We start from the raw sequence: 42567 nt of genomic DNA on the forward strand, positions 1-42567 counted from the left end.
GTTTAATAATTGAATAATAAATCAATTAATTTTATTAAAAGTTTTTTATATACATTAACTTCAAATTTAATATCTGTGGTTATTTCTGCTATAGTTGTTTTAATAGTACCTAAAGTAATTGGAGTAGAAGAATATGGTTATTGGCAATTATATTTATTTTATTCTTCTTATGTTGGATTTTTGCATTTTGGGTGGAATGATGGAATTTATTTAAGATATGGTGGCAAAAAATACAAAGATATAAATAAAAGACTATTTTTTTCACAATTTTATATGTTATTTATTTTTGAATTAGTAATAGCTTTAATCATATTTTGCAGTTCTGATATTTTTATTATTAATTCTAAGAAAATATTTGTAATTGAAATGACAGCTATATGTATGATTATTATGAATATAAGATGTATGCTGTTATATATATTACAAATTACAAATAGAATTAAAGAATACGCTCAAATTACAATACTGGATAGGATATTGTATTGTTTTTTAATTATAACTTTTTTAATTGTTGGTGTCAGAGAATTTAAATTGATGATAATAGCTGATTTGATTAGTAAGTTAATTTCTTTATTGTATGCTATGTGTTACTGTAGTGATATAGTTTTTCGTAAAATTTCTACATTTTATTTTACTTTTAAAGAGACAATACGAAATATTAGTGTAGGAATAAAACTGATGTTTGCTAATATAGCTAGTATGTTGATAATAGGTACTATAAGATTTGGGATAGAAAAGACATGGGACATATCAACCTTTGGTAAAGTATCACTTACTCTTAGCATATCCAATTTTATGATGCTATTTATAAATGCTGTAGGAATCATTATGTTTCCTATTTTAAGAAGAACTGATGAAAGGAGATTATCGGGTATATATGTAATCATGAGAGACCTTTTAATGGTCATATTATTAGGTTTGCTTATTACATATTATCCAATTAAATTTATTTTATCAATGTGGTTGCCAAAATATATAGATAGCTTGAGGTATATGGCCTTAATTTTTCCAATGTGTGTATTTGAAGGAAAAATGGCATTACTTATTAATACATATTTAAAGACTTTGAGAAAAGAGAAACTGATGTTAAAAATTAATTTGATATCACTTTTTTTGAGTATAATTATTACTTTTATAACTACTGCATTGCTTAAAAATTTAAATTTAGCAATTGCATCAATTGTTATTATTTTAGCATTTAGATGTGCATTTGCTGAAATATCTTTATCTAAAATACTTACAATTTTACTGTATAAAGATATTGGTTTGGAATTAATTATGACATCAATTTTTATATTAACGGGATGGTTTATTAATTCGTGGCTTGGAGTTTTATTTTATGTACTAGCTTATATAATGTATTTGATTTTAAAACGAAAGGATATTATTAATACAATTAAAGATATTAGGTTATTAATGAAAGCCTAGGGGGAAGCTAAAAGTGAAGGTCTATTTAGTAACCGGCGGTGCCGGTTTTATTGGTTCAAATTTTATTTATTACATATTGGAAAAATATAATGATGTTAAGGTAATAAATTATGACAAGCTTACTTATGCAGGAAACCTTGAAAATCTCAAATCTGTTTCAGATAATCCGAATTATAAATTTGTTCAGGGGGATATATGTGACAGGGATAAGCTGTACAATGTATTTGAAAGATATGACATAGACTATGTGGTCAACTTTGCGGCGGAAACTCATGTTGATAGGAGCATAAAAAATCCTGAAATATTTGTAACCACCAATGTACTTGGAACTGTCGTACTTTTAAATACTGCAAAGCATTTCTGGGCTGAAGGAAAGAGTTTTAAAGTTGGTAAAAAATATCTTCAGGTTTCCACGGATGAAGTCTACGGTTCTCTTGGAAAGGATGGATATTTTACGGAAAGTACTCCCCTTGATTCTCACAGCCCCTACTCTTCCAGCAAAGCCTCTGCTGATCTTATGGTAAAATCTTATTATGATACTTATAGGATGCCTGTAAACATCACAAGGTGTTCCAACAATTATGGCTCTTATCAGTTTCCTGAAAAATTGATACCTCTTGTTATAAATAACTGTTTGAATGGCAGGAGCATTCCTGTTTATGGGGATGGACTGAACATACGTGACTGGCTTTATGTGGAGGATCACTGCAAAGCTATCGATATGGTTTTAAATCATGGGAAAATTGGACAAGTTTATAATATAGGAGGACACAACGAACGGACAAATATTCATATAGTGAAGATTATAATATCCTATATACACGATAATGTGAATTCTTCTGTTAATGAAAACCTCATAGAATATGTGCAGGATAGGAAAGGGCATGACAGGAGATATGGTATTGACCCTTCAAAAATCAAGAATGAGCTTGGTTGGTATCCTGAGACAAAATTTGAAGATGGGATAGTAGAAACTATAGAATGGTATTTGAAGAATAAAACCTGGATGGATAATGTGACCAGTGGTGATTATCAAAAGTATTATGAAAAAATGTATTCTTGATTGTAAACTGTAAATTGTGAATTGCCAATTGAAGAAAGGTGGTTGACTTATGAGAAAAGGTATAATCCTTGCCGGGGGATCTGGTACGAGGCTCTATCCCATGACCAAAGCTATATCAAAACAGATAATTCCTATATATGATAAGCCTATGATCTATTATCCATTGTCAGTGCTTATGCTCGCTGGAATACGTGATATTCTTATTATATCAACTCCAAGGGACATAGGTGGATTTGAAGAACTTCTGGGAGATGGCAGTCAGCTGGGACTTGATTTTCAATATGAGATTCAATATGAGCCTAGAGGCCTTGCAGAAGCTTTTATTGTTGGGAAAAAATTTATTGGAAATGATAATGTAACCCTTGTACTTGGCGACAATGTATTTTATGGATATGGTTTTACGGAAAGACTTGAGGAAGCCTCCCAAAGACATGATATTTCAACTATATTTGGATATCATGTAAGTAATCCTAAGGCCTTTGGTGTAGTTCAGTTTGATGAACATTTTAATGTGGTTTCCATAGAGGAAAAACCTGATCATCCTAAATCCGATTATGCTGTTCCCGGACTTTATTTTTACAGCAGTGATGTGGTGGATATTGCTAAAAATATCAGCCCTTCTCCTAGAGGAGAGCTTGAAATCACAGATGTGAATAAGGAATATCTTAAAAGGGGGAAACTTAAAGTAGAGCTCTTTGGAAGAGGTATGGCCTGGTTGGATACAGGTACCCCCAATGGGCTTTTGAATGCTGCCAATTTTGTGGAAGCCATTCAGACAAGGCAGGGGCTTTATGTAGCCTGCATAGAGGAGATTGCTTATAGAAAGGGATACATAGATGACAAGCAGCTTGTCAAACTTGCGGAACCTCTTAAAAAAGTTGATTATGGAAAGTATCTGTTAAGACTGCTTGACAAAAAGTATAATTAGTCATTTTAAGGAGGGAGTAAAGTTGAAAATGTTAATTACCGGTGCAGACGGCCAGCTTGCAAAGCAGTTTAAGCACATTTTAAAATCCGGTAAGTCAGAACTTGGACCTATTGATGAAATTTATTTAATTGCTCACATAAAATTTGTGAACAAATCAGAGCTGGATATAAGTAAATTGAATGATGTTATGAACATTGTAGGTGATTTTAAGCCGGATATAATTGTAAATTGTGCTGCTTATACCAATGTGGATAAATGTGAAACTGATTTTGAGAATGCTTTTAAGGTGAATTCGCTGGGACCGAGGAACCTTGCCATAGTTTCCAGGGCTTTATCTGCAAAACTTGTTCATATTTCTACGGACTATGTTTTTAATGGAAAGGGAGATGTACCTTTTAAAGAATATGATCTGCCGGATCCTGTCAGTGTATACGGAAAGACAAAACTTTTGGGTGAGCAGTACGTAAGGGAAAACTGCAGTCGGTATTTTATAGTGAGGACTTCCTGGCTTTACGGATTGTACGGCAGAAATTTTGTATATACAATATTGAAGGCGGCAAAGGAAAGGGGACATCTTGACGTAGTGGACGACCAGCGTGGAAACCCCACCAATGCAGAAGATCTGGCATGTCATATTTTAAGACTCATGCTTACAGCAGAATATGGAATATATCACTGTACTGGAAAGGGAGAGTGCAGCTGGTATGATTTTGCTAGGAAAATTGTAGAGTATGCACATATAGGTTGTACCGTAGATTCCATGAAATCCGACAAGTTGAAGAGAGCTGCCAAAAGGCCCCAGTTTTCTTCCCTTGACAATATGATGCTTCGATGTACCGTAGGAGATAATATGCGGCAGTGGCAGGATGCCCTCAAGTCGTTTATTTCAAACTGCAGACTGTAGATTGTAAACTGTAAACTGTGAATTTCAAATTGTGCATTGAAAAGGAAGGATATGATTTAGATGGGAAAATTTAATTTCAAGCCTACGGAAATAAAAGGCGTATATATAATTGAAACTGGTATATTTGGTGACAACAGGGGATATTTCATGGAAACCTATAATTATAATGAATTTAAGGAAGCTGGTCTTGGCATGGTATTTGTTCAGGACAATCAGTCAAAATCCAAAAAAGGAGTGCTGAGAGGACTTCATTTCCAGAAAAAACACCCCCAGGGCAAGCTGGTGAGGGTGATAAGGGGTGAAGTATTTGACGTGGTTGTGGATATCAGGAAGAATTCGGATACCTACGGTAAATGGGTTGGAGTGATTTTGTCGGAGGAAAACAAGAAACAGCTTTACATACCTGAAGGATTTGCCCATGGTTTTTTGGTGCTTTCCCGTGAAGCAGAATTCTGCTATAAATGTACAGATTTTTATCACCTTGAAGATGAAGGCGGCATTGCCTGGGATGATCCCGATATAGGTATAGAGTGGCCCCTCCAGGGAATTGATAACATTATTTTCTCCAACAAGGACAAATTATGGCCCAAGCTTGGGGACTGACCCCATAACATTTTTTGGAAATAAATTATAATAAGCTGAGATATAAGAATAAAAGCTAATTCATAGTAGAATAATTTTTTAAACTAAGTATACAAAGAGCTTTGGATTTCTCCAAAGCTCTTTTTTACAGATTTAAATACTATAATTATATTAACTTTAGTCAATTATAGTTAAGTTTAGTTGACAATAGTATAAATTAGTGGTAATATAAAATCAAAAGTTGAGAGGTGATCAAAATGAATTTTAATAATTTATGGTTAACTAGAGTTTCACCTGAAGGTAATAATAGAATAAATGAGTTTTTACAAAGTGGAATAATTGCTATAGGATGGAGTAAGCTTGGAGATATGAGAAATAAGGATAAAAATAAAATTTCTGAAGAATTAGCGAAAAATGGTTATAATAATTCAAATGTTACTGTAGGGGTTTTAAATCATTTTTTTAATAATATGAAAGTTGGTGATTTATGTATAATCCCGGATCAATCTAATATTTACTTAGCACAAATAAACAGCGAATATTATTTCGAACCAGCCAAAGTTAAAGATAAATATCCACACCAAAGAAAGGTTAAATTCATAAACAAAAATAACCCCTTTAATAGAAATAAATTGCCTGAAAGCATTCGAAAATCTCTTGGGGCTCAGAATACCGTAGCAAATTTAAATCATAGAATTCCAGAAATGAAAAATTTTTTACAAACACAATTTACTAGTAGCAATACAAATATAGAAAATGAATTAATAAAATTATTGCCAAAAGCTTTGGAAAATATAAAAGAAGCTATAAGGTCAAATGATATTGAAATAAGAACTAAAGTTTCTTTTGATATTATAAAACTACTCAAGTTAAATAATAATGATTAGACTTGTGTGATAAATAGGTAAATATTGAGTATTTCGTTTCAATAAGACCATTAACACGGTTATTTAAGGCCAGCTTCACGCTGTGATAAGACCACCATTACAAACGCGAAGGCCAGCCATCATTATCCTTTTATCAGCATTGATGCTGAGTGTGATTTTTATTCGTCAAAATATCCCAGATGTGCCATCTGTTCCATCTGCTTGGAATACGATTTATTATCTAATGGATCAGTTCCTTCACAGTAAAGAGAGACATATTTTGCATAGGCTTCCTGCCATTCATAACGGCCAGCAAGTCCTGAATAAATCTCGGACCTGAGCATCAATCCATCATAGTCGGGAAGACGTTTGCTTAGTTCATGGCGCAGGCGAATTGTTTCCAATTCCAACTGCTTGATATCATCTACAAGATAATCAATTAACTGCAAGTATAGGAATTCCATATGGCTATCATTTGGAATAGGGTTAATCATTAACTTCACCTTCTTCCATTTTTAAGGACTTAATGCCGTGACGTTCCCTCATTGAGACTTTTCCATCTATTATGATTTCATAGGCATTGTGTATAATCCTGTCCATGATAGCTTCTGATATCGGTCCATCATTAGAAGGGCTGATACGCTCATACCATCCACCTTTTGCATACTGGGTGCAGAAAATTATAGAACCATGATGCGTCCTTGCTTCTATGATTTCAAGAAGGTCATAGGATTCCTGAGGGGTAAGACATCTTATAAGCCACTCATCCATGACTAGGAGATCAATCTTTTGATAACCCTTGATTACCTTTTTGAGTGTACCGCAGCCTTTTGCCACATTTAATTCGTCCAGTAATTCCGTCATGCGGATGTAGCGTACAGATTTAAACTTACGGCAGGCAGATATGCCCAAAGCATTGGCAATCCATGTCTTACCATTACCAGATGCACCTTCAAGAATGATGTGATGCTGTTGTTCAATATATTTACAGGTAGCCAGTCGGAGAATCATAGCTTTATCCAGTTTCCTGTCTGGATAATACTCGATATTTTCAATACATGCCTCCGGATTAGAGAAATGAGCAAGCTTAATGCTGCGATTCAGTTTGTTCGTCTGACGTTTTGTCCATTCAGCATCGACCATCAGCCCAAGTCTTTCTTCGAAAGAAAGGTTTCCATAGGTGGCCGGATCGTTTATCTGGTCTTCAAATAACTGTGCCATTACACTGAGCTTCATTTTACGCAAGTTTTCCGCGGTTGACTGATTAATCATTATGCTCACCTCCAAAGTAAGATGCACCACGAGTAAAACCATAGCTGCTTCCATTTAATGTACTAGAAGGTTCATCCTTCTTTACTTTGTCCTGACCGGTCTTGAGGATAGTTCTTATGATCTTAATATTTGGTGCAGTTGTATAAGCAAGGGCTCTTGAACATGCATCTTCCAATCTATGGTGTGAATATTTATCTGCCATATTTGACAGGCTTGCACAGGATTTATACCCCTGTTCCGGTACTTTACCAGATGACAGGAATGTTTTTACCACGGCAGAAGTATTCGGACCTATTGCAGCCGCCCATTCCAGAAAAGATTCTTTGTTGTAAGCAAGATATTTCTTATGATTGTCAGGCATGTGTTCAACTTTTACAATTGGATCTCGTTGTTTCACTTTTAGACGAGGGTGTGAGGTCACTCTTGAACCTTGATAGAAGGCTTCAACTGTATTGGACGTCAGGCGTACTGATATTTCCTGGCCAATTAGGTCAAATGGAACTGAATACTTGTTTTTTCCATCAGTTATGAGATAATCATATTGAATTGTGGCAGTTGACCAGACAGCCAATTCATAGGGGGAAGTTGGCAACGGTTTTAGAAACGATTTTTCTTCATTTTGAAATGCAGTCAGCCTGCTTCCTTCTCTTTGCTTAAAAGGCCTGGCATTAAAAGACTCTAGTTTTTTGGCTATTGCTTCATTTAATTCATGAATGGTAAAATATTTATCATTACGAAGTGCAGCAATAATCCATATGGATGTGTGGTTGACTGTATCTTCTGCATTTGGCTTGTCCTTAGGTGATTTGACCCTGGCAGGAATAATGGCTGTATCATAATACTCAGCCATCTCCAAATAGCTGCGGTTAAGTTTTAGCTCATTTCTGGTGTTGGTAATCACACCTGTTTTTAAATTATCAGGTATCAGGATGCGCGTTACACCGCCAAAGTACTGGTAAGCATGTATATGTGCTAGAATCCAATTTTCTGTGCCATGGTCTAGAAATGCTTCTACGTATGCATAACAGCTGCATGGCAGTACTGCCACAAATAGATATGCCGGAATTTCTTCACCGGTAACACTGTCATAAATTCTAAGTGAATTACCGGCCCAGTCAACCTCCATTATGTCTCCCGGCTTACGTTTGATGCGCATTGTTGCCTTTGTAGATTTTGCCCATAGGCGATAGTTGTCACAAAGCTGTGTGTACTGATAAGGAACAGTGTGGTTTGCATAGCAGGTTTCACAGTATTCAGCCCACAGCAGGGTTAGGGTAACTCCTGATTTGGCCAGTTCCTTATGCATGTAGGCATAATCAGGAACCTGGCGGGTACTTGTCTTTCTTTCAGGAAAGAACATCTCCTGAATTGTATGATTGGACATTTCGTCCGGTAATGGCCAGTCCAGTTCATGGATATCAGCAAGCTTATAGACAGAACTTACCGTATCTCTTGAACTATGTACACTTGTAGCCACCTGGCGTTGGCTGTATCCAAGACTTTTGAGTCTCAAGATTTCTCGATAATTTACCATAATTATCGAACCTCCTTATAATGATGTCACATCTCTGTGTGCAATCTCATTATAAGCAGAGCAGTTCATAAAAAAAAGCCACTGGTCTTCTTTAACGTGAATGTGGCCTTGTTTTAGCGTGACGCTGGTCTTATTTTATCGTGATAGTGGACTTATCTATTCGAAATATACAGGTATTGGCAGAAGCACAGTAAGTAAATATAGAACTGGAGATCCTAAGCTGCTTTATCAATATGGAATCCGCCAAAGCAAGTTAGACGTTTATCGTGACTATATTGTACAATGTCTTAACAATGGTTATAGCAAGAGCAAAACTATAAAATCAATATATGAACAGGGTTATGATGGTGGTATGACAAATGCATTTGATTATCTTAAAAAGATGGAACAGGAATCCGGTAAAAACTTTGAGCCACAACCATATGTGAGAACAAATACGGAAGCTCTGGAATATAAAACAGGTTCTAAAGGAAGAGATTGTGATTATATTACAAGGAATGGTGTATTCAACCATCTTTGGATGAACAATAAATTGGCTGACAGCCACTACAAGTATATATTTGACAAATATCCAATACTGCACCATATACATAAGTGTATCAGAGAATTCCGTAAAATCTTTGAACTTAAGAGTATTCCGTTACTACATTTATTCATTGAAAAATACAAGGACAGTGAAATGAGCGAAATTAAGTCTTTTGCTAAAGGTTTAAATAGGGATTGTGATGCAGTTGAAAATGCAGCAGCGTATGATTTTAGCAATGGTTTTGTTGAAGGAACTAATAGTAAACTTAAGATGATAAAACGTACGATGTATGGACGCTGCAGCATCTCGTTACTCAAGGCAAAGATGATGTTGTTGGCAAAATCCGATATAACGGATAATTGCGGATGAACCTATTTATTCGAAATATACAACTAGAAGAACTTTTTTAAAAAATAATCCTACAAAAAATGTGTTCATGATGAACACATTTTTTGTATTTTGCTATATGAATAATTTTTATAATTTAAATCCTAAAAAATATTATTTTTCATAGTGTGTCTTACATTGAGCTATTTCAATTTGATCATTTTCAATACGATATACTAAACGGTTAACTCCATCAATTCTTCTGCTCCAGAATCCCTGTAGTTCATATTTTAAAGGCTCTGGTTCTCCAATACCATCATACCCATTTCGATCAATATCTTTAATAAGTTTATTTATTCTTTTTAACGTTTTTTTATCCTGCGATTGCCAATAAATATAATCTTCCCAAGCTTCATCAGACCATAGTTTCTTCATTCTCAACCTCAACAATATCGTGTATTTTACCTTTACCCTCATTAAGCTGATCTATAGATTTTTTCAAATGTTTCATATTAGATTCACTGTAAAATGGTTCACTGGCAGCAATATCAAAAGGTATCTTTCTTTCTCTCACAACTGCCTTTAAAAAAACATTAATTGCAGTAGTTGTATTCATACCAAAATCTTCAAATAGACTTTCTGCTTTTTCTTTTAATTTTTCATCAACACGGATATTAATTGTCCTAAGAGCCATATAATATCACCTCTTTTTTATTATATTATATAACAAAAAACTAATTTTGTAAATACATTATGTATACATTATGTGCATATCGTATTGCTTTTATACACATAAATAGATAAAAGTCCCTTGGAATCTTTGGTTTGAATATTCCGATAATTTTGAGCCAGTAAATCCGATGCACAAAGCCATGCAATCCGGTGCCAGGGGTATTAAAAAGAGATTCTGCTATGGAGAGCCACAGAACAGAAGTAAGTATTACAATAAAATTACGGTAATGCCGTAATACTTACGAAAGGGGGACATATTTATATGTCCAAAGAAAAACAAATTTTACAGCTTCGCGGTAAGGGTTATAGCAAGCGAAGAATTGCAGATACCCTAAAAGTATTCAGAAACACGGTGGTTAAGATTTTCAAGGCACTTCAGGATCATCCGGTCTCCTGAGATTCTCTGAATTCTTTGAATGATCAAGAATTACACCAACTATTATTCCCTGAGGAATCATAGGTACCTGCTCTTGTCACACCTGATTACGAGTACGTCCACAAAGAACTTTTGAAAAGCGGTGTGACACTGAAGCTCTTATGGGAAGAAGAATATGTTGATACCTGCTGCCGTTTGGAAAAGCCTCAATACATGTACTCTCAATTCTGTAAATTATATCATGACTATGTGAACCAACACCATCTTACAATGTATATCCGATACAAACAGGGAGACAAGCTGATGGTGGATTGGACAGGTACTCCCCTGCCTCTTTTCAATAAGTTAACCGGGAAAAGTTGCAAGGTTTATCTATTTGTAGCTACACTGCCATTCAGCATGTACTGTTTTGCGAAGGCCTGCTTGACAATGAAAGAGGAAGACTGGATTAACGTGCATATCAGCATGTATGATTATTTCGGGGTTTCCACCAGGCTGCTTATCTCGGACAATCTTAAAACAAGGATTCTCAGCAATAAGAAATATGAAGATCCTATTGTTAATCGTGCCTATCAGGAATTGGCGGATTATTATCAGACGGCCGTCCTTCCCGCCAGAGTATTGGCACCAGAAGATAAAGCTGCGGTAGAAGGGACAGTGGGTCAGGTAACATCATATTATTGCTAAACTGCGCAACCGACAATTCCTTGATATTAATGAGATGAATGCAGCCATCATGAAGGAACTGGATCGATTTAACCATAATAAATTCCAGAAGAGGGACAGGAGCCGTTATTCTGTATTTATATGAAGAAGAGTTCCCATTCATGCAGCCTTTACCCCAATATCCTTATGAATTTGTGCAATGGAAAACTGCTACCGTGCAGCTGAACTACCATATAGCAATAGATTATCAGAATTATTCCGTTCCCTATGAGTATGTCAAGAAAAAAGTGGATGTAAGATACACTAAAAACATGATTGAAGTCTTCTACAAGGGTTCTCGTATTTGCAGTCATAAACGCCTTTACGGGAGACGTGGACAAGTATTCTACGGTAATTGATCATATGTCGGCAAACCATCGGCTATACAGTGAGTGGGATTCTGTACGTTTTCTGAGATGGGCTGCGGGTATTGGAGATTCCACAAAAGAAGTTGTGCGAAAGCTGTTTGATTCGTACCGGGTAGAGGAACAGGCTTATAAGGGCTGCCTGTCCCTGTTGAAACTGGCAGATAAATACTTCCCTGAACGTCTGGAAAATGCATGCAGAATAGCACTTATCCGGATTACCAATCCCCGATATAAAAATATTAGACTAATACTTGAATCCAGTCAAGATAAAAAGAAGGATGAAACTCCCCAATCTCATTTCTCATCATCGACATCCAACAAGTATGCCTGTGTAAGAGGTGCATCTTATTATGGGGGTTACAATAAGGAAATTGAAAAATATGCGTCTTCTCGGACATGCATCTGAACCATGACCTCATGGAAAGCTTTGCCGCTAATGAATATATCCGTCAGAGCCTCAATGTCATCCTTATAGGTGCCACTGGATGTGGAAAAACATATATCCTCTAATGTACTTGGTGTTGCAGGTTATAAAACAAGATACATACGCCTTCCCGAATTGTTCAGCGAATTTGAAGCTGCACGAGTTCAAGGAAAATATCAGCAACTCATGAGGCAGTATCGGAAATGTTCCTTAATGATTTTGGATGAATTTCTCTTGATTCCTGTATCTGATACAGAACAGAGAGACTTGCTCGAACTGATGGAATTCCGATGCGGGCAATCATCTACTGTCATCTGCTCACAGTTTATTCCAGAAGGATGGCATGAAAGACTGGGAGGTGGTGCCCTGGCCGACTCCATTTTGGATCGGATTATACCATCAGCATATACCACGATAATTAATGAAGAGGTTTCCATGCGTCAAAGGAAACGACAAATAGCCGAATAATATGGCCAATTAAGGAGCCATCCACATGGTGGTGGCTCCCATTATCAACTCTATGGCTCTATATTACGGATTATGTGGATCTATTTCAGGAGATTTGCTGGTTTTGTCACTGCATAATATTCATCATAATTTAATTACCCAGGGCTTATTGACTTACAGCTAAAGACAGAAAGCTGAAAAAAGAGCTGCTGGAAGATGATGAAGCTATAAATGAAATAATTCTACTCCATTTTATGCAATTATGGACTTCTGATTATATTCTTTAAGTTCCGTATTCAACGATAAAAACAATGAATGTCTTGGCCTGCTGGTTTTGGTGATTTCAAAACAGTACAATTTATAGTCTTTTAAAAGAGATAAAACATCAAAGTCTCTATTACAGAAGTTCCTATCATTTCCCATTCTGCAGTAATGTACAAAAATTCTGTATAAATCTACAAGAAAATATTTGTAAACGGAATAATGTACTTAGATTATAATATTTTTAAATACAGGAAAAAACTTCAAAAAATGTAACAGTAAAGACATTTTTTACAATAAGGATGTTTTATATAAAGTTAAATAATTAACTGAATGGAGGACGGTCATGTCAGATGAAATTGATATGAGTTTAATAGGTGAAGAATTTATTGGCAGTTTAGAGTATTTACTGGATTATGTTTTTATGTCAAGTTTTCAAGGAGAGAGAACTTTGGCACCTTTCTTTTTCTGGTATATAGATGAAATATTGAATTGTTATTTCAATGAAGACACTGAATGGACCTGATGCAGTTATTAGATTTTCTGAATTACCGAAAAATATATCCGGATCAGGCAGTATCATGTGGAAATATTATATAAAGCCTATGTTGAATTATATATGCAGAAGATTTGATAATAGATACAGACCTATTGATCAGCAGATGAATACAATAGATACTGTGCAAAATATAGATGATAAATTGAAATCCATATATAAAAGAATATATGATAATCATAAAAATGATCTTTTTAAACCTGTTAATGTATATGTTTCTAAAAAAAGCAGGGTAAGACCTAATTATATGCTGCAATAGGCAAATAATGATTATAAAACCTTTTATTTTTTAGGTACTCCATTTACAAAGTTTTCCATTTTCAGCAAGAATAATTTGATGCCTCCAATATCTTTTAAAGAATTACAACAGATTTTTAACCATAACTAAATTTAAGATTAAATATAGCTATTTGTCGGTATTTGCTACTATTCCTGGGAGGTCTTGATTTTGAGTTTGTTTGCCTGATTATAGGAATGATAAAAAAGTATATAATTATATTTGCAATTAAGTATATTTATAAGTGAGAAAGAAGTGATATTTTGGATTTCATAAGTGAAAGTGATATGGAGAAAATCAGGAATGCAAATGAAAAGCGGAAAGTGAAACTGCCTGATGGCACATTTGTTCCTTCACTGGGCCAGGGAACCTGGTATCTTGGTGAAAATCCTTCAACAAGAGAACGTGAGATCAAAACCCTGAAACTTGGAATAGAACTTGGCATGACTCTTGTAGATACTGCGGAAATGTATGGTGACGGTGGTTCTGAGCGTCTGGTGGGCGAAGCAATAAGGGGAATCAGGGATAGTATATTTCTGGTGTCAAAAGTATATCCCCACAATGCAGGATCTAAAAATATATTTACCGCCTGTGAGACAGTTTGAAAAGGTTTGGCACTGATCATCTGGATTTGTATCTGCTCCACTGGAGAGGAAGCGTACCTTTTCAGGAAACTGTGGAGTGTATGGAAAAGCTTAAAAAGCAGGGCAAGATTTTAAGGTGGGGAGTATCCAATCTTGATACAGCCGATATGAAAGAGCTTATGTCCTCCAGTGGCAGTGAAAACTGTATGGCCAATCAGGTTCTCTATCATCTCGGTTCACGGGGTATCGAATTTGATCTTATGCCCTGGCAGAGAGAGTGTAATATTCCAATTATGGCCTATTGCCCCATAGCTAAAGGCGGAAGGCTGAGAAAAGAACTGCTGGAAGATGAAGCTGTAAATGAAATAGCACTGAAATATCACGTAAGGCCTCTGCAGGTACTTCTGGCCTGGGTTATAAGAGACGACGATATAATTGCAATTCCCAAGGCTTCCAGAGAAGAACATGTGATAGAAAATGCGGAAGCTGCATCCATTGTCCTGTCAAAGGAGGATATAGATAGGCTTGACAGAGTATTTCCAAAGCCGGATAAAAAAGTGAGACTTGAAATATTGTAGTGGGGTCTGACTCCATAACAAAAAATGGAAATTGTACAGACATGGTAATGCGGATTCAGGGTCGAAAACTTGAAAGAGTTTCAAAAGTCCCTGTTGTAAATTACCTTCTGGCAATCATAAAAATATTTTTATCCACAGTGTGGATTATTTCAATATGTTTTGATAAAATGAAGATAATGAATGAGTGTTTCAATGTATAAGAACTTATGTTCTGGTAAATACTTATAATATAGTAATATATTATTAGGAGGAAAATGATATGCCGGAGGATAGGGTTCACCATGAACACGATGTAGGCTACAAGTATATATTTTCCCACAAGGAAACATTTCTGGAGCTGTTGAGGAGCTTTGTCAAAAAGGATTGGGTTGATCTTATAAAAATTGAAGATCTAATGCTTATAAATAAATCTTATATACTTGAAGATTTCAGTGAAGAGGAATCGGATATTGTATACAAGGTAAATATAAGAGGGCAGGAAGTGATATTTTATATACTTCTTGAGTTCCAGTCCACTGTAGATTACAGGATGCCCACGAGACTGCTGTTTTATATAGTTGAGATATGGAGAAAGATACTGAAGAATACCTCAAAATATGATAGGCGCAGAAGGGATTTTAAACTGCCTTCGGTTGTTCCCATGGTACTTTACAACGGTAAAAATAGATGGACTGCTTACAGAAATTTTAAAGATGTATTGAGTGGCAGTGAGCTGTTTGGCGAAAACATAATAGATTTCAGGTATATATTGTTTGATATTTACAGATATCATGAAAGCCAGCTCGAGAGTATGGCTAATATGGTATCTACTATATTTCTGCTGGACAAAGAAATAAGTAAAGAGGATTTGATGAAGAGGCTCAGACTTACAGCATATGTTCTTAAGAAGATAACTCCTGAGCAATTTGACGTACTTAAAATCTGGCTCAAAAGCATAATGAAGCCAAGATTAGATAATGAATCTAAGGTTAAGGTAGAAGAAACCAGTCAAGGGGAGGTGGATTCAATGATGTCTAATTTGGGAAAAACTATAGACAATATTATAAAGGAAGGCAGAAAAGAAGGCGAAAAAGAAGGTAAAAAAGCTGGATTACTTCAGGGATTGGAAAAATTATTGTATATTAAGTTTTCTGATATTTCCTATATGAGCAGAATAGAAAGGATAGAGGATGAAAATACCTTGAATTCTGTATTCGAGGATGCAGTTAAGAGTAATTCTATTGAAGAATTTAAAGAGAAATTGAAGCAAAGAGAATTAAATTAATGTATGGGGGTCTGACCCCCATACAAAAAATGGAAAATAAATTATTTGTGTAATCCCTTAAATAGATCTTATTATTCGATATTCCATGTGGTAAAATAAATACGTACAAACAATAAAATTTGGAAGTTTTTGGAGCTGAAGGTTTTGAATTTACATGCATTATTTCAATGGCATAAGTTATTACATTTTATATTACCAATAATTATTATTCTTATATTGCAAAAGCGGTTTAAATTATTGAAGATCTGCTTAGTTATATTTATAATTGGTTTTCTTAAAGAGGTTTATGATGTTATAGTAAAGTTGGATCCTCTATGGATGTCGGCAATAGATTTAGTATCAGATATAGTAGGTATAACATCGGGAATTATTGTGAGTAAAATCAAGTTGGTTCACAAATAAAAATATTTATTGACTTATTTAAACGTTTACTATATAATAAAGTTAATAAGAAGTATAAATCTTCTTATCATAATCCTGATTCAGAAGAGTGCTTGGAAAAGTGTTTTAAAAAAATAAAAAATTTGATAAAATACTATTTTAGTGAGGTTTTTTAAAGACTGAGCAATAAGAATCTATTTATGATAATGCTTTAAGAAAATAAATAACTTTTATAGGCGCTGCCAGATGTGCAGATATAGTTATTGGAATAAGTTATTTATTGAAAGATCAGTTGTTAATTAAGACTATCCATTAAATAAAGATCTCTTGAAAAGTTTTATAATTGACATTTAATGGAATATGGTTGAAAAAAGGTGATGAATATTCAGATAAGAGAAGAGTGCTCGGATGAGTTAGGAGTTTCTTAACCACCAATTAGTATTGCAGCTAGTTGGTGGTTTTAATTTTGCACTGGAATGAGCTCCAATTAGAAACTATTATTGACAAATAATAAAATAAATTGCATTTGGTTGTTAATTGTAATTTTAAATTTACGATAACTTATTGAGTGGGTTAAAAAATTTTTTTATAAATCAAAGTTGTTTCCGTAAGGCATTTTTAATACTGGGGGTAATTAAAAATGGATATTTTTTTAGCAAGGCAGCCAATTCTTGATAAGTCAGGTAAAGTTTTTGGATATGAAATTTTATTTAGGGATAACGAGAGTAATAACCAATATGACACGGATGATGGAGATGGAGCTACTATAAAAGTTATGCAGAATACTTTAGTCAACATTGGAATAGATAAGATTGTTGGAAATAAGAAAGCTTTTATCAATTTTACAAAAACAATATTGAAATCGGATTTATTTTCTATTATTTCACCTAAAAATGTAGTGATAGAAGTTCTGGAAAATATAATCCCGACGGAAGAAGTTATAAATTCCTGCAGAGTTTTAAAGGAAAAAGGATTTACGATTGCACTGGATGATTTTGTATTCGATGATACTTATGTTGAACTTCTTAAACTCGTGGATATTGTGAAAATTGATTTTCTTATAACCAGGGACAGTGAAAGAAAGAAAGTAATGAATACGGCAAAAAATATAAATCCTAATTTAAAATTTATAGCTGAAAAAGTTGAAACGTTGAAAGAATTTAATGAAGCAGTATCTCTGGGATATTCCTATTTTCAAGGGTATTATTTTAGCAAACCTCAGATAATAAAGGGAGCAAAAATACCGGTGAATAAGGTAATCTATTTAAATCTTATAAGGGAGCTGAATTCTAAGGAATTTTCCATAGAGAATATTGAAAATTTGATAAAAAAGGATATTTCACTGTCTTATGATACATTAAAATTGATAAATTCTGCAAAATATTCTTTTGAAAATAAGATTAGTTCAATTAAACAGGCTATAGTTTTATTGGGAGAGAAAGAGATAAAAAGGTGGTTATATTTTATATGTATGAAGCCTATATGTGATGACAAACCGCAGATAGTTATGATAGAATCCCTGCTGAGAGCAGAATTTTCAGAGCTTCTGGCTAAAAAGACCAAATTACGGAGGTATTCCTTTTATGCATATTTAACAGGGATCATGTCTCTTATGGATGTTATTTTACAGAAACCACTGCGTGAGATATTGGATGAACTGATGATTCCCCAGGATGTAAAATGTGCCTTATTAGGTAGAAAATCAAACTTTTACAGTAAAATACTCGATATAGCTGTTGCATATCAGAAGGGAGAATGGGGAAAAAGTATGCTGCTGGCATCCCATCTCGGTATTGACAAAGTTGATCTGGCCAGTGCATATATTGAATCTATTAAATGGCTTGATGAGGTTGTTCAGGAAATCTAGTAATTACGGTAAATTACTTATGATATAAATTTTTAACGTATTTTGTAATTGTAAGGAGAAAAAAGTATATAAGATGCTGTAAAATACAGATAAATATGAGGATCAGGTTTATTTAACAGGATTTGATCCTCTAAATTTTTTATTGACAAAAATTTACCGTTACAATATAGTAGTATTAAATGGTGCTACTAAGTGATGAGAAGGAATGATTGTGGATAAAGTATTGGAATTGCTGAAAAGTATGAATTTAACGGATGTAGAAGCAAAAGTTTACATAGAATTGCTGAAAAACGGACCGTCTACGGGTTATGAGATAAGCAAGATATCAGCGGTATCCAGGTCCAGGGTATATAATGTGCTCTCAAAGCTGGTAAAAAATGGATTCATAGTGGCTTCAAAATCTAAAAACCCCACCTATTATAATTGCATTTCGGTGGACGAGTTCATAAATAATAAAAAATTTGAATATGATTCACTGCTTCTGGAAATGTCAAATGAATTGAAAAAGGTCGAATGTTCCAACAATATGGATTACATATGGTATATAAATGGCTATGACAATATATTCAACAAATGCAGAAATATTTTGAAGAAATCGAAGAAAGAAGTATATGTTCAGATATGGATGGAAGATGTACCGCAGATGTATGATCAACTGAAAAAACTTGATGATGAAAATATTCCACTGTTGACTGTACTGTACAGCAGTGATCATAAATATAAACTGGATTTGAAATTAGTATATAAGCATGGCTTTGAACAGGAAAAACATGAGGAATTGGGTGGAAGGTTGATTTCCCTTGTTTCCGATGACAGAGAAGTGGTTTTCGGCCGTATATTTGACGATGGAGAGTCTGAAGTCATATGGACACAGAACCGCTCTCTTGTATTTTTAGTTGAGGAATATGTAAGGCATGATGCTTATTGCCTTAAATTGATTGATTCTGTGGGAAAATCGGATTTTAGTAACTTGAATCAATGCATATCGAATATAAGGGATATATTTTAGTTTGAATACTCAGGCTTAATGTCCTTTGTTAAGAAATGAAAAAGTGGGCAATTTAAAAGAAGAGTGCAGAGAAATTCAGGACTGATAATGTTTGCTGAGAAATTTAAAGTTGATTTATATAGGAGGATATTAAAATTATGTTATTGCTTAATAAAGAGGATATTAAAAAGGTATTTGACATGAAAGATGCTATTGATGCTGCAAAAGAGTCATTGTCTATATTTTCACAGGGTAAAAGTGTAGTGCCCTTGAGGACGAATATTGATATACCCAAATATGAAGGGCAGAGTTTGTTTATGCCTGCTTATGTGGAGAGCCTTGACAGCGCCGGCATCAAGATTGTTTCGGTCTTCCCTAAAAACATTGAGAAAGGGCTGCCTTCAGTACCAGCTAAGATGATACTTCTTGATGGCAAAACCGGCGATGTAATATGTATAATGGATGGTACTTATCTGACTCAGCTTAGAACGGGTGCCACCTCAGGTGCGGCAGCTGATATATTGTCGAGAAAAGATTCGAAAAATGGTGCATTGTTTGGAACTGGTGGTCAAGCCGCATCCCAGCTTGAGGCAATGCTCACTGTGAGAAATCTTAATATAGTAAAGGTTTTTGATATTGATAAAGAAAGAGCTGAGGCTTTTGCTGAAAGAATGAGCGGGGAGTTAAGCCGTTTTTCTACAAAAATCGTTGCTGCAGAGAGTTCCGATGATGCCGTTAATGATGCAGACATCATAACTACAGTAACTACTTCTAAAAAAGCTGTTTTTAACGGCAGGCTTGTAAAGAAGGGTGCTCATATAAATGGAGTTGGTTCATATACCCCTGTTATGGAGGAGCTTGATGAATACATAGTCCAAAATGCTGATAAAATCTATATGGATTCCAAAAGTGCTGTTCTTTCTGAAAGCGGCGACTTTATAATTCCAATTCAAAAAGGGCTTATTGATGAAAGCAAGATAAATGGCGAACTAGGAGAAGTTATCTGTGGAAAAATTCAGGGAAGAATTTCCGAAGATGAAATAACCATATACGAAACTGTGGGAATTGCCGTAATGGATGTTGTTACAGCCTATAAAATTTACGAAAAGGCAGTTAAGGCTAAAATCGGCACAAATGTAGATTTGTAAATATCGTAATAGTTCTTAACTTTTCATGTTGTAGAACTGAGAGGTTTAAAACTGGCAGTCATCGGATAGGTTTTTCCCCTAAGGGATAACGTATTCTAAATACTAAAGCTACTGACAATAACTGTTAATAGGGTTCAGGTGTAGAAAAGTATTCTTTATTGGTAAACTCCATCTGAACCTAAGAATCACTTGATGTTGATGTTAATGTAATGTACACAAAAGCTTTAAAAAATTTGATATTTAACATCAATTGGCGAGAAACCATCCATCTCTCCATAACTGGTGCGACGAATCGCTCTTTCTTTTGATTTTTGGTGTGATCAATCTATAATATAATGTGAAACGGGTTGATGTAAAAGATGCTTATAAAATTATAAAAATATTGGATCCAGGCTTATCAAATGTGATTTTCCAATGTCAATGAGGATATTTTGACCCAGAGTCTGAGATTACACTCCACAGCATAAGTAAGGAAAACAGGAACCGTAGAAACTATAGGGATAACTTGGAAAATAAGAGAAACTAGAAACTACTGTTGGTAAAAAAATATTCCGTGGAGTCTGCTCTCTTTCCAGGAAACTCCAACTTCAAGCTTGAAGTACCTCTGGATGCAGCTAAGTGGTGATTAGTTTACTATAAGTAAACCACTTGTTGCAAAATGATTTCCAACCAAATTAAACTCTAAAAGTGTTTCAATGTTTTGAAATGGAATGGATTGAGATACCTGTTTTTATTTCTCTTAAAAAAATAAAAACAGCTGGAAAACTTTCGCCGAAATGCTTTATTTATGCGACTTTAAGTCCTATAATAAAAATAAAGAATGGCTATTTTACGTTAGTTGAACCTTAACATGAGATGTATTTAAATTATTTTCAACCCCTTTGGCATATGTCTTATTTCCCTGGTTGAACCTTAACATGAGATGTATTTAAATGATGATCGAGATCAGAAGCCTAGCAATGAAGAACCTGTTGAACCTTAACATGAGATGTATTTAAATAAAGAATAAGGACTCGAAAAAATATATCTACGTATGGTTGAACCTTAACATGAGATGTATTTAAATTAGTTTCATAGTCAAGCCCTACAGCTCCGCGAGCGTGTTGAACCTTAACATGAGATGTATTTAAATGACAATGGCTTAACTATAAGCGAGGCGAATTTGATTGTTGAACCTTAACATGAGATGTATTTAAATGGCTTTTATGATGGATGATAAAGTCGGAGATGAGGAGTTGAACCTTAACATGAGATGTATTTAAATGTAACGAATACAGTTTTATCCCATGCAGGGGGCTTGTTGAACCTTAACATGAGATGTATTTAAATCCGACGCCGAACTTATGGATGATACTCTGGATGTTATGTTGAACCTTAACATGAGATGTATTTAAATGTTTGTCTGCTGTTCGCTTGGCTTCCTCAAGCAGGTTGAACCTTAACATGAGATGTATTTAAATATGTGGATTGTGCCATATTGGCTTCCTTACATAACCTGTTGAACCTTAACATGAGATGTATTTAAATTTTAATTCGTGCCGTTCCCCACCATAGGCGGATTGTTGAACCTTAACATGAGATGTATTTAAATGGTATGCCAGATAGGATTGTTTTAATGCCACACGGTGTTGAACCTTAACATGAGATGTATTTAAATTTAATATAACGAACTTCAAATTCTACACCTTAATGTTGAACCTTAACATGAGATGTATTTAAATGGTATGACAGATAGGATTGTTTTAATGCCACACGGTGTTGAACCTTAACATGAGATGTATTTAAATTTATTATCCCGAACTTCAAATTCTACTCCTTTATGTTGAACCTTAACATGAGATGTATTTAAATAGGGATTTAATGGACTTTGACTGGTATTTTTATTTGTTGAACCTTAACATGAGATGTATTTAAATTGCTCAGGTAGATTTCTGATCCTGCCACCGTTAACTGTTGAACCTTAACATGAGATGTATTTAAATCCCCATTCCAATTCCAAACAATCTTCCAGGTCAGGTTGAACCTTAACATGAGATGTATTTAAATTAGGGTATAAATTTCATGCTATCACCTTCCTTCACTGTTGAACCTTAACATGAGATGTATTTAAATTGCTTAGTCTTAATCCTTTTCCACTCTTTCCAAAAGCGTTGAACCTTAACATGAGATGTATTTAAATGGGCAATATCGTTGACCTGCATTTATAATCTTCCCACAGTTGAACCTTAACATGAGATGTATTTAAATTAACCATTCAACTCCTTATATACATCCTTGTGTGGTCGTTGAACCTTAACATGAGATGTATTTAAATCAAGTTCTTCAGCTCTCCCCAGAATGTCAGCAATATGTTGAACCTTAACATGAGATGTATTTAAATAGCTGTTAGGTGCTGGTGTTCCTGTAAGTCCCACTATGTTGAACCTTAACATGAGATGTATTTAAATTATAGACCTGTTGAGAATTTACCTCCAGCATACCAGGTTGAACCTTAACATGAGATGTATTTAAATAGACTAGAACCAACGCCATCAATTACAGTTGCCAAATGTTGAACCTTAACATGAGATGTATTTAAATAATACAAGGGCAAGACTGAGAGAATGGCGACATACGTTGAACCTTAACATGAGATGTATTTAAATAATTATTAAGTGTTTGAGATGGTTTTTGACTTAAGGTTGAACCTTAACATGAGATGTATTTAAATTAACTATACACCTGCCTTTGCTCCTTCTCCTTCTTGTTGAACCTTAACATGAGATGTATTTAAATGAGCGTTACAACAAATTGCCCAGCGAAATAGCGAGGGTTGAACCTTAACATGAGATGTATTTAAATTCCCTCCTAGGCTTCTTTCTGCATTAGATATCTTTGTTGAACCTTAACATGAGATGTATTTAAATTAGCAAGTATCTTGGGGTCATTCCTGGCATTATAAGTTGAACCTTAACATGAGATGTATTTAAATTGTTCTTTATCAAATTTTTCTTCATGCCCATTATTGTTGAATCTTAACATGAGATGTATTTAAATCTGGGATTTCGACATATTCCCCGTCGCCCTTCTTGTTGAACCTTAACATGAGATTAGTTTAAAAAATGTTTTAGAATTATATTAAATTTTTATCGTCGACCCTGAATAGAGTAAAAGTTACCGGAGGTCGACGATTTTTATATTTGTAGTTAATTAGCCGCCTGAGATTAATTTTTAAAACTTTTGTAGGAATATTTCTGAATATTGCATTTTTCTAGATGCTGATGTATTCTATACTTGATGGGATTTTAGGATACCTATAAGGAATTGAAACTATAAAAAAGCCTCCTGACTTGGAACCTCATTATAGATTTTAGGATACCTATAAGGAATTGAAACTCATATTCTATAGAAGTTTCTTCTGACGGTGTAACATGATTTTAGGATACCTATAAGGAATTGAAACACATCTAATCCCATGTGATCTGCAAGCCAGTAGAAACGATTTTAGGATACCTATAAGGAATTGAAACCCTTTCCTGTTCAGTGGGAACCCTTGCTTGCTTTTTGATTTTAGGATACCTATAAGGAATTGAAACTCCTTCCTAAGTCCCCAAACTTGTACAAAATCCAATGTGGATTTTAGGATACCTATAAGGAATTGAAACCCTTTTTCATCAAAATTCCTCCTTAATTGGTTATTTTAGATTTTAGGATACCTATAAGGAATTGAAACTGGAGCACAGAGCAGATGACTTGAAAAACTATATTTGATTTTAGGATACCTATAAGGAATTGAAACAGATAAATCCTCAAAAGGAAGTGTAAATAATGTTTTTGATTTTAGGATACCTATAAGGAATTGAAACAATCATGTTGTGAATTTATAAAACGGCATCTATAAGATTTTAGGATACCTATAAGGAATTGAAACTTGGGTTGGGATAAGGAAGAATAAAAATTTCATGAAAGGATTTTAGGATACCTATAAGGAATTGAAACGAATAAAGGTTTAACTAAAAAACCATTGCCGAGTGTTGGATTTTAGGATACCTATAAGGAATTGAAACTATAACACTCTGCACATAATAGAGGTTCATATCTCTGATTTTAGGATACCTATAAGGAATTGAAACTTCTTCTGGCATGGTGAAATACTTCTGGTCCATGCTTGGATTTTAGGATACCTATAAGGAATTGAAACATTTCCCCTGTAACAGCCCTGTGTTAATATTACTTGGATTTTAGGATACCTATAAGGAATTGAAACGCGCGAATATGATGGTTACAGGCGGAATACCAGACAGATTTTAGGATACCTATAAGGAATTGAAACATTCTATTTTCTTGTGAAGAAGTTTAAAAGCTGGTCTGATTTTAGGATACCTATAAGGAATTGAAACATAAATCCAAATATAGTAACAGGAATAACCTCTGTACGATTTTAGGATACCTATAAGGAATTGAAACTAGGGTGCGGCTAGAAAGGAGAAATAACGTACTGTACGATTTTAGGATACCTATAAGGAATTGAAACTCGGTTCTTTGACGCTTACGCCGTATGTTAGATATCCGATTTTAGGATACCTATAAGGAATTGAAACTTTTCCACTAAACTTACATAACTATCCGATTTATTTGATTTTAGGATACCTATAAGGAATTGAAACGCATACTCAATCTCTACTTCTCCCCTGTGGTGAAGATTTTAGGATACCTATAAGGAATTGAAACATGTTAGGGTTATCTGGTTGTGGAGACAGTGAAGAAAAGATTTTAGGATACCTATAAGGAATTGAAACCCTTGATACCTAATGGAACTATAGGAACTACTGTAGATTTTAGGATACCTATAAGGAATTGAAACTTCCCGAAGTTTTAGCTGTGGTAGATGGTGGAGAATTAGGATTTTAGGATACCTATAAGGAATTGAAACATGAAAAAATAGCAAGCATAAAAGCGAAAATGGCCGGATTTTAGGATACCTATAAGGAATTGAAACCTGCTAATAAATACTGGGTTGCGTTACGCCGAAGGTTTGATTTTAGGATACCTATAAGGAATTGAAACTTCCAACGGAGGGGAATAGGTTCATTGTGGCAGATTTTGATTTTAGGATACCTATAAGGAATTGAAACTCATTTCGCGCAGATATATCAGAAATTAAAACATCAATGATTTTAGGATACCTATAAGGAATTGAAACCTGCCAAATCCTGTATTTGTGCAGTTTCTACTTGTAGATTTTAGGATACCTATAAGGAATTGAAACGCTATTGGATTATATATATTGTCCAGCCCGGGCAGGTGATTTTAGGATACCTATAAGGAATTGAAACATGTTGTTCCACTACCTGCAACAGGGTCTATAACTGATTTTAGGATACCTATAAGGAATTGAAACTTGTATCTAATGAAGGATTAATTGCCTCTCCATTTTTGATTTTAGGATACCTATAAGGAATTGAAACAACCTAATAATTCATCAGGAGTAACTTCCAGTGCTGATTTTAGGATACCTATAAGGAATTGAAACAACATTGCTGCGTAGTAGCTGTGACATTTCCTGTAGTCGATTTTAGGATACCTATAAGGAATTGAAACCTGGTAGCGCTCCCGCAAATTCCGATTCTATAGTTCGATTTTAGGATACCTATAAGGAATTGAAACTGCCATGCTCTATCCTTATCCAGCCGTTCAATAATCCGATTTTAGGATACCTATAAGGAATTGAAACTGAATTAAATCATCATATTGTCCTTTTAACCTCTTGATTTTAGGATACCTATAAGGAATTGAAACAACATTCTTTTACTCTGTTGCCACTGCTACTTAAATTGATTTTAGGATACCTATAAGGAATTGAAACACCCCTAAAAAGAAACATGGTAAGGTAATTTGCATAGATTTTAGGATACCTATAAGGAATTGAAACCTGCTTTTGCCCTTTCTATTTCTTTCTGTAGCTTTTGATTTTAGGATACCTATAAGGAATTGAAACCTCAAGTTTCCACCACTGTCAGTAGTACCACCAAAAGATTTTAGGATACCTATAAGGAATTGAAACTTGAATATTTTGGTGGTACTGTGGTGCATTTAAGTTGATTTTAGGATACCTATAAGGAATTGAAACACATCTTCCATCTTGAATATGTGTTCAATCATCTTTGATTTTAGGATACCTATGAGGAATTGAAACGCAGATAATTCAGGGTGTTTTTCAACTTGATTGATGATTTTAGGATACCTATGAGGAATTGAAACAGTAATGTTGGTCCACCTTCCCAGTATGTTGTACCCATTTTAGATTACCTATTAGGAATTGAACCCCAAATTACTAAAGTACAACAACTTGCAACATTGCGGATTTGGCCTATATTCGAATTGATGAACATATATGAGTTAGCTATAATAATCATATGGAGGAAATAAGAAATGTCAGGTAATGGTAAGAAGTATAATACAGAATTCAGAGCAGATGCTGTAAGGCTTGTAGTAGAAGAAGGTAGATTTGTAAACAGTGTGTCAAATGATTTAGGCATAAATGAGCAAACCTTGAAAAACTGGTTCAGACTCTTGGTTTTCAGCAGCACAAAATTTTGGAGTAAATGCTAGGGAGCTAATAGAGATATGTACATGGGCGCAAAATTCTGATATGTCGTATGTTTCGAATACTAGGAATTTTAGATTGCAATTAGATATAAGCTATTATAATAATTATACGACTGTTATGTTAGATTAGGAGAAACTAAAATGTATAAATTTCAATACAAAGATGGTGCTGAAAAGCAAAACATAATTGACCAAAACAAAGATAAAATATTAATTGAGGAAGATAGCATTAAGGAGGGTAATTTTCTTATCTTTAGTGATATTAAACCACTGGAAAATCAAATGTAAGACTTGGATAATACAGCAAATATGATTTTACTTAAATAGGAGGAGATTATCATAGAATACAGAGCAAAATAGCAGCTAGAGGTAGCTTTTTTTATTTTTTGCCATAAATATTAAAAAATATGATAATATTAATTTGTAGAAGTAAATGCTATTTTTAGAAATGAGATTATTATTAACTTTGAGATAAGTTATCTTTCACCAGATCACAAAGATTATTGATTCGAATTTTAATAAGTACAGATAAAATTATATGAAAATGGAGGAGTAAATATGTTATCAGGAAAAATAATAACTTTAGGAATCACGGCATGTAGCCCAGCATACCAATCAATTACGTTAATTAGGGAATTGAGAAAGCGTGGTGCACAGGTACATGTAGTTATGACGACAAACGCAGTTAATTTTGTTACACCACTTATGGTACAGAGAGAGGCAGGAACGCCTATCCAGATTGAGCAGTTTGAACTTCCAAAGGCTTATGATATGAATCATCAGTCACTGTCGTTTAAATCTGATTTAATGCTTGTTGCACCAGCTTCTGCTAATACCATTGGAAAGGCAGCAAATGGAATAGCAGATAATCTTCTTACTACAAATCTATTATCAACAAATTCGCCTATTGTTTTTGCAACTCATATTAACCCGACAATGTACAGTAAACCAAGTGTACAAAGAAATGTGAAAATACTTAAAGAAGATGGGGTAATATTTGTTGAAAATAAAGAGGCCAAATTCCCAAGCATGTTTCCGAGCATAGAGGCTATTATTAAAACAGTCGAAGAAGTAATTAGTTACTGTGGCTCCTGCACAAAGCACAGCTAGTGTAACAGCTCCTGCGCATCCAGTACAACCAGCACAATAAATTTAGCCTCGGGTTATTTATTTAAGCTGAGGCTTATTTTTGTTATAAAGTGTATTATAATATACAAAATTTAAAAGTTTTGTATAAGATAATATAGAGATTCTCATGATATGAAAATATCTGTAATTAATTTATTTTATCATAAAATGGGAAATAATGATGTTGACAGAAAATGATGTTGTTGATGCAACGTGTAAGGCAATTGAAAATGAAGGATATACGATAAATCAAAAATTAAATACCATTCAGAAAGGAATAGATATAGTTGGAGAAAAAAATGGTATTAAAATCTACATCGAGGCTAAAGGTGGTACAAGTTCTAAATTAACAACAAACAGATATGGCAAACCGTTTAATGGTAATCAAGTTAAAGATCACGTTGCTAATGCTTTATTGAAAACTTGTGAAACTATTTCAAAGTATCATGGACCCAACACGGAAGTAGCGATGGCATTTCCAGACAATGAGGAACATAGGGATAGAATTGCTAAAATTCAGCCAGTAATAAGAAAATTGAACATTATATTATTTTGGGTTAAAGAAGATAAAAGTGTTGAAAAAGTATGATTTAATAAAATTTAAGTCCGTAAAAATTGTGAGGCAAATATAGATAAAAAGCAGATTGTCTTTAAAATTTCATAATATTTACAAATAGTTAACTTGAGTGACACTAAGCCGTAATAAAAATCATATATACTTATAAGTGTCCTAGGGAAATAAACCTTAGCGAAAGTGAAAAATAATGTGTTTACATATACAAGAGAAAAAAGTAATGGTAATTACCAAGGCAGTGTCTGTGGCTGCAGGACACTATAAACTTAAATGCAACCACCATAGAATATCTAGTCAATAGATCTCCCTTAGTTTAATCACACAAAATAAGCATCTGTCATTTAGGATGCTTATTTTTATGATGTTTACAAATAGTTTATGAATGAGACATTGGGATGTAACAAATATTCTATATAATTATAAATATTCTAAGGGATAACCTTAGTTTACATAAATTAATCATTCTCTTTAAAAATAGTTACAGGTGTATATTAGTGTCTGTGGTTGCAGGGCACGTTAAACTTAAATGCAACCACAACAAGATTCTATGTAAATTTAGACTCCTTTTTAAAGATGTGATGTAAGATAAGCACCCTAAATGATGGGTGCTTATCTTAGTTGAGGTTTATAATGTTTAAATTTAGTATATTTTATAGAATAATAATATTTTTTTAATGATTAGCACTAGTAATTGAAATTATCTTATAAATGAAAATTTGAAAGATAGAAGTAAGAAACACATTTAAGAGAAGTCTAAAGAAACTAAACTAGATAGTGAAGTTATTACTCGAAACGCAGTGGGTAATACGGATGACAAGTTTGAGAAGTTTCGTACTCTTTTAGAACGTCAATAACTATATCAAGTGAATATAACTGGATTTGCTTAATCATTTCTATTTCTTGGTCGCTAAGGTCGGTACTTATAAATTTTTTGTTTATTTTATCTTCGATTGTAGCTTTTATCTTGGCAAAATCCGTGCTCATAATTATCACCTCCTTTTATAAAGTGATAATTCTACAGAAATATGATAATACCTTTAAAAAAATATAGGTTTAGATAATATGAGTGAGAATCAGATGATTGAATACAAATTGGTTATAATTGTGTAAGAGTTCCAAATTTTTTGGAGCTCTTTTTTAATACTATAAAGGAAAGTCCTATGAGTGAATGTTAGAGGAAGAGGAGAACGAGTGACAAAAATAATTCTTATCACACGAAAATAACAATGTTATTACATTCTTTAACCATAGTGGGTATATATACTATATTTAAAGTTAAATTTAACTTTAAATAATTTAATTCAGGAGGTACAAGAAAATGTTAAAGATGAAATACAAAGTAATATCAGCTGCTATGGTTATTGCACCATTATTTTTAAGTACAGGATTTGCTACAACGGTTCAAGCGTGTCCTACTAAGGCACCTATAGCAGTCCATAAGGTGGTACGCAAAGCAGCACCGAAGCCAGTTCGCAATATAGCGCCAAAGCCAGTTCGCAAAGCAGCACCGAAGCCAGTTCACAAAGGAGTAGTAAAACCGATAAATAAGTCAAAGCATAAAGTAGCACCAAAGGTAGCACATAAAGCAGTACCAAGACCAATTACTCAAGTACAGCATAGGTAAAGCAGTAGTTATTGCCCCGGAAACGGGGCTTTATTTTTTATTATGTATAGTTAATAAAAATAACCCCCAGCCCAATGATATGCTTCCCTTTTATCATAAGGAGGAGCATATCGAGAAGCTGGAGGTACTGAGTTATAGGACTAATAAAATGAAAGAATTTATCAATTAGTAATATATCCATAAAATATGGAATTATTCTTAATATTATAAACTATTGATTTTTAGAGGTTAATCTAAGTGTTTTTCCGATGGAGAGCTGAATTTTGCTCTTGAGCTTTCAGCTTGAGGATCGTGATTTATATGCTTCTTTTTAAATTTACCATTTTCTTTTTTATTGTTGTTTTTTATTTTATTATGCATAAATATATCGCCTCCCTAAGTATAGGTTTTCCTAAGCCTCTGTTTTTATACTGGAGTATAAATGATTAGAAATAATATAAATTCCTTTTAAAATGGGATTCTGTGGTACGGGGCAGATACTTGATAGGTACTTAAAAAACTGCTATATTTTAATGAAGTAAAGTTATACAGTAATATTATGTGAAATTATCAAGCTATTAAAACTGTGAAGAATTATGGAGGATGAATATTTATGGAAAATAAAACTTTGTATTATGAATTTGTTCCTGCTGAGGGCAATTTGGTTAAACCTGATCCAGAAAAGACTGCACTTCTTATTGTGGACATGCAGAATCAGTTTGTGAAGAAGGATTTTGGAGATGCCAGGATTGCCAAAGAGAAAGGAATGTGGGACAGCTGGAAATATTTTTATGATCGTTTAGAGAATACTGTTATTCCAAATAATAAAAAACTTTTGGATTTTTTTAGAAAAAATAAAATGGAAGTCACTTATGGGAGGATAGCCTGTTACCATAAGGATGGAAGGGACAGATCTCCTGTACAGAGAAGACCTGGATGGAATAATATACTTCTTCCTGTTGGAACTTATGGGGCTGAGATTATAGATGAACTCAAGCCTTTAAAAGATGAAATTGTAGTTGAAAAAACCACTGACAGTGTACTTTATGGCTCCAATTATGAAAGAATTTTGAGAAACATGGGCATTGAATATGTGATATGTACTGGAGTTGTTACAGATCAATGCGTGGCATCTACAGTAAGGAGCCTTGCAGATGCAGGCTTTGAGGTGATACTTCCCGAAGACGGCTGTTGTGCTGCCACAAAAGAGCTTCATGATGCGGAACTGACTATAATGAACCAGATCTACTGCAGTGTGTGCCGTCCATCCCATATTGGGTTTGGGTGCTCATAATTGCGGCTGTTATTACTGCAATAAATATAGTGGGCATAGAATTGGCAGCTAAAACCAACAATATTCTGGTTTTATTTATGGGAATCGTAGTAATTGTGTTTATTGTTTCCTGTTTTAAAGCTGTTTCTCAGGGGGCGGGAGAGGGAACTTTAATTTCTATAAAACCCTTCTTTGACAGTGAGAATTTTTCTACTACACTTATAATCTCAGGTGCTGCAATGGCCTGTTTTTCTTTTCTGGGTTTTGACTCCATAACCACACTCTCAGAGAAAGCAATAGATCCCAGACGGGATATGTGGAAAGCAGCTATATTATCCTGCTTTATATGTGGAATACTTTTTATAGTGCAAGCTTATGCAGCACAGCTTCTGTGGCCGGATGTTACTACATTTCCCTCAAGTGATGCAGCTTTGTTTGATATAGCCAAAAAGGCTGGTGGTCCTGCAATGGCAACTTTGTATACAGTGGCAGTTATAATATCTACTTTAACAGCGGGACTCACAGGGCAGTCAAGTGCCTCCAGGCTTATGTTTGGAATGGGGCGTGATCAGGTGCTCCCGGAAAAGTTTTTTACCCATCTTCATCCTAAATTCAACACGCCTGTTTATAATATCATGCTTATGTGTTCCATAAGTATTGTAGGTGCACTGCTTCTGCCTATTTCCACGATTGCAGAATTGATGAATTTTGGCGGCCTTGCCGACTTCATGTGTGTAAATCTTTCAGTTATTGTATATTACTTTTTTACAAAAAGAGAGAAAAAGATTTTTCGTAACTTGATAATTTCAGCTTTGGGGTTTATAATATGTTTTTATCTATGGATTCATTTATCTCACCTGACCTTGAAGGTTGGCTTCATATGGCTTATAGTGGGAGCTGTATATCTTGCTTTGACCACCAAGGGATTTAAAAATTTACCGCCTGTTTTTAAAGGTATATGACAGAACTGGCCGTCAGTTGATTGATGGTCCTTATTTACAGCGGGATTTTGAACTTGTATAATTGTATTAAAAATTTAACTGAGGCTTGTTTTTATCCGAACGCTACCATTTGCTAATACTCTCCAGCTTCTCAAAGTGGGAGATAAGCACTGCTACGCGCCTGGGTTCTTCCCCTAAAGGATAACGTATTTTAAGTGCTAAAGGCACTAAGAATACTGTTAATAAAGTTCAGGTGGAGGAAAGTAATCCTTATTAGCAAACTCCATCTGAACCTAAGAATCACTTGAGGTAACTTTTGTTGTCGACCCTGAATAGAGTAAAAATTACCGGGGGTCGACAATTTTTATGTTTCCAGTTAACTTGCGACTTGAGATTGGTTTTTGAAATTCTTCCAAAAACTTTCTTAGATATTGCAATTTTGTACAAGCTGATGTATGCTTTGTTTGATTGGTTTTTAGATTACCTATGAGGAATTGAAACTCCATCACTTTGTAATCAGATTTTAGTTCCTCTCCTAGTTTTTAGATTACCTATGAGGAATTGAAACCTGGATCTTCTTTCCTCATAGTGGTTATTGCAACTCGTTTTTAGATTACCTATGAGGAATTGAAACACAGTTTTGTTCAGAAATACGAATAAGGCATATTTACAGTTTTTAGATTACCTATGAGGAATTGAAACCTAATTTATGATTATGTTGCATATTCTTCACTTGTGTTTTTAGATTACCTATGAGGAATTGAAACACAGGTTGGAAGAAATAGAGTATTGTAGTGAAAAAAGTTTTTAGATTACCTATGAGGAATTGAAACATCTGACTATTACCGATCATTGTTTTTAAATCGTCTTTGTTTTTAGATTACCTATGAGGAATTGAAACTTAAATATAAAATAGTAAATGATACTGCATATCTTGTTTTTAGATTACCTATGAGGAATTGAAACTGATGTAGAAGAATTAAATCAAAAATCAAAGGAGTGTGTTTTTAGATTACCTATGAGGAATTGAAACCTTCAAGAAAAACGAAATGATTCTGACCAGCAATGGCGTTTTTAGATTACCTATGAGGAATTGAAACACGTTTATAAAGGGAATTAATAATGCCCCAAAAGCTTGTTTTTAGATTACCTATGAGGAATTGAAACTACAAAAACCATTTTTCTTTTTTTCTATTCTTGTAGTGTTTTTAGATTACCTATGAGGAATTGAAACACAAGTTTGTTCCATAATTCAATTATGTCCGGACAGTTTTTAGATTACCTATGAGGAATTGAAACAAATTCATCCTGTTTTCTAAAATTGGTATAGCCCATGGTTTTTAGATTACCTATGAGGAATTGAAACATCTATTTTTAATTCTTCTATGTCTCTGATATATTCTGTTTTTAGATTACCTATGAGGAATTGAAACTTTCAAAATGGCACAATGATTTAAGCGCTAACCTCATGGTTTTTAGATTACCTATGAGGAATTGAAACAAGGAAACACCAAAGGGAAGGCGCAAAATGCCCAGGGGTTTTTAGATTACCTATGAGGAATTGAAACTTTTTATAAGATTTAAATTTAGGATGCTTATCTAAATGTTTTTAGATTACCTATGAGGAATTGAAACTTTGCTTACCAAATTTTATTTTCTTTGCATCTTTTAGTTTTTAGATTACCTATGAGGAATTGAAACTTAAAAAGGCAAAAATATATCGCCTCGCCCTTACCGCCGTTTTTAGATTACCTATGAGGAATTGAAACATCTCTATTATCTGACAATTCATAGTCAGCCCCCACGTTTTTAGATTACCTATGAGGAATTGAAACTCTGCATCATACAATACTTCACCTAAGTTGCCTTTCTGTTTTTAGATTACCTATGAGGAATTGAAACTTAAATACATCTTGATATGTTTGTACTTTGCTCTTTGTTTTTAGATTACCTATGAGGAATTGAAACCCTCCTTCTTTTCGTATTTAACATAAGCCTATTAGATAGTTTTTAGATTACCTATGAGGAATTGAAACATAAAAAGGAGTGTATTATTGTGAAAAATGAAAAAAGGTTTTTAGATTACCTATGAGGAATTGAAACTACTTTATGTTTATATATTGTCTTACCTTTCTCCATTCAGTTTTTAGATTACCTATGAGGAATTGAAACCTAATAGCCTTATATTGGGAACGTATATAGCCCGTTTTTAGATTACCTATGAGGAATTGAAACTTAAAATCTTTACAAAGTGAGATATAATAATATTAGGTTTTTAGATTACCTATGAGGAATTGAAACCCATTTGGCAATAATTTCATATGTTCTTCCATATCTGTTTTTAGATTACCTATGAGGAATTGAAACTTATTTTATTAATACACTAACTATAGAACTGCTGCGGTTTTTAGATTACCTATGAGGAATTGAAACATGGTTGCCCTGTAATTGCGAGTGCCGCAGACAACCGTTTTTAGATTACCTATGAGGAATTGAAACTTTTTATAACGTGAAAATAGCAGTATTTTGATGGGAGTTTTTAGATTACCTATGAGGAATTGAAACTAAAACTATCTCCTCTATAAGCATTTGATAGAGCAGGTTTTTAGATTACCTATGAGGAATTGAAACTCAATATGAAGGGATAGAAAGTGCTTACGGTGATGAAGGTTTTTAGATTACCTATGAGGAATTGAAACATATTTTTTCTGGTTCTTCTTTAAAACATATAGAAGTTTTTAGATTACCTATGAGGAATTGAAACTCCAACTGTCTTCCAATAGATGCATATACTTTATCAGTTTTTAGATTACCTATGAGGAATTGAAACCCGTATCCAGCATCTTGTTCGTGCTCTATTCCTAATGTTTTTAGATTACCTATGAGGAATTGAAACACTTGTACACTAGGTATACTGGGAACACTGCCCCCAAAGTTTTTAGATTACCTATGAGGAATTGAAACAACGAAGGTCGAATAAGGTCAGACAAGGAGCGAGCGTTTTTAGATTACCTATGAGGAATTGAAACTATGATGATGCTAATGAACAAATGCAGGAAGTTTACGTTTTTAGATTACCTATGAGGAATTGAAACTTAAATAAGCATTTTGTTGCTCTGTTTGATATTTAGATTTTAGATTACCTATGAGGAATTGAAACCTTCAAGTGCCTCTTTGACCTTATCCAGAGTACCCTTGATTTTAGATTACCTATGAGGAATTGAAACTCTCCTTGGTGGCACTGGCGTTGTAAAAGACAATGCATGATTTTAGATTACCTATGAGGAAAAATAAAATGTTTGAAGGGAACTTATATGAGAAAACGGCATTATTATAAAGGTGAACCAATGGATATGTTACATACGGTAGCATTTAAAGAGATGCATACTATCATTTCCTGTATGGTAAAATTATCTTCACCTGTTAATGTCAACCGTCTTAAGAAAACTGTTGAACTTACAAGTGTGCAAATTCCCGAAATCTTATGTTATTATCAACCTGCAAAAAATCGATGGGTTTATTCATCAAAATTGAAGCACACAGTAGTTGTCCAATTGGGAGAAAATGATGATCCTCCGCAGCAGCCAATTGATTTTCTTAGAGATACCCAGCTTAAAATTTTTATAAAAAATATACCGGAACCTATGATTTACATAGTGATGAGTCATATATTCACAGATGGTTCGGGTTTTAAAGAATTTCTTTATTTACTGGCTAATAATTATAACCATAAAAAATTAATCTCGAATTTTCATAACCAGCGTTCAAGTGAATCTATTGTAAAAACACTGCTCGGCAATAATAGAGAATATAAATCAAAAATGGATCTGCCTGATAATATTTTGACTGTACCATTTACAAATGAAGATCCTATTTTGAAGAAATTCATTGATTACATTGAGATATCAAGAGATAAATTTTTAAAAATCCACCAAAGAGCTAAAGAATATTGCCTAACTATTAATGATGTAATTATGGCTGCATATATTATTACTTTATCACGAAAAACAGGATTGACAAAAATATCGCTTCCATGTCCAATTGATTTGAGGCAATTTTTTACTTCTCAATCACCGCGTATTGCCAATTTGACAGGAGAATATGGATTGATAATTTCAGTTGAAAACAATGATGATATTTTTACTATTGCTCGAAAAATTCACAATCATATAATAGATTTAAAGGACAGAAAGACATTTTTCAAGTCAATTCCAAAGCTGCAGTCAATTTATCACAAACTTCCTATTTTTCTTGTCCGCTGGATAATTTCGAATCATTACCATGTTCAGCCGGTTTCCTATACTAATTTTGGCATTCTCGACCAGCAATTTTATTTTGAAGACAATGCAATTTTACATTGTATGTTAACAGGGAGCTTCAGAAGAGTTCCACAATTTCAGCTGGCTGTTTCTACGTATTCAGGAGTATGTACTTTAAGCTTTTGCATGATAGGCAGTCATTTAAATAAAGAAGAAGGACATGATATGATAAAAAATATAGCTGTGTTATTGGAAAGATGGAGCCAATAATTGAATAAAAGCTTGAATAGTACACTTCTGCTGCTAATATGATTATAAGTTGAATCTTTTATTTGATTATATTTAGCATAGTGAGCTATACTTGAATTGATGGACATATTGGGGATGCGGGTAATAAACATTAGGTTTATTTGATAAGAGAGCTTTAAAATATGATTTAATAATTGGAGTTGAAAGAGTATGAGGTTAAATATAAATTTAGGATTTAAAGAAAAGTTAAGCCTGCCTATACATTACAATAACATACTCCAGGCAGTTATATTAAACTGGCTTGGAGATAAGAATTATCAAAAATTTATACATGACTGTGGATATAAGGTGGGAAAAAGGAAGTACAAGCTGTTTACGTTTTCTAAAATATATGGGAAATTTAATATAAACAGGGAAAGAAAAACTATAGATTTTTTTGACAATGCACATTTTACTATTTCATCTTTGGAAAATAAGTTCTTGAGTTATCTGGCATTAAATGTTATAGAAAAGGATAATTTTAAGTTTGGCAGCAATATAGTGAGGGTGGATTCAATTGAGACAGTAAATAATAAGATTTCTGAGAGAGAGGAAGTCTACACAAAGTCTCCAATAGTCATGTACAGTACTTTCAAAAATTATGCCGGAAATAAAACTTATTATTATAATCCCTTAGAACGTGAATTTAGTGAGCTTATAAGAAGAAATTTAATACATAAGTATGAAGCTTATTATGACAAGCTGCCTGTAAAAGATGATTTTTCCATAAGCCCTCTTAACATAAAAAAACTAAGGGAAAGAGTAGTTATTTACAAGGATTATGTTATAAAGGGGTGGGATGGAGAATTTTTAATTGAAGGCTCAAAAGAACTTATGGATATAGCTTATAATGCGGGCATAGGGTCCAAAAATTCTCAAGGATTTGGATGCATAGAGATAAAGAAATAAGCTATTAATGGTAGGCTATTCCTTGAGACTATGAATGAAACGTGAACAGAATGTAAGTAAGTTACTGTACATTAAGTTTTTTATGTTTTTGCACAATTATTCTGCAAAATATTGTAGACTTATTTTCCAACCTAATTTATAAATAAAAACAGCAAAAATCGTTGACTTACAACGTTTTATGCTGCTTTTTTCATAGTTATTCCAGAAAACTAAAAATGTCTGGAAAATTTTCAGAGAAATTCTTTATTTATGCGGCTTTAAGGCATATAATAAAAATAAAGAATGGCTATTTTACGACGCTGAACCATAACATGAGATGTATTTAAATTTTGGCGCAGCAGGATATATCGGCTATGAGGGAGTGCTGAACCTTAACATGAGATTAATTAAAAAATGTTTTAGATCTGTATTAAATTTTATGTTGTCGACCCTAAATAGAGTAAAAATTACCGGAGGTCGACAATTTTTATGTTTCCAGTTAATTTGCGGCCTGAGATTGATTTTTGAAATTCTTCCATAGATTTTCCTGGATATTGCAATTTTGGACAAGCTGATGTATTCTATACTCGATGAGATTTTAGATTACCTATGAGGAATTGAAATTATGGAAAAGGGCATAGCCTAGAGGCTACACCCTTTCTGATTTTAGATTACCTATGAGGAATTGAAATCTCGATCAATGGGGTTAGAAATAGGTGAAAACTTGCAGATTTTAGATTACCTATGAGGAATTGAAATAGTTCAAAACATGGCTGCTTCTTATTTTGCGAATTGATGATTTTAGATTACCTATGAGGAATTGAAATTAAAACAGTTTATCCCTGTGGTATGTGTTTCAGCTATGATTTTAGATTACCTATGAGGAATTGAAATCCCCAATGTAGCCAAAACAATAGACTATAATGCTCAAGATTTTAGATTACCTATGAGGAATTGAAATTATTCTAATTGCCTCCTAAATTCATACCAACTTACTGATTTTAGATTACCTATGAGGAATTGAAATATCTTTAAATTATAATTCTGTTTCTTTTTTAGGAACTGATTTTAGATTACCTATGAGGAATTGAAATATCCATCATCTATTATTTCTATAAGCCCATTTTCTATAGATTTTAGATTACCTATGAGGAATTGAAATTCAATTTCCTTATTATCCTACAAAATTTAATTCTATCTGATTTTAGATTACCTATGAGGAATTGAAATAATATTGTATTGAAACCATAGAAGAAATCATTTTTCCGATTTTAGATTACCTATGAGGAATTGAAATTCAAATAGAAGTTGTATAACTCTCATTTTCAATTACAGATTTTAGATTACCTATGAGGAATTGAAATTTACTTACATTCACCAACATAAAAGGTGGCGTATTTTGATTTTAGATTACCTATGAGGAATTGAAATTATAAATCCTACATGGAGAGGATTGTTTGAATTTAGGATTTTAGATTACCTATGAGGAATTGAAATACCTCTGCATCAGCCTCAATGATATTGCTATCATCTGATTTTAGATTACCTATGAGGAATTGAAATTTATGCACCTCTCATTGTAAAAGAGGATGGGAAATACGATTTTAGATTACCTATGAGGAATTGAAATTAAGTTTGACTTTGATAAGAACCAATTTGTAATTAAAGATTTTAGATTACCTATGAGGAATTGAAATTCTAAAATTAAATAGATTAAGGAAGGAAGGGAAAATAGATTTTAGATTACCTATGAGGAATTGAAATTAAATTGATATCTAGTTAAATGTTTTGCAGTCTCTTGATTTTAGATTACCTATGAGGAATTGAAATCTGCTTATTGCGGTATATTGTCCATAAATGGGATAGATTTTAGATTACCTATGAGGAATTGAAATTTTCCCTGTTCTCAGAGAAAGCTTCACCGTATTCATGATTTTAGATTACCTATGAGGAATTGAAATTGGGAGTGGTTTTGGTTATGTTAGATTGGCTTGTCAGATTTTAGATTACCTATGAGGAATTGAAATTTTGTATAAAGTTGACGATCAAAATTGAAAACTATGATTTTAGATTACCTATGAGGAATTGAAATCCCACTGTTTTTTATAAAAAATTATTCAGCACAGGGATTTTAGATTACCTATGAGGAATTGAAATATACCTAACTTTTTAGTTACTTCTCTTTCCAATTTTTGATTTTAGATTACCTATGAGGAATTGAAATTTTTTATGCTTGAAAAGAGGTGAGAACAATTACAAAGATTTTAGATTACCTATGAGGAATTGAAATCTTTTAGAACCATAACGGTCACATTCAATCATCTGCGATTTTAGATTACCTATGAGGAATTGAAATTTTGTTTTTCCCTTTTCTATCAAATCTTCCACATTTAGATTTTAGATTACCTATGAGGAATTGAAATAAAGTTGTTCCATACTTTTGCCTCCTTTCTTGTTTTTGATTTTAGATTACCTATGAGGAATTGAAATTTCCATTCCATATAGGCCTTTCTACCGTAGCATCTGGATTTTAGATTACCTATGAGGAATTGAAATTCATGATCATCCAGAATTATATCTGCCGGGACCCCTGATTTTAGATTACCTATGAGGAATTGAAATTTATGCAGGATTATTTAGACCATATAGACATAACCGAGATTTTAGATTACCTATGAGGAATTGAAATCAGGATCTTCTTCTCCACCTTTTATATGCCCCCACGATTTTAGATTACCTATGAGGAATTGAAATAAATATACTCTTCCATCTTCACAATAAATTTCATCGATTTTAGATTACCTATGAGGAATTGAAATTCTTTAGCCTTACGATAAAACTCTTTTGATACTTCAAGATTTTAGATTACCTATGAGGAATTGAAATTCATTATCTCTCATTGGAATTAAAATATTATACAAAGATTTTAGATTACCTATGAGGAATTGAAATAAATATGGGCTTAAGGGTTTATATCGAGACGGGAGAATGATTTTAGATTACCTATGAGGAATTGAAATTCCGGCAAAAAACAAGGTACAGCAACACAATATCGTCCGATTTTAGATTACCTATGAGGAATTGAAATTTACAAAGTTTAAAATTGGATTTTGTAGATTTGATTTTAGATTACCTATGAGGAATTGAAATCTTCATCTCCCTCAAAGATCCTCTAACCCTTTTAGGATTTTAGATTACCTATGAGGAATTGAAATCTAAATCCCCAACCGAGAACCTGCCACATCTGTCAAGATTTTAGATTACCTATGAGGAATTGAAATTGATTTAATAGATTTAAGAGAAGAAGTAAAACTTATACAGATTTTAGATTACCTATGAGGAATTGAAATCTTAATATGTTTTTCATATCGTTATCAGATATTGTAGATTTTAGATTACCTATGAGGAATTGAAATCATATAATGCAAATTTATTATTATCATCTTGAAACTGATTTTAGATTACCTATGAGGAATTGAAATCTTTCTCTCCAGAATCAATAATTTCATCTAACAAAGATTTTAGATTACCTATGAGGAATTGAAATTTGCATAATTCATCATATCATCTTGCAAATTGTTTAGATTTTAGATTACCTATGAGGAATTGAAATTTAATTCCCTTTATAAACGTTAAGTAGTCCCATATACGATTTTAGATTACCTATGAGGAATTGAAATTCTATTTCAGTTTTTAAACCTTCTATATGCTCTATATGATTTTAGATTACCTATGAGGAATTGAAATATATCAAAGAATACTGTTTTTTTTCTTGTATCCATAAGATTTTAGATTACCTATGAGGATTGAAATATATCTGCTAATATAAAAGCAAATACCAGTATATTGATTTTAGATTACCTATGAGGAATTGAAATCTGAAAATCCTAATTTGAAGTTTGAAATGCTAGATAAGATTTTAGATTACCTATGAGGAATTGAAATTGGATATAGGCAACAAGAAATTGGGGATATGATGGGACGATTTTAGATTACCTATGAGGAATTGAAATCTAAAATAAAGGTATCAGACATACAAGGTGTAATTGGATTTTAGATTACCTATGAGGAATTGAAATGTATCTCTATTCCTTTTATTTTTCTTGATCCACACGAAAGATTTTAGATTACCTATGAGGAATTGAAATTAAATGTTAAATACTCCCACAGACTCATATACATAGGATTTTAGATTACCTATGAGGAATTGAAACTGTAAAGAACTATACAAAGACGGTATAGAAACAGGAGGCTTTAGAATATCTAGCGAGGAATTGAAACCTTATCGGTTGAAAGACATAATTGTATTTATGACTGACGTTTTAGATTATTGCTTTATAATGAAAGGTTACAAAAAGTTAATTGATACATTTGAAAGATTTCTTAAGGATATGGCTTGTAGTGTGATAGGAAAGTTGATAAAAAGTGAGTAAAAAAGAATATTAAAAGTTATGGAAAACTTGGATAAAAAATATGACGGGCTTGGAATAATGAAACTATGAATGAAGTTGAATTTTAACAATTAATTTGATGTTTTAATTGAGTGTTTAAAATGTTTTACATTATTATATAGTATATGTCTGTATCTTATACACATATCCGAGCCCACGAGACAGTACTAGATATCGTATGACGTCTT

General features: G+C 33.4%; 37 protein-coding genes, 1 pseudogene and 3 CRISPR repeat arrays. Of the genes and pseudogenes, 29 read left to right on the top strand and 9 right to left on the bottom strand.

Annotated features, from left to right (window positions below; genetic code table 11):
• The first annotated feature begins 75 nt into the window (after nucleotides 1-75).
• The 6 genes from J5G60_RS01935 (at nucleotide 76) to J5G60_RS01960 (ending at nucleotide 5792) form a co-directional block, all read left to right on the top strand.
• Nucleotides 76-1428, top strand: a complete 1353-nt coding sequence (locus J5G60_RS01935) for a hypothetical protein (protein ID WP_207708000.1) — start codon at nucleotides 76-78, stop codon at nucleotides 1426-1428.
• A 13-nt stretch (nucleotides 1429-1441) separates the two neighbouring features.
• Nucleotides 1442-2491: a dTDP-glucose 4,6-dehydratase gene (gene rfbB / locus J5G60_RS01940; protein WP_150356335.1), complete on the top strand. Its 1050-nt coding sequence runs from the start codon at nucleotides 1442-1444 to the stop codon at nucleotides 2489-2491.
• Nucleotides 2492-2540: 49 nt separating this feature from the next.
• Nucleotides 2541-3419, top strand: coding sequence for a glucose-1-phosphate thymidylyltransferase RfbA (gene rfbA / locus J5G60_RS01945; RefSeq protein ID WP_150356334.1), 879 nt, complete (start codon nucleotides 2541-2543; stop codon nucleotides 3417-3419).
• Nucleotides 3420-3441: 22 nt separating this feature from the next.
• Nucleotides 3442-4323, top strand: coding sequence for a dTDP-4-dehydrorhamnose reductase (gene rfbD, locus J5G60_RS01950; protein WP_150356333.1), 882 nt, complete (start codon nucleotides 3442-3444; stop codon nucleotides 4321-4323).
• A 60-nt stretch (nucleotides 4324-4383) separates the two neighbouring features.
• Nucleotides 4384-4926, top strand: coding sequence for a dTDP-4-dehydrorhamnose 3,5-epimerase (rfbC, locus tag J5G60_RS01955; RefSeq protein WP_150356332.1), 543 nt, complete (start codon nucleotides 4384-4386; stop codon nucleotides 4924-4926).
• Nucleotides 4927-5162: 236 nt separating this feature from the next.
• Nucleotides 5163-5792 carry a hypothetical protein gene (locus J5G60_RS01960; protein WP_150356331.1) on the top strand — a complete coding sequence of 210 codons (630 nt, stop codon included), beginning with the start codon at nucleotides 5163-5165 and terminating at the stop codon, nucleotides 5790-5792.
• A gap of 158 nt (nucleotides 5793-5950) precedes the next feature.
• Here J5G60_RS01960 and J5G60_RS01965 read toward each other — a convergent pair whose 3' ends face one another.
• Genes J5G60_RS01965 through istA form a run of 3 tightly spaced genes read right to left on the bottom strand, consistent with a single transcriptional unit; the run spans nucleotide 5951 to nucleotide 8577 of the window.
• Nucleotides 5951-6235: a hypothetical protein gene (locus J5G60_RS01965; protein ID WP_150356330.1), complete on the bottom strand. Its 285-nt coding sequence runs from the start codon at nucleotides 6233-6235 to the stop codon at nucleotides 5951-5953.
• A gap of 22 nt (nucleotides 6236-6257) precedes the next feature.
• On the bottom strand, nucleotides 6258-7043 hold the full coding sequence (locus tag J5G60_RS01970) for an ATP-binding protein (RefSeq protein WP_150356329.1): 786 nt from the start codon (nucleotides 7041-7043) through the stop codon (nucleotides 6258-6260).
• On the bottom strand, nucleotides 7036-8577 hold the full coding sequence (istA, locus tag J5G60_RS01975; RefSeq protein WP_150356328.1) for an IS21 family transposase: 1542 nt from the start codon (nucleotides 8575-8577) through the stop codon (nucleotides 7036-7038). Before istA ends, J5G60_RS01970 begins: the two co-directional genes overlap by 8 nt.
• A 118-nt stretch (nucleotides 8578-8695) precedes the next feature.
• On the opposite strand from istA, the gene J5G60_RS01980 reads away from it, so the two are divergent.
• Nucleotides 8696-9472: a transposase gene (locus J5G60_RS01980; RefSeq protein ID WP_190972174.1), complete on the top strand. Its 777-nt coding sequence runs from the start codon at nucleotides 8696-8698 to the stop codon at nucleotides 9470-9472.
• 132 nt (nucleotides 9473-9604) lie between these two features.
• Here J5G60_RS01980 and J5G60_RS01985 read toward each other — a convergent pair whose 3' ends face one another.
• Both J5G60_RS01985 and J5G60_RS01990 read right to left on the bottom strand, forming a co-directional pair.
• The gene (locus J5G60_RS01985) at nucleotides 9605-9865 is read right to left on the bottom strand and encodes a Txe/YoeB family addiction module toxin (RefSeq protein ID WP_150356326.1); all 261 of its coding nucleotides are present in this window, start codon (nucleotides 9863-9865) and stop codon (nucleotides 9605-9607) included.
• A complete protein-coding gene (locus tag J5G60_RS01990; RefSeq protein WP_150356325.1) occupies nucleotides 9846-10124 on the bottom strand; it encodes a type II toxin-antitoxin system RelB/DinJ family antitoxin in 279 nt (92 codons plus the stop codon). Before J5G60_RS01990 ends, J5G60_RS01985 begins: the two co-directional genes overlap by 20 nt.
• Nucleotides 10125-10424: 300 nt before the next feature.
• Here J5G60_RS01990 and J5G60_RS19000 point away from each other — a divergent pair, with 300 nt between their 5' ends.
• The 5 genes from J5G60_RS19000 to J5G60_RS02005 all read left to right on the top strand — a co-directional run bounded on the left by J5G60_RS19000 (nucleotide 10425) and on the right by J5G60_RS02005 (nucleotide 12503).
• Nucleotides 10425-10559 carry a hypothetical protein gene (locus J5G60_RS19000; protein ID WP_268905667.1) on the top strand — a complete coding sequence of 45 codons (135 nt, stop codon included), beginning with the start codon at nucleotides 10425-10427 and terminating at the stop codon, nucleotides 10557-10559.
• A gap of 282 nt (nucleotides 10560-10841) precedes the next feature.
• The gene (locus J5G60_RS01995) at nucleotides 10842-11225 is read left to right on the top strand and encodes a DDE-type integrase/transposase/recombinase (RefSeq protein ID WP_207707999.1); all 384 of its coding nucleotides are present in this window, start codon (nucleotides 10842-10844) and stop codon (nucleotides 11223-11225) included.
• A gap of 140 nt (nucleotides 11226-11365) precedes the next feature.
• A complete protein-coding gene (locus tag J5G60_RS19130) occupies nucleotides 11366-11602 on the top strand; it encodes a Mu transposase domain-containing protein (protein WP_378061654.1) in 237 nt (78 codons plus the stop codon).
• Entirely contained in the window at nucleotides 11577-12017 is a 441-nt protein-coding gene (locus tag J5G60_RS02000) for a hypothetical protein (protein WP_207707998.1), read from the top strand. Before J5G60_RS19130 ends, J5G60_RS02000 begins: the two co-directional genes overlap by 26 nt.
• 81 nt (nucleotides 12018-12098) lie before the next feature.
• Nucleotides 12099-12503, top strand: a complete 405-nt coding sequence (locus J5G60_RS02005; protein ID WP_236035048.1) for an ATP-binding protein — start codon at nucleotides 12099-12101, stop codon at nucleotides 12501-12503.
• A 231-nt stretch (nucleotides 12504-12734) separates the two neighbouring features.
• On the opposite strand, the gene J5G60_RS02010 is transcribed toward J5G60_RS02005, so the two are convergent.
• Nucleotides 12735-12905 carry a DUF1643 domain-containing protein gene (locus J5G60_RS02010; protein ID WP_150356324.1) on the bottom strand — a complete coding sequence of 57 codons (171 nt, stop codon included), beginning with the start codon at nucleotides 12903-12905 and terminating at the stop codon, nucleotides 12735-12737.
• A gap of 184 nt (nucleotides 12906-13089) precedes the next feature.
• On the opposite strand from J5G60_RS02010, the gene J5G60_RS02015 reads away from it, so the two are divergent.
• The 8 genes and pseudogenes from J5G60_RS02015 to J5G60_RS02050 all read left to right on the top strand — a co-directional run bounded on the left by J5G60_RS02015 (nucleotide 13090) and on the right by J5G60_RS02050 (nucleotide 20386).
• A complete protein-coding gene (locus J5G60_RS02015; RefSeq protein ID WP_150356323.1) occupies nucleotides 13090-13269 on the top strand; it encodes a hypothetical protein in 180 nt (59 codons plus the stop codon).
• Nucleotides 13247-13558 (top strand): hypothetical protein, encoded by a 312-nt coding sequence (locus J5G60_RS02020; RefSeq protein WP_150356322.1) that lies wholly within the window; start codon nucleotides 13247-13249, stop codon nucleotides 13556-13558. The genes J5G60_RS02015 and J5G60_RS02020 overlap by 23 nt, the downstream gene beginning before the upstream one ends.
• 305 nt (nucleotides 13559-13863) lie before the next feature.
• Nucleotides 13864-14738, top strand: a pseudogene (locus J5G60_RS02025) (aldo/keto reductase).
• A gap of 259 nt (nucleotides 14739-14997) precedes the next feature.
• Entirely contained in the window at nucleotides 14998-16002 is a 1005-nt protein-coding gene (locus J5G60_RS02030) for an Rpn family recombination-promoting nuclease/putative transposase (RefSeq protein WP_150356321.1), read from the top strand.
• A 237-nt stretch (nucleotides 16003-16239) separates the two neighbouring features.
• Nucleotides 16240-16404 carry a hypothetical protein gene (locus tag J5G60_RS02035; protein ID WP_190972173.1) on the top strand — a complete coding sequence of 55 codons (165 nt, stop codon included), beginning with the start codon at nucleotides 16240-16242 and terminating at the stop codon, nucleotides 16402-16404.
• Between the two features lie 619 nt (nucleotides 16405-17023).
• Nucleotides 17024-18250, top strand: coding sequence for an EAL and HDOD domain-containing protein (locus J5G60_RS02040; RefSeq protein WP_150356320.1), 1227 nt, complete (start codon nucleotides 17024-17026; stop codon nucleotides 18248-18250).
• Nucleotides 18251-18461: 211 nt separating this feature from the next.
• Nucleotides 18462-19259: a TrmB family transcriptional regulator gene (locus J5G60_RS02045; RefSeq protein WP_190972172.1), complete on the top strand. Its 798-nt coding sequence runs from the start codon at nucleotides 18462-18464 to the stop codon at nucleotides 19257-19259.
• 137 nt (nucleotides 19260-19396) lie between these two features.
• Nucleotides 19397-20386, top strand: coding sequence for an ornithine cyclodeaminase family protein (locus tag J5G60_RS02050; protein WP_150356318.1), 990 nt, complete (start codon nucleotides 19397-19399; stop codon nucleotides 20384-20386).
• Nucleotides 20387-22632: 2246 nt separating this feature from the next.
• On the opposite strand, the gene J5G60_RS19135 is transcribed toward J5G60_RS02050, so the two are convergent.
• Complete coding sequence (locus J5G60_RS19135) at nucleotides 22633-22800, bottom strand: hypothetical protein (RefSeq protein ID WP_442870507.1); 168 nt, start codon at nucleotides 22798-22800, stop codon at nucleotides 22633-22635.
• A gap of 866 nt (nucleotides 22801-23666) precedes the next feature.
• A CRISPR array of direct repeats spans nucleotides 23667-26691; the repeat unit is 30 nt; unit sequence GATTTTAGGATACCTATAAGGAATTGAAAC.
• Between the two features lie 106 nt (nucleotides 26692-26797).
• On the opposite strand from J5G60_RS19135, the gene J5G60_RS02055 reads away from it, so the two are divergent.
• From J5G60_RS02055 to J5G60_RS02070, 4 genes are all read left to right on the top strand, one after another.
• The gene (locus J5G60_RS02055) at nucleotides 26798-26977 is read left to right on the top strand and encodes a transposase (RefSeq protein ID WP_150356317.1); all 180 of its coding nucleotides are present in this window, start codon (nucleotides 26798-26800) and stop codon (nucleotides 26975-26977) included.
• Between the two features lie 138 nt (nucleotides 26978-27115).
• Entirely contained in the window at nucleotides 27116-27262 is a 147-nt protein-coding gene (locus J5G60_RS02060; protein WP_179978544.1) for a hypothetical protein, read from the top strand.
• 270 nt (nucleotides 27263-27532) lie between these two features.
• Nucleotides 27533-28084 carry a flavoprotein gene (locus tag J5G60_RS02065; RefSeq protein ID WP_150356316.1) on the top strand — a complete coding sequence of 184 codons (552 nt, stop codon included), beginning with the start codon at nucleotides 27533-27535 and terminating at the stop codon, nucleotides 28082-28084.
• A gap of 202 nt (nucleotides 28085-28286) precedes the next feature.
• Nucleotides 28287-28691 (top strand): hypothetical protein, encoded by a 405-nt coding sequence (locus tag J5G60_RS02070; protein WP_150356315.1) that lies wholly within the window; start codon nucleotides 28287-28289, stop codon nucleotides 28689-28691.
• A 768-nt stretch (nucleotides 28692-29459) separates the two neighbouring features.
• Here the strand turns inward: J5G60_RS02070 and J5G60_RS02075 are convergent.
• Entirely contained in the window at nucleotides 29460-29660 is a 201-nt protein-coding gene (locus tag J5G60_RS02075; RefSeq protein ID WP_150356314.1) for a hypothetical protein, read from the bottom strand.
• A 334-nt stretch (nucleotides 29661-29994) separates the two neighbouring features.
• Between J5G60_RS02075 and J5G60_RS02080 the strand changes: the two genes are divergently transcribed.
• The gene (locus tag J5G60_RS02080) at nucleotides 29995-30300 is read left to right on the top strand and encodes a hypothetical protein (protein WP_150356313.1); all 306 of its coding nucleotides are present in this window, start codon (nucleotides 29995-29997) and stop codon (nucleotides 30298-30300) included.
• Nucleotides 30301-30528: 228 nt separating this feature from the next.
• Here J5G60_RS02080 and J5G60_RS19005 read toward each other — a convergent pair whose 3' ends face one another.
• On the bottom strand, nucleotides 30529-30660 hold the full coding sequence (locus J5G60_RS19005) for a CPC_1213 family protein (protein ID WP_268905668.1): 132 nt from the start codon (nucleotides 30658-30660) through the stop codon (nucleotides 30529-30531).
• Nucleotides 30661-30892: 232 nt separating this feature from the next.
• On the opposite strand from J5G60_RS19005, the gene J5G60_RS02085 reads away from it, so the two are divergent.
• From J5G60_RS02085 to cas6, 4 genes are all read left to right on the top strand, one after another.
• A complete protein-coding gene (locus J5G60_RS02085; protein ID WP_150356312.1) occupies nucleotides 30893-31573 on the top strand; it encodes a cysteine hydrolase family protein in 681 nt (226 codons plus the stop codon).
• Nucleotides 31564-32514, top strand: coding sequence for an APC family permease (locus J5G60_RS02090; RefSeq protein ID WP_207707997.1), 951 nt, complete (start codon nucleotides 31564-31566; stop codon nucleotides 32512-32514). The genes J5G60_RS02085 and J5G60_RS02090 overlap by 10 nt, the downstream gene beginning before the upstream one ends.
• 450 nt (nucleotides 32515-32964) lie before the next feature.
• Nucleotides 32965-35788: a CRISPR direct-repeat array (repeat unit 30 nt; unit sequence GTTTTTAGATTACCTATGAGGAATTGAAAC).
• A 58-nt stretch (nucleotides 35789-35846) separates the two neighbouring features.
• A complete protein-coding gene (locus J5G60_RS02095; RefSeq protein WP_150356310.1) occupies nucleotides 35847-37022 on the top strand; it encodes a hypothetical protein in 1176 nt (391 codons plus the stop codon).
• Nucleotides 37023-37211: 189 nt separating this feature from the next.
• Complete coding sequence (cas6, locus tag J5G60_RS02100; protein WP_150356309.1) at nucleotides 37212-37949, top strand: CRISPR-associated endoribonuclease Cas6; 738 nt, start codon at nucleotides 37212-37214, stop codon at nucleotides 37947-37949.
• 573 nt (nucleotides 37950-38522) lie between these two features.
• A CRISPR array of direct repeats spans nucleotides 38523-42142; the repeat unit is 30 nt; unit sequence GATTTTAGATTACCTATGAGGAATTGAAAT.
• Nucleotides 42143-42567 lie beyond the last annotated feature (425 nt).

It is taken from the genome of Clostridium sp. HV4-5-A1G, assembly GCF_900184915.1.
GTDB classification, from domain to species: Bacteria; Bacillota; Clostridia; order Clostridiales; family Clostridiaceae; genus Clostridium_B; species Clostridium_B aromativorans.

Excerpts from the sequence above, each read along its gene's own strand:
- J5G60_RS19130 (WP_378061654.1), top strand. The coding sequence starts at position 11,366 with ATGCAGCCTTTACCCCAATATCCTTATGAATTTGTGCAATGGAAAACT.
- J5G60_RS01960 (WP_150356331.1), top strand. The coding sequence starts at position 5,163 with ATGAATTTTAATAATTTATGGTTAACTAGAGTTTCACCTGAAGGTAAT.
- J5G60_RS19005 (WP_268905668.1), bottom strand. The coding sequence starts at position 30,660 with ATGCATAATAAAATAAAAAACAACAATAAAAAAGAAAATGGTAAATTT.
- rfbA (WP_150356334.1), top strand. The coding sequence starts at position 2,541 with ATGAGAAAAGGTATAATCCTTGCCGGGGGATCTGGTACGAGGCTCTAT.
- J5G60_RS19000 (WP_268905667.1), top strand. The coding sequence starts at position 10,425 with ATGTCCAAAGAAAAACAAATTTTACAGCTTCGCGGTAAGGGTTATAGC.
- J5G60_RS02095 (WP_150356310.1), top strand. The coding sequence starts at position 35,847 with ATGTTACATACGGTAGCATTTAAAGAGATGCATACTATCATTTCCTGT.
- J5G60_RS01970 (WP_150356329.1), bottom strand. The coding sequence starts at position 7,043 with ATGATTAATCAGTCAACCGCGGAAAACTTGCGTAAAATGAAGCTCAGT.
- J5G60_RS01965 (WP_150356330.1), bottom strand. The coding sequence starts at position 6,235 with ATGGAATTCCTATACTTGCAGTTAATTGATTATCTTGTAGATGATATC.
- J5G60_RS02020 (WP_150356322.1), top strand. The coding sequence starts at position 13,247 with ATGAAGACACTGAATGGACCTGATGCAGTTATTAGATTTTCTGAATTA.
- cas6 (WP_150356309.1), top strand. The coding sequence starts at position 37,212 with ATGAGGTTAAATATAAATTTAGGATTTAAAGAAAAGTTAAGCCTGCCT.
- J5G60_RS01995 (WP_207707999.1), top strand. The coding sequence starts at position 10,842 with ATGGTGGATTGGACAGGTACTCCCCTGCCTCTTTTCAATAAGTTAACC.
- J5G60_RS02085 (WP_150356312.1), top strand. The coding sequence starts at position 30,893 with ATGGAAAATAAAACTTTGTATTATGAATTTGTTCCTGCTGAGGGCAAT.
- J5G60_RS01985 (WP_150356326.1), bottom strand. The coding sequence starts at position 9,865 with ATGAAGAAACTATGGTCTGATGAAGCTTGGGAAGATTATATTTATTGG.
- J5G60_RS02010 (WP_150356324.1), bottom strand. The coding sequence starts at position 12,905 with ATGGGAAATGATAGGAACTTCTGTAATAGAGACTTTGATGTTTTATCT.
- istA (WP_150356328.1), bottom strand. The coding sequence starts at position 8,577 with ATGGTAAATTATCGAGAAATCTTGAGACTCAAAAGTCTTGGATACAGC.
- J5G60_RS02030 (WP_150356321.1), top strand. The coding sequence starts at position 14,998 with ATGCCGGAGGATAGGGTTCACCATGAACACGATGTAGGCTACAAGTAT.
- rfbC (WP_150356332.1), top strand. The coding sequence starts at position 4,384 with ATGGGAAAATTTAATTTCAAGCCTACGGAAATAAAAGGCGTATATATA.
- J5G60_RS02040 (WP_150356320.1), top strand. The coding sequence starts at position 17,024 with ATGGATATTTTTTTAGCAAGGCAGCCAATTCTTGATAAGTCAGGTAAA.
- J5G60_RS02050 (WP_150356318.1), top strand. The coding sequence starts at position 19,397 with ATGTTATTGCTTAATAAAGAGGATATTAAAAAGGTATTTGACATGAAA.
- J5G60_RS01990 (WP_150356325.1), bottom strand. The coding sequence starts at position 10,124 with ATGGCTCTTAGGACAATTAATATCCGTGTTGATGAAAAATTAAAAGAA.
- J5G60_RS02015 (WP_150356323.1), top strand. The coding sequence starts at position 13,090 with ATGTCAGATGAAATTGATATGAGTTTAATAGGTGAAGAATTTATTGGC.
- J5G60_RS02080 (WP_150356313.1), top strand. The coding sequence starts at position 29,995 with ATGTTAAAGATGAAATACAAAGTAATATCAGCTGCTATGGTTATTGCA.
- J5G60_RS02060 (WP_179978544.1), top strand. The coding sequence starts at position 27,116 with ATGTATAAATTTCAATACAAAGATGGTGCTGAAAAGCAAAACATAATT.
- J5G60_RS02075 (WP_150356314.1), bottom strand. The coding sequence starts at position 29,660 with ATGAGCACGGATTTTGCCAAGATAAAAGCTACAATCGAAGATAAAATA.
- J5G60_RS02065 (WP_150356316.1), top strand. The coding sequence starts at position 27,533 with ATGTTATCAGGAAAAATAATAACTTTAGGAATCACGGCATGTAGCCCA.
- J5G60_RS02055 (WP_150356317.1), top strand. The coding sequence starts at position 26,798 with ATGTCAGGTAATGGTAAGAAGTATAATACAGAATTCAGAGCAGATGCT.